Genomic DNA, 41,984 nt, shown 5'->3' on the forward strand with positions numbered 1-41,984 from the left:
TGAACGACCTGCTGCTCGCCTGGGCCAAGTTCGGCGACGGCAAGTCGAAGGACGCCATCAAGCTGATCTCCAGCATGGACGGGCCGGAATGGCTCGCCATCTTCAAGAACTATCATGCCGGCGCGCTCGCCGCCGCGGCCGGCGACAAGGCGACGGCACGCGCCCGTCTCAACGATGCAGTGCTCGACCGCAATGGCGCCAGCGCCGCGCCGGACACGTTCATCCGCGCCGTCATGGCGCTTGCCCGGCTTGAGGCCCATGAGGGCAACAAGCAGAAGGCGCTCGATGCGATTTCGGTCGGCGACAGCTTCATCACCAGCTATGCGCCGCTGAAGGCGCTGCGCCAGAGCATCGAGGCTGGCGAAAAGCAGGAACAACAGGTGCGCACGGCAGCACAGGGTGCAGCCGCCGTGCTGTTCTCGATCGGCGGGGCGCTGAACCGCGAAGGCGCGGAAGACATCGTCTCGCTCTATATGCAGGCGGCGCGCGCGCTCGATCCGGATAGCGACGACATGCTGGTGCTGCTCGGCGGGCTTGCCGAAAACCAGAAGAAGCCGGAACGCGCCATCGAATATTACCGCGCCGTGCCGGAAAAGTCGCCGATGCGGCGCATTTCCGAATTGCAGCTCGGCCTGAACCTCGCCGATACCGGCAAGGTCCCGGAAGCCAAGAAGCACTTGCAGGAGCTGATCGAGGCCGACCCGTCGGATCTCCGCAGCTATCTGGCGCTCGGCAGCGTGCTGTCCGACGCCAAGGACTACAAGGACATGGCGGCGCTCTATGACCGCGCCGTCGAGGCGATCGGCCCGGTGCCGACGCGCAACCACTGGAGCGTCTTCTTCCAGCGCGCCATCGCCTATGAGCGCCTGAAGGAATGGGAAAAGGCCGAGCCGAACTTCCGCAAGGCGCTGGAGCTCAACCCGGAACAGCCGCAGGTGCTGAACTATCTCGGCTATTCTTGGGTGGACATGAACATCAACCTCGACGAGGGGCTGGACATGATCCGCCGCGCCGTCAGCATCAAGCCTGACGACGGTTATATCGTCGACTCGCTCGGCTGGGCCTATTATCGCCTCAACCGCTTTACCGACGCCGTGGCGGAACTGGAGCGTGCGGCGGAGCTCAAGGCCGGCGATCCGACGATCAACGACCATCTGGGCGATGCCTACTGGCGCGTCGGCCGCAAGCTGGAAGCCACCTTCCAGTGGAACCGCGCGCTCGGCCTGAAGCCGGAAGAGGCAGAAATCCCGAAGATCAAGCTGAAGATCGAGAACGGCCTGCCGGAGCTCAAGAAGACCGAGCCGGCCTCGGCGGAAGCCAAGGACGAAAAGCCGGTGCAGAACCCCTCGCCGGAAGGCACGGCGGTCGACCGCAAGTCCTGACCGCATGCCTGACGCCGACCCGCTCTCGGGCTTCGCCGTCCTTGAACGGGCGCCGGCCAAGATCAACCTCGCGCTCGCCGTCGTCGGCCAGCGCGAGGATGGCTATCATCTCCTCGAAAGCCTCGTGACCTTCACCGCCTATGGCGACCGCATCGGCCTGTCGCCGGCGGCGGAGGATCGCTTCACGCTGTCCGGCCGCTTTGGCGAGGCGCTTGCGGCCGATGGCGACAATCTCGTTACCCGCGCGCGCGACCGGCTGCGGGCCGCGCTGGCGAAGCATGGGCAGGCCGCCCCGCCCGTGCACATCCACCTTGAAAAGAACCTGCCCATCGCATCGGGCATCGGCGGCGGATCGGCGGATGCGGCGGCGACCCTGCGCGGGCTTCTGGCACTCTGGCAGGCAGACCTGCCGAAGAACGAGCGCGACGCCATCGCTATCGGCCTCGGCGCAGACGTGCCGATGTGCCTCGTCGGCCAGCCGCTGATGGCCCGCGGCGTCGGGGACAGCATCACGCCGCTGACCATGCCGTCCATGCCGATCGTGCTCGCCAATCCCATGGTCGGCGTCTCGACACCGGCGGTCTTCAAGGCGCTCGCCTCAAAACACAATCCACCCTTCGTTCCCGTCACAGGCCGTGAAGGCTGGGTGAGCCTGCTTTTGCGGCTGCGCAACGACCTCGAACCCCCTGCCCGCCAGCTCTGCCCCGAGATCGCCTCACTTTCGGAGAGCCTCTCGGCCACCGGCGCGGATCTCGTGCGCATGTCCGGTTCCGGCGCCACATGCTTCGCGCTATACCCATCCGATGACGCCGCCCAAGCCGCAGCCGCGGCGCTTGGCAGGCGGCACCCGCAGTGGTTTTTCGCCGCCACGCGCACGATTGGAGCGACCCATGGCACGCATTGACGAGACAAGGCCCTTCATCCCGGTCGGCATCGCCGTGCTCACCGTCTCCGATACCCGCACGCCCGACACGGACCGCTCCGGCGATACGCTCGTCGCCCGCATCGCCGAGGCCGGCCACCGGCTCGCCGCCCGCGCCATCGTGACGGACGACGTCGCCGAAATCCGTGCGACGGTGGAGGCCTGGACGCGCGACGAGGCGATCGACGTGGTCATTACCACCGGCGGCACGGGCTTTACCGGCCGCGACGTGACGCCGGAGGCGCTGGAGCCGATCTTCGAAAAACGCATGGACGGCTTTTCCGAGGTCTTCCACCGCATCTCCTACGACAAGATCGGCACGTCGACGATCCAGTCGCGCGCGACCGGCGGCGTCACCAATGCCACCTTCATCTTCGTGCTGCCGGGCTCGCCGGGCGCCTGCAAGGACGCCTGGGACGGCATTTTGAAGGCGCAGCTCGACTATCGCCACATGCCCTGCAACTTCGTGGAGATCATGCCGCGCCTCGACGAGCACCTGAAGCGCACCGCCGGCTGACCTGTTCCATAGGGCACTGCGCGCGCCTGCATCGCCACCTATGACTTTCCCAGCAATCGAAAAGTTGAGGAGAGACCAATGGGACGCACGATCAACGGCACCAACCGCGCAGACCGCTTCGTACAGGGCAGCAGCTTCGACAATGTCGAAGTGACGATTTTTGCGCGCGGCGGCAACGACACCATCATCCTCAACCGCACCGACGATTTCGGCGGCCGCAACCAGGTGGATGCCGGCGCCGGAAACGACAGCGTCGTCAACATGAAGGAAGACGGCAGCGTCATCCTGCTCGGCGCGGGCAACGACACCTATGTCGGCACCGGCTTCGGCTCCTTCGTCAACGAGCGCGCCGACATCGTCAAGGCCGGCGCCGGCAACGACAAGATCGCCGTCAGCACCTTCAAGAGCAGCTATTTCGGCGAAGGCGGCAACGACCGTTTCTTCTCCGTCGGCGAGCAGAACACCTTTCATGGCGGCTCGGGCGTCGATTCGATCAGCTATCTCCCGCGCGACGACGACAATGTGGTCGGCGGAACCGGCGTCGGCATCGATCTCGGCAACGGCCTGGCGCAGACCGGCTCCAACCGCTTCGAACGCCTGATCAGCATCGAGAATGCCGAAGGCACCAATGCCGGCGACATTCTCTTCGGCTCCAGCGTCTCAAACCTCCTGAAGGGCCTTGGCGGCGACGACCAGATCGCCGGGCGCGGCGGCAACGACGTGCTTACCGGCGGCCGCGGCATGGACCTGTTGCAGGGCGACAGCGGCGCCGACCGCTTCGACTTCAACGGCGTATTCGAATCAGCGGTAGGCGCGCGGCGCGACGTCATCCTCGATTTCACTGGCGGCGAAGGCGACAAGATCGACCTGCGCGACATCGACGCCAATGCCGGCCGCGGCGGCAACCAGGCCTTCGCCTTCATCGGCGGCAACGACTTTTCCGGCAATGCCGGCGAGCTTCGTGTCCAGGGCGGCTTGGTGTCCGGCGACGTCAACGGCGACGGCCAGGCCGATTTCGAGATCGAGGTCCGCGGGCTGGACGGCCTCTTCCGCAGCGATTTCCTGCTTTAATCCGCGATCTCGGCCCGCATGGCCTTCACCACCCAGGCGGGCACGATCTCGGCGACCAGCTTTCGCACGCCGGAACGGCCCGCCATGTCGGCGAGCGCCATGCCGGTGCGCACGGTCGCCGATGCCTGGCGCTTGCTGACGAGATACCCCTGCTCCAGCGGCGCGGCGCGGCGCGCAAACCGCTTGAAGAACGGCCGGCGATGGTTGCGCGAGCCAAGAAAACGCGCCGGGTTCTTGTTGATCGACACATGATCGACGATGGCATCGACCCAGCCGGCCAGCGGGCGCGCGCCCGGCTCCAGCAGCAGCAGCCAGTCGCCGCGGGCGGAGCGCACGACATCCTTCATGTCCCAGCTCGTCAGGAACCGGCAGCCAGCCGCATCCGCCACCTTGGCCGAGCCGTCGCGCGAGCCGTGGTCGAGCACGATCACGTCGCGCACGATGCCCTGCACGGCGCCCGTCACCAGCGCCGACAACGTCTGCGCAAGCTCGGCCTCGTTGTCGCGGCATTCCAGGATGATTGTCAGCATTCCTTTGCAATACCGCATTGCAGCATGGATTTCCACCGCCCCCACCCCGCCATGTTCCGGCATGGTTAGAAAGCATGGTTAGCGGCGCGGGGAATTTTGTTCTTGCATTGTTCTCGTTTCGGCGATAGGAATATAGTCATTGGAACGGGGGTCTGCCCCGCCGGAGACAGCCATGAACGATCTTGCCGATCTCAGGCAGGGCGCCCTCGCGCCCGGCCACACGAAAGACGTTGCCGAGGCGCTGATGGCACAGACGGGCATGCGCGTCGATGGGGACCGCCGGCGCGGCCGCGGGGCCGGGCTCAACTTCACCGGCCGGTTCGAGCCGGTGACGCGCGAGACCGTCGACGACGGCTGGCAGACGCTGGAGGAGCTTCCGCCCTTCCGCACCGAGGTGCAGGTGGAAAAGCCGCGCACCATCATCACCAGCAACGATTCGCCCGACATTCCCTTCGACCGCTCGATCAATCCCTATCGCGGTTGCGAGCACGGCTGCATCTATTGTTTCGCCCGGCCGACCCATGCCTTCATGGGCCTCTCCGCCGGCCTCGATTTCGAGGCGAAGCTGTTTGCCAAGCCGGATGCGCCGAAACTCTTGGAGCGCGAGCTTTCCAAGCCCGGCTACAAGCCGCGGGTCATCGCGATCGGCACCAACACCGATCCGTACCAGCCGATCGAGAAGGAATGGCGCATCATGCGCCAGATCCTCGAAGTGCTGGATGCCGCCAATCATCCGGTGTCGATCGTCACCAAGTCGGCGCTGGTCATGCGCGACATCGACATCCTCGGCCGCATGGCGGCGCGCGGCCTTGCCTGGGCCGGCATCTCGGTCACCACGCTCGACCGCAAGCTGGCGCGCACCATGGAGCCGCGCGCCGCGACCCCGCCGCGCCGGCTGGAAGCCATTCGCGCGCTGTCAGAGGCCGGCATCCCGGTCGCCATCATGATGGCGCCGATCATTCCCGGCCTGAACGATCACGAGATCGAGCGTGTACTCGATTCGGGCAAGGCGGCCGGCGCCTGCGAGGCGAGCTATGTGCTGCTCCGCCTGCCGCTGGAAGTAAGCCCGCTCTTCCGCGACTGGCTGCTGCGCCATTATCCGGACCGCTACCGCCACGTCATGTCGCTGGTGCGCTCGATGCGTGGCGGCAAGGATTACGACGCGGAATTCGGCAAGCGCATGAAGGGCGCCGGTCCCTATGCCTGGCAGATCGCCCGCCGCTTCGAAATGGCGGCGAAGCGGCTGGAGTTGACCCGCACCCGCCGCAGCCTCGCCAGCGACCAGTTCGTGCCGCCTTCGGGCAGCGGTGTGCAGCTCTCGCTGCTTTAGCTGTACCCCGGGTGTTCCCGGATCGCGCGAAAACGACATTCGACCGGGCATTCGTGCCCGGCATCATCTTCCGGCCCGTCTTCCCCGGGCGTGCCGGTTGTTCCTCCGGCATCCGCCTCCTGCCGGGGGACTTGCAGGGAATCGGACGGATGTGCGAGGTTCGCCGCATGTCCCGTCCCGCATCCTCCGATTCCCGCCTTCTTTTCGACCTGCCCGAAGGGCCGGATTTCCTGATGGAGCTTGCCGCCCGCAAGCGCGGCCTCTGGCCGGTCGCCGGCACGGACGAGGCGGGCCGCGGCCCGCTCGCCGGCCCCGTCGTCGCGGCCGCCGTGGTGCTCGATCCGGACAATATTCCGGAGGGGCTGAACGATTCCAAGCAGCTGAGCGCCGCGAAGCGCGAGCAGCTCTTCACGCTCATCATGCAATCGGCCTTCGTCTCCGTCGCCTCCAGCTGTTCGCGCCGCATCGACGTCATCGACATCCGCAAGGCAAGCCTGGATGCCATGCGCCGCGCCGTCGCCGGGCTCGAAGTCGCCCCGAATCTCGTGCTGGCGGACGGCCGCGACGTACCGCCTGGCCTCGCCTGCGAAGGCCGCGCCGTCGTCAAGGGCGATGCCCGCTCGGTCTCCATCGCCGCCGCCTCGATCGTCGCCAAGGTCATGCGCGACCGCATGATGGCGCGTGCGGAAGCCACCTTCCCGGGCTACGGCTTCGCCCTCCACGCCGGCTATGCCACCGAGGTCCACCGCAAAGCCATCCAGGCCATCGGCCCCTGCCGCCTGCACCGCATGAGTTTTCGCCCGCTCAAGCAGGAATAGCCCCGCCCTGTTCCATCCGGAACAGCGCACATCTCAGCGATATGGGAAAGTCTGATCACTGGATGAGAGAGGCTCATCCCTCACAGAGATCAGGAGAGACCCCCCATGCGCAAGATCATCGTTTCCGCCACCATCGCCCTCGTCGCCGCCGTTTCCTTCGCCGCCCCCTCGCAGGCCGGTTACTACAGCTACGGCTACAAGCCGCATTGCTTCGTCAAGAAGATCCATTCCTACGACTACTACGGCAACCTGATCGTCAAGAAGATCAAGATCTGCAAGTAAGCGTCACGCCCCACTGACCTCCCCGAGGGCCCGGATGTTCCCCTGCATCCGGGTCTTTTGCCGTCCGCCGAAAAGCAAAAAGGCCGGAGCAATCCGGCCCTGTTCCACCCGGAACAGCGGGCATCTCAGCGATATGGGAAAGTCTGATCACTGGATGAGAGAGGCTCATCCCCAACCAAAGATCAGGAGAGACCCCCATGCGCAAGATCATCGTTTCCGCCACTGTCGCCCTCGTCGCCGCTGTTTGCTTCGCCGCCCCGTCGCAGGCCGGCTACTACAGCTATGGCTACAAGCCGCATTGCTTCGTCAAGAAGATCCACTCCTACGACTACTACGGCAACCTGATCGTCAAGAAGATCAAGATCTGCAAGTAAACGTCGCCCACTGACCTCCCCGAAGGCCCGATGTTCCCCTGCATCCGGGCCTTTTGCCGTCCGCCAAAAAGCAAAAAAGCCGGATTGCTCCGGCCCTGTTCCGTCCGGAACAGCGGGCGGTCGGGTGATGTGGGAAAGTCCGATCACTGGATGAGAGAGGCTCATCCCTCACAGAGATCAGGAGAGACCCCCATGCGCAAGATCATCGTTTCCGCCACCGTCGCCCTCGTAGCCGCCGTTTCCTTCGCCGCCCCGTCGCAGGCCGGTTACTACAGCTACGGCTACAAGCCGCATTGCTTCCTCAAGAAGATCCATTCCTACGACTACTACGGCAACCTGATCGTCAAGAAGATCAAGATCTGCAAGTAAGCGTCACGCCCCACTGACCTCCCCGAAGGCCCGGATGTTCCCCTGCATCCGGGCCTTTTGCCTGTGGCCCAAACAGCAAAAAGGCCGGATTGCTCCGGCCTTTTTCATATCATGCTGTGAAAAGACCTCAGTTGAGGCGGGTCTTCACTTCGCTGATGGCGTTGTCGAAGAGTGCCTTGCCGGTGGCCGCATCGGCCTTGGCGGCGATGACCTTTTCGGCGGCGGCGACTGCGAGGTCGACGGCGGCGGCGCGCACGGCGTTGATCGCGTCGGCTTCCGCCTGCTTGATCTTCTGCTCGGAGAGCACCGTGCGGCGGGCGACGTATTCCTCGGTCTTCTGCTTGGCTTCCGCGGTCAAAAGGCTCGCTTCGCGTTCAGCGGCGGCGACGATGCTGGCGGCTTCCGCCTCGGCATCCTTGCGCTTGCGCTGGTATTCGGCGAGCAGGTGCTGGGCTTCCTCGCGAAGGCGCTTGGCTTCCGCCAGCTCGTTCTGGATCTTTTCCGCGCGGGCGTCGAGGCCCTTGGCCATCATGCCCGGAACCTTGAGGTAGGCGATGAGGGCCAGGAACAGCAGGAGGCCGACAAAGGCATAGAATGTTGCGTCGAATGCCATGGGATGCTCCTTATTCGCCTGCGGCCGATTTGACGGCCGAAGCGACTTCGGCCTTGGTGGCCTTGGCGCCGATCAGCTGCTCGACAACGGCTGCCGTGGTTTCCTCGGCGATGGCGCCGACATCGGCGAGCGCCTTGGCCTTGATTTCGGCGATGCGGGTTTCGGCACCGGCGATCTTTTCCTGCAGCGAGGCTTCGATCTTGGCGCGCTCGGCGTCGGCCTTGGCCTTGGCTTCGTCGCGGGCGGTCGAGGCGATCGCATTGCCCTTGGCGCGGGCGGTGGCGAGATCCTGCTCGTAGGCAGCGATCGCGGCATCCGCTTCAGCCTTCAGGCGCGAGGCTTCGTCGAGATCCTGCGCGATGCGGTCATGGCGGGTCTCGAGGATCGAGCCGATGCGCGGAATGACGACCTTCGACATGAGAAGGTAGAACAGACCGAAGGTAATCGCCAGCCACAGGAGCTGCGATGCGAACGTGGTCTGGTCGAAAGGCGGGAAGACGCCGGTGGCGTGTTCGTCGCCATGGGCCACACCCGTTTCGGTGTGCGTTTCGCCTGCCGGCTGAGCCGCATGCGCATCCGCAGGGGTCTCATGCGTTTCCGCAGAGGTTGCCGCCTGGGCGATTTCGAAAGGGGTGGACTCGGCCGATGCCAAGGTCACAGACATGCTGACCTCCAGGGGGCATTCTCAATCATGTACGAAACGTACGATGGACCACGGCCCTGTCGGGCCATGGTCCAGTCCTCGGCCGATATCAGACGGCGAAGAGGAGGAGGAGAGCGATGAGCAGCGAGAAGATGCCCAGAGCTTCCGTAACGGCGAAGCCGAATACGAGACGGCCGAACTGGCTGTCAGCGGCAGACGGATTGCGCAGAGCGCCGGCAAGGTAGTTGCCGAAGATGTTGCCGAGGCCGAGAGCCGTGCCGGCGAGACCGAACGTGGCAAGACCTGCGCCGATGAACTTTGCTGCTTCCGCTTCCATGATGAACTCCTTGAATGGGTTGTTGCGGCTTATGAGCGACGCCCGAAGGCGCCGGCGACTGTTTCCTTAGTGACCACCCGGATGCACGGCATCGTTGAGGTACATGCATGTCAGAACTGCGAAGACGTAGGCCTGCAGGAACGACACGAGGAATTCGAGACCGGTCAGGGCGACGGTCATGAGAAGGGGCAGGATCGAGCCGACCACACCGACGGCGCCAAGGGCGCTGAGCGAAGTGACGAAGCCGGCGAAGACCTTCAGCGTGATGTGACCCGCCAGCATGTTGGCGAAAAGACGGATCGAGAGGCTGATCGGGCGCGAGAGGAACGAGATGACCTCGATCGAGACGACCAGCGGCAGGAGCGCGCCGGGCACGCCCGACGGCACGAAGAGCTTGAGGAAGCCGAAACCGTGCTTGTAGAAGCCGTAGACGACGACCGTGCCGATGACGAGCAGCGCCAGCGCAAAGGTGACGATGATCTGGCTCGTGACGGTGAAGAAGTAGGGCATCATGCCGAGCAGGTTTGCCGTCAGCACGAACATGAAGAGCGAGAAGACGAACGGGAAGAACTTCATCCCGTGGCTGCCCGCCCCTTCCCGGAGCATCGAGGCGATGAACTCGTAGGACATTTCCGAGACCGACTGCATGCGGCTCGGGACCAGGCCGCGCTGGCCGGTCGTGAAGTAGAGGAAGCCCGTGGCGACCGCGACGGTGGCGACCATGAAGAGCGAGGCATTGGTGAACGAGAAATCGATACCGCCGATTTCGATCGGAACAATCTTGTTGACCAGGAACTGATGGGTCGGATCGTTGGACACCGCTTATCTCTCTCGCTTGCCCGCCTTGCGGCGGAAGTCACCCATTAAGTGGACCGCACCCTCAGGCGCCATCCTTCGTCTCGGTTTCTTTCCGCCCGCTCCCGGCCCCGCCGGGATCGCGCCCGGCCAGCCTGTCGACCGGATGGGGCGATGCCACCATGCCAGCCGCGCGCATGACGTTCAGAACGCCGGCGCAGAAGCCGAGGAGCAGAAGAACGATCATCCCCCACGGCCCTGTACCTGCAAAATGGTCCAAAAGATAGCCCAGAAGCGCCCCGACGATGACGGCAGCGACGAACTCGCTCGAGAGCTTCATGGCCACCGCGTAGCCCTTGCGGCTCTCGGATGCCCGTGCCTCGGCGGCCTGTTCCGCCCCGTCGTCCTTGCGCCGTTCCGCGAGTTCCGCGTCCAGGCGCTTCAGCCGGTCTTCCAGACTTCCCTTTTGCTGATCGGTCATGGCGTCCTCCCGTTCGTTCCCGCGGAGCTTTCGCCCCATTGCGGACATATTGAAGGCTAGGATTCAAGCCATATCCGACCCCTTTCGAAGTCGGCCGCAACATAGTTTTAGGTGCCAGCATAGTCAAGGCATGGCGAAGCTTTGCGCCACAGCAAATATATTGAAGAAAATCAATAAATTATCAGGATTCACGCCGGAGGCGCGACCGATCGTCCCGGGAATCGTTTCCGCTTGCGCGCGGACTCACCCTTGAGCCGCGACAGCGCGCCCCTCAGCTCCAGCCGCCGCCATAGGTGCGGTAGAAGATGTGCTGGCCGATCTTGGCGACCCGCTTCATGGTGCGCCCCCACGGCGGCTTCACATAGGTCGCGTGGTAATGCGTGGCTGAGCCGACGTCGTCGAGCCAGATCTTGCCCGCGGTGACCGCCATGGCGATCTCCTTGGCGGTCTTCCAGTGCCAAGGGGCGAGAATCAGGTCGGGAATGCGGTCGCAGGCAAAAGAGAACTGGCAGCGGTTGCGCCAGTTTTCGTTCTGGTAGACGACGCCGCAGATGGTGTTCGGATAGGTGGGGTTGCGCACGCGGTTGAGGATGACCTGCGCCACGGCGGCCTGGCCCTTCACCTCCTCGCCGCGCGCCTCGAAATAGATGCCTTCGGCGAGGCATTTCTGTTCCTTGGCGGTGAAGACCGCGGCCGGCAGCGGGGTCGCGGCCCAGGCGTGGTCTTCCGGAGAGATATCGGGGATGAAGCGACCAAGCTCCTTGTTCGGCTTCAGGATCGAATCGAAGGGTGATTCCCGGGCGTAATCCGGCTCGACGCGGGCATAGGCGGTGGCGAGGACGTCGGCCTTGTCGCTGGTGACGAGGCTGGCGATCATCGGCGAGAGGCCCTCGTCCTTATGGACCGGCTTCTTCTTGTAGAAGGCCGTGGCGATCTCGATTTCCTTGCCCTTGATCTGCGGCTTGGCGAAGGCCATGCGCTCGCCGGTGTCGAAGACCGGCGAGAAGATCGCGCTGGTGCGCTCCAGGATGGAGCCGGCGGTAAAACCCTTCGGCGGCGTGACCGGCAGGACCGCGATGATGCGGCCCTTCTTGTCGCGGCGGTTGACGCGGTCCTCGTCGGGAATGCCGCCCTTGCCCTTGTGCTCGCTGCGCAGCGCCGCCTTGACGCCGCCCGGCAGTTCCACGCCGGCACCGCTCTCGATGCCGCCGGTGGTCATGGCGTCGGCAAAGGCGATCTCGACTTCGTGGATGGAGCCGGCGGGCGAGCGGGTCAGCACCATGGTCTGGTTGCCGCCCTTGCGGTTGAGGCCGGAAAGGTAGGTGGCGAGGTCCGTATGGGCCGCCTGGGTGGGAAAGCCGGCGACGATGCCGAGGCCGACAACGAGCGGGATTTTCCATTCCCGCTTCGCAAGGGTCTCACGCAATTCCGCTGTGCATCCTTGCCGGAACTGCCGCAGGAAGGCCAGGAAGCGCCCTGCCCCTGCATGACGAATGCTACGCTTACGCAACTTTTTACTCCGCACGCATGCGCAGGCACGCCGCCAGTATGCGATGGCGTGTCTTCCTGCCCGAAACTGACTGTATGGGAGCCCTGCCGCGCCGAAGCACGGGCCCGAAGCGGCTCGTTGTCAGGGTAAAATGAAGCATTAACCTTGATGGTTGGTTAATGCTGATAAACCGCATTGGGGAGGCCAGTCACCTCCCCTTCACATTTTCGTCAGATGACGACGTGCGAGCCGAGCTCCACGACGCGATTGGTCGGCAGGCGGAAGTAATCGGAGGGATCGGTCGCGATATTCGCGAGGCCAATGAACAGCCGGTCCTGCCACATCGGCATGCCCGATTCGGCATCCGGCACCAGCTTGCGGCGGCCGAGATAGAACGAGGTCGACATGATGTCGAACTTGTGCCCCGCCTTTCGCATAAGGCCGAGCGCGTGCGAGACGTTCTGCGTCTCCATGAAACCGAAGCGCATCTCGATCCGCGAGAATCGGTCGGAAATCCGCTCCACCGAGAATCGCTCGGCGGGGATGACGCGCGGCGTGTTGGACGTCTTGACGGTCAGGATGAAGTTCTGCTCGTGCAGGACGTGATTGTGCTTGATGTTGTGCAGCAGCGCCGCGGGCGCAAAATCCGGATCGCTGGTCAGGAAGATCGCCGTGCCGGTGACCTGCACCGGCGCATGCGCGCTCTGCTTCTCAACCGACTTCACGAAGGCCGGCAGCGGCACCTCGATGCGCCGTGTCTTGTCGCGCAGGATGCGGGTGCCGCGCGTCCAGGTCCACATCAGCACCACGACGGCACCGGCGATGGCCACCGGCACATAGCCGCCGTCATGCACCTTGAGCAGGTTTGCGCCGAGGAAGGTCAGTTCGAGCAGGAAGAGCGGCAGCAGCACGGCGACGGTGGCCAGCAGCGACCAGCGCCAGCGTTTGCGAAGGAATTCGAAGGCGAGCACGGTCGTCACCACCATCGCGCCGGTGACCGAGATGCCGTAGGCGGTCGCGAGCGCCTCGGACGAACCGAAAATGAAGACCAGCATCATCACGCCGAATAGCAGCACCGTGTTGACGCCCGGCAGGTAGATCTGGCCGGTCTGGGTTTCGGATGTGTGGAAGATTTCCATGCGCGGCAGGAAGCCGAGATGGATTGCCTGGCGGGTCAGCGAAAAGGCGCCGGTGATGACCGCCTGGCTGGCGATGATGGTGGCCGCCGTCGCCAGGATGACGACGGGCAGCAGCGCCCAATTCGGGAACATCAGGAAAAACGGATTCTCGATCGTCTCGGGATGCGCCAACACCAACGCGCCCTGGCCGAGATAATTCAGCGTCAGCGCCGGGAAGACCAGACAGAACCAGGCCCACTGGATCGGACGGCGGCCGAAATGGCCGAGGTCGGCGTAGAGCGCTTCCGCGCCGGTGACCGTCAGGAACACCGCGCCCAGCACGACGAGGCCGACATAACCCTCGTTATACATGAAGAGCACGGCGTAATAGGGATTGAAGGCGGCCAGGATGCCGAGGTCGTCGCTAATATGGTTGATGCCGGCGACGCCCATGACGATGAACCAGACCGCGGTGATCGGCCCGAAAAACCGCGACACGGCGGCCGTGCCCCAGGACTGCACGGCAAAGAGCAGCACGAGGATGACCACGGAAATCGGCACGACATAGTCGCCGAGCGTCGGCGTCACCAGCTTCAGGCCCTCGACGGCCGAGAGAACCGAGAGCGCCGGCGTGATCATCGCATCGCCGATGAAGAGTGCGGCGCCGGCCGCCCCCATGAAGAACAGCACGGTGGCGCGGCGGCCCGCCGTTTTCATCAGCAGCGCCAGAAGCGAGAGCGTGCCGCCCTCGCCGTGGTTGTCGGCGCGCAGCAGGAAGAGCACGTATTTCAGCGTGACGATGATCGTCAGCGTCCAGATCATCAGCGAGATCAGGCCGATCACCTCGACGCGCGACACGCCATCGTCGGCGACCGGGCGGAGCGCCTCGCGGAAGGCATAGAGTGGGCTCGTGCCGATATCGCCATAGACGACGCCGACGGAGCCGAGGGCGAGAAGGAACAGTGTGCGCGCCCTGTTGTGGGAATGCGGGGCGCTACCGGCGTGTTCGTGCATGGGGCGATCAGGCTCTAGAGCCAGCCTTTCCAGCGAAAGAAGAAGAACGGGAGGATCGCCGACAGCAGCATGGCCGCCAGCGTCAGCGGGTAGGCATAGGCAATGTGCAGTTCCGGCATGAATTCAAAGTTCATGCCGTAGGTGGAGGCGATCAGCGTCGGCGGAAGCAGCACGACGGAGGCGATCGAGAAGATCTTGATGATGGCGTTCTGCTCGAGATTGATCAGGCCAAGCGAGGCATCGAGCAGGAAGGTGATGTTGCCGGCGACGAAGCTTGCATGTTCGGACAGCGACTGCACGTCCCGCGTCACCGTGCGGCAGAGTTCGAGGCTCTCGCGGTCGGATTGCAGCGCCGGCACGCCATGCAGGAAGGTCAGCATGCGCGAGAGCGACATGAGACTGTCGCGCGCCTTGGCGACGAGGCGGTGCAGCGCGGAGACCTGCACGACGCGGTCTTCCAGGTAGTGCGCCGGCCGTCGGCTGAGATGGTGGTTGCCGAAGACCTCCAGGGAGAGCTTGTCGGCGCGACCGACCGCGATCTCCAGGATTTCGGCGGTGCGGTCGGCGATGGTTTCGAGAAGCCGCGTGATCAGCACCGTCGGCGAGGCGCAGCCGCCCGGGATGCGGTGCATGCCGGCCTTGAACAGCGAGAACGAACGCGGCTCGGCATAACGCACGGTCAAAAGCCTGTCCGGCGTCAGGATGAAGGCGACGTCGGTCAAGTGCGGCAGGTCGCTTTCCGCCTTCACCATCAGCGAGGCGGTCATGTAGGTCGCGTTGCCGTCGGTGTAGAGGCGGCTCGACGGCTCGATGTCCTTGAGTTCGTCGCGGGTGGGCACGTCGATCCTGAGCGCCCGCTCGATCAGCGCCTCGTCGTCGCGGGTCGGCTCCATGAGGTCCACCCACACGGCACGATCGAGAATCTCGGCGGCGGCGGAATCGCTTTCCGCCGGCAGGGTGCATGCCTCGCCGTTGGGACGGAAAACCGTGATCACCGGCGAATGGCTCCGGAACGGACCATCGCTCACACTCCTGATTGAACGCCGCCTGTGGCGGGTTGGCCGCGCATATTGCGCGGCGCAACATAAAAATCAAGCTTACGGCGCTGAACGCGGTTGGGAACCGAAAGGTTCGCCTATTCGAAGACGATGGCCGGGGCGCCGCGCCCACCCTTGCCCTGCACCGCCTGCAGTTCCTCCCAGACCCGAGTGGCGATGGCGCGGTAGGTCTTTGCCGCCGCACCCTCCGGGTTGGAGACGACGACCGGCGTGCCGGCATCGGAGGTCTCGCGGATATCCATGGTCAGCGGCACCTCGCCGAGGAAGGGCACGCCGATGCGCTCCGCCTCCTTGCGCGCGCCGCCATGGCCGAAGATGTCGTAGCGGTTGCCGGTATCGGGCGCGATGAAATAGCTCATGTTCTCGACGATGCCGAGCACCGGCACCTCGACCTTGTTGAACATGTTGAGACCTTTTCGCGCGTCGATCAGCGCGAGGTCCTGCGGCGTCGAGACGATGACGGCACCGGCGAGCGGCACCTGCTGGGCCATGGTGAGCTGGGCATCGCCCGTGCCGGGCGGCATGTCGACGACGAGCACGTCGAGCTCGCCCCAGGCGACCTCGCGCAGCATCTGCATCAGCGCCGACTGGATCATCGGCCCGCGCCAGATCATCGCCACTTCCTCGTCGACGAGGAAGCCCATCGACATAACCTTGATGCCGTAATTCTCCATCGGCTTGATGATGCGGCCATCGATCTGCTGCGGCCGGCCGGAAATCTGGAGAAGCCGCGGCATGGAGGGGCCGTAGATATCGGCATCGAGAATGCCAACGCGCAGGCCATTGATCTTGAGCCCCAGCGCCAGGTTGACCGCCGTGGTCGACTTGCCGACGCCGCCCTTGCCGGAGGCGACCGCGATGATGGCGCCCACACCCGGGATGCCGGATTTTGCGCGCTGCTGCGGCTGCGCCGGCGCGGCATGGGCGTGGCCTGTGTGGGAGTGACCGGCATGCGAATGGCCGGCATCACCGCGGCCCGGCGGCGGCGGAGTGGGTGCGCGTGTGGCGGCGGGGCCGGTGGCGGCGCGCTTATCGGCGGTCAGTGCCACCATGGCGGCCTTGATGCCGGGGATTTCCTTGACGACGCGCTCGGCGGCAGCGCGCATCGGATCGAGCTCACGGGCGCGGTCGGCCGGCACGGTGATGGAGAAATAGGCCTTGCCGTCGGAGATGAAGACGTCCGAGACGAGGCCGAGATCGACGATATTGCCGTCCATCTCCGGCCCGCGCACCGTGCGCAACCGTTCCAGCACCTGTTCCTTGCTTACATCCGTCATGAAACCCTCGATCGTCCTGTCGTGGCGTCAAACCACAGCCCTGCCCCCGTAGATAGTGTACGGGACGGCCATCGCCAAACGAATTTCCCTGCGACAGAAAGCTCAGGCGATCAGCCCGCGGCGGATCGCCTTGACCACGGCCTGGGTGCGGTTGACCGCTTCCAGCTTGCGGGTGACCTGGTTGAGATAGTGGTTCACCGTGTGCTCGGAAAGGCCGAGGATTTCGGCTATCTCCAGGCTCGTCTTGCCGGCCGCCGTCCAGCTCAGGCACTGGATCTCGCGTTCGGTGAGCACCACCTGGCCGGATTTCCACGCCGCACCGATCTCGGCCAGGCGGTTGAACAGGTGCACGGAGATCATCTGCAGCATCAGCCGGTCGTCGCGTGCCAGCGTTGGGCCCTCGCCGCCCCAGACGACCGCGCCGCGATTGCCGAGTGCATCGTGGACCGGGAAGAAATGGCCGACCAGCATGCCGTGATTGGTCATCATGTCGAGCAGTTCGGTAAAATCCGCCTGCTCGGAGGATTCGCCGATCCATTCGCGCATGTCATACGTAAAAGGCACCGTGGTGAGCCGCAGCTTCCGGATTCCGGCGGAGTGGCGCACCATGCGCAGGGCATCGTATTTGGCGAGAATTTCCTGCGGCCAGTTGCTGACGATGGAATAGGCCGACAGCTTTTCCGCCTCGAAGCCCGGCAGGTTGAAGACGATGAAGAATTTGAGCCCGTATTCCTCGCACTTGCGCCGCATATAGCGCACGATATCGAACTGCGTTTCGAGGGCGGCGATGTCGCTGCCCTCGTCCTGTAGCTGGTTGTCGGTACTGCTTGTCTCGTCAGCTGTCATGGTCCCCCGCAATTTTGTTCTTAGCCTTGAGCAACTGGAGCCGAGCCGCACGTGTTCCAGAAGATCGCAAGGTTTTTTTGTGCATCAGTTCAAAAGTCCGGCGCGGATCGCCTTTGCGACCGCCTGGACCCGGTTGACGGCATCAAGCTTGCGCGTCGCCCGGTTGAGATAGTGGTTGACCGTATATTCCGACAGGCCGAGAATTTCCGACATCTCGACACTGGTTTTCCCGGCAGAAGCCCAGGACAGGCACTCGATCTCGCGGCGCGAGAGAGAGACGTTCTGCCGGCGCCCGGCGCGCAGGTCGACGACCTCGGTGAAGATGAGGTTGGCGACCGCGTTGAGCTCGGCCATTTCACGCGGATTGAGGGTTTCGCGCGTGCCGCCGAAGGCAAGCGCGCCGCGCAGGCCGGCCGAATTGTGCGCCGGGAAATAGGCCCCGCGCGACAGGCCGTGCTGATCGAAGAGGCAAGCTGCAATCGCCGACTTGCCATCGATCCGCCCACGGTTCGTGCGGTCCGCATCATAGGTGAAAGGGTTGGTGCTCTGGCGCAGTCGCTCAATGACGGGGCTGCCGAAAATCAGGCCGGCATGGTCGTATGTCTTGAGCATCTCGTCCGGCCAGGACGTCAGCAGCACATTGGAGGAGAAATCGGTCGACGTTTCGGAAGGAACGTTGATCAGCAGGTAGCTGCGAAAGCCATAATGCTTGGCGAGGCCATCCAGCGTCTCGGCAACATCCTCCTCCGAGCCCAGAGTCGAGGGACTGACGTCCCAGCGATGCCGAAGCTGTGCAGATGTCGTGTGAAATCGATCCGCCATATCCATTTTCCTTCAGCACGCACGCGAACGTGCGGCAAAACATGCCGACACGATGCACTGCTTGCTTCAGGAACCCCCGTATCCCAATGCAAGTATGTAAGATGAACCGCGCCTCAAGTTCGCGGGTGAGCGACGCAAATCTGAGCCGGCCAAGAGGGAAGCTAATGGTGCCCCCATCCCGCGTCCAGCGCGATTTTCTAATTTACCGTAAAATGGGGGTCGAAGACAACCATGCCATTATTTACGTACCTCAAACCTCGACCTACCGTTGCGGGCCGAGGCGAGCCGCCAGTTCCGCCGTGATGGCGCGGGCAGCATGGCTGACGCGCGGCGCCCAGCCGTCGAGCTGCTCCTGCCCGACCCGATAGGCCGGCCCCGTCACCGAAACGCCTGCGAAAAGCGCGCGGCCGGCATCGAAGACCGGGGCTGCGACGCAGCGGATGCCGGGCTCGTGCTCCTCCCGGTCGAAGGCGATGCCGCTCGCCCGGATTTCCGAAAGTTCGGCGAGCAGAGACGCCCGGTCGGCAAGGGTCTGCGGCGTAAAGCGGCGGAATTCCAGGCCCGACAGGATGGCATCCAGCGCCGTCGCATCGAGCACCGACAACGCCGCCTTGCCGACGCCGGTGCAATAGACCGGCGAGGCATTGCCGATCTGCGAATTCATGCGCACGGCCTGCCGGCTCTCCACTTTGTCGAGATAGATGATTTCCCGCCCGCGCAGGACGCCGAGATGCACGGTCTCGCCGGTTTCCCGGTGCAGCGCTTCGAGAAAGGGGGCGGCGACGGCGCGGAATTCGTTGCGTGCCCAGCTTGCGGAGGCGAGTTTCAGCAGGCGCAGGCCGGGCGTATAGGAATGGTCCGGGCGCAACTCCAAGAGCCCCTCCTGCACCAGATGGGAAAGCTGGCGGTGCAGCGTGCCGCGCGGCTGGCCGCTGACGGCGAGCACGTCGGTGAAGCGCATGGGACGATCGGCCAGCGCCACCGTCTCCAGCACGGCGATCGCCTTGCCGAGCGTGCCGGTGCCCGCACCACCCTCGTCCTGCCGTTCCGGTTCCATTGTCGCAGCTCCCGCCGATCCCTTGACATGGGCGTATAGTAACGGAATAATTCCGAATAATCAAACTCAGTTCCAAATAATGGAATTTATATCGGGAGCGTGACGATGGCGGGCCGCTATCCGGACCTCGCAGGACAGGGCGTTTTCATCACCGGCGGTGGCTCGGGCATCGGCGCGGCACTGGTGGCGGGTTTTGCCGCCGAGGGTGCGCGCGTCGCCTTCGTCGACATTGCCGAGGCGGAGAGCCGTGCGCTCGTCTCCGAGCTTGACGGCAAGGTCGACCATATCCCGCATTTCATACGGGCGGACCTGCGCGATATCGCGGCTTTGCGCAGCGCGGTCACCGAGGCGGCGGCGGTGCTTGGCGGCATTCGCGTGCTCGTCAACAATGCCGCGCGCGACGACCGGCATGATCTCGACACCGTCGAACCGGACTATTGGGATGACAACCAGGCGGTCAACCTTCGCCCCCACTTCTTCGCCGCGCAGGCCGTCGCCCCGTTCATGCGACAGGCTGGCGGCGGTGCGATCGTCAATTTCTCCTCGATCGCCTACCTGCTGAACATGGGCGAGTTTCCGGGTTATGCGGCGGCCAAGGCCGGCATTATCGGCCTCACCAAGTCGCTCGCCGGCCGGCTCGGCCCGGAGAAAATCCGCGTCAACGCCATCCTGCCCGGCATGGTGTTGACCGAGCGCCAGAAGCGCCTGTGGATCGACGAGGCGGCGATGGCCGGCGGCATCGAGCGGCAATGCCTGAAGCGCTCCCTGACGGCCGACGACATGGTCGGCCCCTGTCTTTTCCTGGCGTCGGAAGCCTCCGCCGCCATCACCGCACAGACGCTCATCGTCGATGGAGGCATGCTCTGATGACCGAACCCGCTTATGTCGCGGTCGACTGGGGAACCTCCAGCTTCCGCCTCTGGCTCATCGGTCGCGATGGCGGCGTGATCGCCGAGCGCCGCAGCGGCGAAGGCATGACGACCGCCGCGCGCACCGGCTTTGCCGACGTGCTGGCCAGCCACCTCTCGGCAATCGCCGCACCCGCCGGCCTGCCCGTGCTGATCTGCGGCATGGCCGGCGCCAAGCAGGGCTGGGTCGAGGCCGGTTATCTCGATACGCCGGCGGCCCTCTCCGCCATTCCCGCTGCCGCCGTGCGCATTCCCGGCATGGCCGCCGATATCCGCATCCTGCCCGGCCTTGCCCAGCGCGATGGCGCGGCACCGGACGTCATGCGCGGCGAGGAGACGCAGCTTCTGGGGGCTGCCGGCGAACTCGGCAGCGGCGACCACCTCGTCTGCATGCCCGGCACGCACAGCAAATGGGTGCGCCTCTCGGGCGGCAAGGTGCAGGGCTTTTCCACCTTCATGACCGGCGAGCTTTTCGAGACCATCGCCAAGCACACGATCCTCAGCCACGCCATCGCCGATGCCGGCGCGATTTCGGGCGGCAGCGCCGCGTTTCGCGATGCCGTGACGCGCATGGTCGCCAACCCCGCCATCGCCACCAGCCAGCTCTTTTCCGTGCGCGCGGGCTCGCTGATCGCCGGCCTTTCGCCGGAAGACGCCAAGGCGCGGCTTTCCGGTACGCTGATCGGCCTTGAGATCGCCGGTGCGCTTTCGCTCGTCGCCGCCGGCACACCGGTCGCGCTCGTCGTCTCGGGCGGGCTTGGCGCGCTCTACAAGGAGGCGCTTGCCGCCGCCGGCATCTCCCCCTCCATCATCGATGCCGACAGCGCGGTGCGCAACGGCCTTGCCGCAGGCGCTAAGGCGCTCTGGTCCCTCTGAGAAAGCAAAACAAGATGTCCCGCATTCCCTTCCCCCCGATGAAGTACCCGCTGATCGCCATCCTGCGCGGCCTGAAGCCGAGCGAGACGGAGGCGGTCGTCGGCGCGCTGATCGAGACCGGCCTGACGGCGATCGAGATCCCCCTGAATTCACCCGAGCCCTTCAAGTCGATCGAGATCGCCGTGAAGATGGCGCCGGAAGGCTGCCTGATCGGCGCCGGCACGGTGCTCACCGTCGAGGATGTCGGTAAGCTTGCCTATGTCGGCGGGCGGCTGATGGTGAGCCCGAATGTCGACCCGGAGGTGATTTCCACCGCTGCCGCGCGCGGCATGGTGACGATGCCCGGCGTCTTCACCCCCACCGAGGCGCTTGCGGCCGCGCGCGCTGGTGCCACGGGCCTGAAATTCTTCCCGGCCAGCGTGCTCGGCCCTTCCGGCATCCAGGCGATCCGCGCGGTGCTGCCGGCCGAACTGGAAATCGCCGCCGTCGGCGGTGTTTCGGAGAAGAACTTTGCCGATTATGCCGCCATCGGCGTACGCAGCTTCGGCCTTGGCTCCAGCCTCTACAAGGTGGGCATGGGGGCCGGCGAGGTGCGCGCCCGGGCAAAAGCGACGATCGAGGCCTATGATGCCGTCTATGGAGGAAACCGATGACCGAGACCCATTCCTTTAACGGTCGCATCCTGTGCGACGTCGCCAGCGAACTCGGCGAAGGCCCGACCTACGATCCGGCGACCGACAAGGCGCTGTGGTTCGACATCAAGGGGAAGAAGCTGCATGAGCTGCATCTTGCGACCATGACCAAGGCCGTGCACGACCTGCCTTTCCTCGGCAGCGTGCTCGCCGTCATCGATGCGGAGCGCCAGCTGATCGTTTCCGACCAGGGCCTCTTCATCCGCGCCACCGCGGACGGAAAGCTCACTCCCTTCGCCACGCTGGAAGACAAGGCGCACAACCGCTCCAACGATGGGCGCGTACATCCTTCCGGTTCGCTCTGGGTCGGCACGATGGGGCGCGGCGAGGAGAAGCAGTCCGGCGCGATCTATCATGTGGCGCGCGACAAGGTCACACGGCTCTATTCCGACATCACCGTTCCCAACGGCATCTGCTTTTCGCCGGATGGCAGCATCGGCTATTTCACGGATACGGGCGTCAATCATCTGATGCGCGTGGCGCTCGACCCGGCGACCGGCCTACCGGTCGGCCAGCCGGAGGTGCTGAGCGACGAAACCGTGAACGCCGGCGGCATAGACGGCTCGGTCTGCGATGCGGACGGCCTCATCTGGAACGCGCGCTGGGGCGGGAATGCGGTCGAGGTCTACAAGCCCGACGGGACGAAGATCGCGCGTCATCTGGTGCCGGCGTCGCAGGCGACCTGCCCGGCCTTCATCGGCAGCAAGGCCGACCGCATGCTGGTCACCTCCGCCTGGGCGGGATTCGATGCGGCGCGGCGTCTGGCCGATCCGCATGCCGGCCAGACCTTCGAGCTCGGCATCGCGGTAAAGGGGCGATTCGAACCGAAATTCCTGCTCTAGACGCATAGCTGCAATCAAAAACGAGGCAATTTTTATCGGAACCAAACCGGGGGGTCGCCGTTCCTTGTCCATCAGCCGGTGCGGACGGGCACTTCAAAACCTCCGCCGCGCCTTGATGCCAACGAGACGAAAGGCAGGTTCCAAAATGACCAACAAGCTTCTTACTTCCGTTGCCGCTGGTGCAGTTTTCCTGGGCGCGGCTCTTGCTCCGGCAGCGTATGCGCAGGACACCACCCAGCCGGCCGCCGGTGAAACCCAGACCATGGAAAAGCCGGCCGTAATGCCGGGCGATGACGCGACGGGCACGACGCCTGGCGACACCGCCGCCAACCCGACGACGACTCCGACCGACGACACGGCCCAGACGCCGGCCACCGGTACGGCCACCCAGGATACGGCTGAAACGCCGGCAACCGCCACGGAAGACACCGCCCAGGCTCCGGCCGCCGGTGGCGACTACCTGACGGCCCAGTCGCCGGAACAGATCAGCGCCAACACCTATATCGGCCAGGCTGTCTATAACAGCGCGGACGAAAGCATCGGCAAGATCTCCGACCTGATCATGGAGAAGGATGGCGGTATTTCCGCAGCCATCGTCGGTGTCGGCGGCTTCCTCGGCATCGGTGAAAAGTGGGTCGCGGTTCCGTTCGAGAAGATCTCGATCGCGCAGGTTCCGGATACGGATGACGTCAAGCTGACGACGACCGAAACCGCCGAAAGCCTGCAGGCCGCGCCGGAATTCAAGACCACGGCGCAGCAGGTAGCCGAACGCCAGGCCACGACCCCGGTCGACACCTCGACGACCTCGTCGACGACCGATACGGGCACGGCCCCGGCCACCACCCAGCCGGTTGAATAATCCGGCAGGTATTTTCTGACCTCTCCAGCCCGGTGGCGTCCCCTGCGCCACCGGGTTTTTTCGTGTGCAGTCTAAAACAGCACCCCGTATCGCAAGGCATCGTAGATGCCGGCGTGGATGTTGCGGCTGTGCACGGCGTCGCCGATGCGGATGAGGTCGAAGGCGCCGTCCGGATTGCGGGTCTGGATCGGGTTTTCCTGGCGGATCAGCGCCTTGTAGTCGACGGCGCCGAGATTGCGCGACAGGGGCTTCAGCTCGAAATAGAGGTCGGCCATCGGCATGGTGCCGTGTTCGACCACGACCTGCGCGACGCGGCGTTCGGCTGACGCCGTCGGCGAGAAGTCGGAACAGAGCGTCGCTACCAGCGCATTGCCGTCGCGGCGCACCGATTTCAGCCGTGTGTTGATGGTGGCGCGGACGTTCTTCTCCGCGAAGGTCTTGGCATAGGGAACGTGGTTCATGCCGCCGATCTCCGGAGCGAAGAACCGTTCCGGCGAGACCACCTCCAGTTCGGCACCGGATTTCGCGATCAGTTCCGCCGCCGTCATGCCGCTATGCGCACCGTTATCGTCATAGAGCAGCACCGGGCCTTCCGGCCGGACGGCACCGGCGATGATGTCCCAGCTCGACACGACGAGATCGTCGCCCGCTTCCAGCTCCGGGTTTTGCGCGATGCCGCCTGTGGCGATAACGACGAGATCCGGGTTGAGGGCAAGCACGTCGTCGCCGCCGGCAAAGACGTTGTAGTGGATCGGCACGTGCAAGCGCTCCAGTTCGGCAAGCCGCCAGTCGACGATGCCGACCAGTTCCTTGCGCCGCGGATTGCGCGCGGCGAGCAGGATCTGCCCGCCGGCCTCGCCGGTCGCCTCCAGCACCTCGACGACGTGGCCGCGCTCGGCGAGCACGCGGGCCGCCTCCAGCCCCGCCGGACCGGCGCCGACCACCACGGCCTTGCGGATCGGGCCGGTCGACTTCGAGATGATATGAGGGATGGTCGCCTCGCGGCCGGTCGCCGCATTGTGAATACAGAGCGCGCCGCCGCCCTCGTAAATGCGGTCGAGACAGTAGGTGGCGCCGACGCAGGGGCGGATCTGCGCCTCCCTGCCCTCCTCGATCTTCCTGACGATATGCGGATCGGCGATATGGGCGCGCGTCATGCCCACCATGTCGAGCTTGCCCTCGGCGATCGCGTGCCGGGCCGTCGCGACATCGGCGATGCGGGCGGCGTGGAAGACGGGGAATTTCGTGGCGGCGCGCACCTCGCCGGCAAAGTCCAGATGCGGCGAGGCGGCCATGCCCTGGATCGGGATGACGTTGGTCAGGTGCGCATCGTGGTCGATATGGCCCTTGATGATGTTGAGGAAATCCACCTTGCCGGAATTCGCAAGCCGGCGGGCGATCTCGATGCCCTCCTCTCTCGACAGGCCGATGTCCCAGTCCTCATCCGCCACCATGCGGATGCCGACGATGAAATCCGGCCCGACGGCCTTGCGCACCGCCTCCAGCACCATGTCGGAAAAGCGCAGGCGATTGTCGAGCGAGCCGCCGTATTCGTCCTCGCGCCGGTTGGTGGCAGGCGACCAGAAGCCATCCATCAGATGGCCGTAGGCTTCGAACTCGATGCCGTCGAGGCCGGCGGCCTGCATGCGTTGCGCGGCGGCGGCATAGTCGCCGACGATGCGCTCGATGTCCCAGTCCTCGATCTCCTTGGGGAAGGCGCGGTGCGCCGGCTCGCGCACGGAGGAGGCTGAGAGCACCGGTAGCCAGTCGCCCTTGTTCCAGCCGGTGCGGCGGCCGAGATGGGTAAGCTGGATCATCACGGCGCAGTCATGCTCATGACAGTCGTCGGCGATCTTCTTCAGCCACGGCACGATCTCGTCCGAATAGGCGTAGAGATTGCCGAAGGCGGGCGGGGAATCCTCCGAGACGATGGCCGAGCCCGCCGTCATGGTCAGCGCCATGCCGCCCTTGGCCTTTTCGGCGTGGTAGAGCCGGTAGCGGTCCTTCGGCATGCCGTCTTCGGAATAGGCCGGCTCATGCGAGGTCGACATGATCCGGTTCTTCAGCGTCAGGTGCTTCAGCCGGTAGGGCTGGAGCAGCGGGTCTTTCGATGGCGTCATTTCAAGTCTCAATACCACGCATCTGCCATGGCGGCCTTCTTGCGGTCCATATAGTCGCAGAGCGCCGCGTCGATGGCGATATCCAGCGGCGGCGCTTCATATTCGGCGAGCGTCTTTTTCCACTGGCGATTGGCGCGCGTCGCCATGTCGGTCGAGCCGCCCTCCTCGCTCCATTTTTCGAAGGGCTCGTTGTCGGACAGCGTCGAATCCCAGAAGGCCGTCTGGTAGTTGCGCATCGTGTGGTCGCAGCCGAGGAAATGGCTGCCGGGGCCGACCTGCAGGAAGGCATCCATGGCAAGCGTGTTGTCGTCCACGACGACGCCGGCAAGATAGGAATGCAGCGCGCCGCAGAGATCCGCATCCATCACGAATTTTTCATAAGACATGGCGAGCAGGCCATCCAGGAAACCCGCCGAATGCAGGATGAAGTTCGCGCCGCAATGCACGGCCGACAGCATGGACATCAGCCCTTCCTGCATGGCCTGCCCGTCCGGCAGCTTGGAATTCGAAAAATTGCCGGCGCAGCGCAGCGGTAGCTCCAGGCGGCGCGCAAGCTGGCCGACGACCATGGAGCCGATCGCCGGTTCCGGCGTACCGAAGGTCGGCGAGCCGGAGCGCAACGACATGGACGACAGGAAATTGCCGAAGATGACCGGGGCGCCCTTCCTTTCCAGCTGGGTCAGGGCGCAGCCGGCGAGCGTTTCGGCGAAGGACTGCGCGATGGCGCCGGCATTCGTCACCGGCCCCATGGCGCCGCCGAGGATGAAGGGCACGATGACGGCGGCCTGGTTGGCGCGGGCATAGGCGCGCAGCGACTTCGTCATGGTGCCGTCCCAGACGAGCGGCGAATTGACGTTGACATTGCCGAGGATGACGCAGTTTTTATCGACGAAATCGGCGCCGAACAGGATACGCGCCATGTCGATGGAATCCTCCGCGCGCTCCTCCGCGGTGATCGAGCCCATGAAGGGCCGGTCGGAATATTTCATATGGCTGTAGACCATGTCGAGGTGGCGCTTGTTCACCGGGATATCGACCGGTTCGCAGATCGTGCCGCCGGAATGGTGCAGCCAGGGGCTCGACTGGGCGAGCTTGATGAAGTTTCGGAAATCCTCCAGCGTGCCGTAGCGCCGGCCCTTGTCGAGATCCATCACGAAGGGCGAGCCATAGGCGGGCGAGAAGACCACCTTGTTGCCGCCGATCTGCACGTTGTTGGCCGGATTGCGCGCATGCTGGGTGAATTCGGCGGGCGCCGAGGAGACGATCTCGCGCAGCATGCCGGGTTCGAAGCGCACGAGCAGGCCTTCGACCTTGGCGCCCGCCCGCTTCCAGTGCTCAATCGTCGCGGGGTCGTCGCGGAATTCGATGCCGACCTCGGCGAGGATGCGGTCCGCGGCACCCTCGATCTTCAGGAGGTTTTCCTCCGACAGCACGTCATAAGTCGGGATGCCGCGCACGATATAGGGCACGCCGAGCGGCTTTGCGCTGTTGTCGCGGCGCGTTCCCCTCGTCCGCCGTGCCGGTGCTTCGATCGTCGCTGCCTCACCCATAGTCGCCTCCATAATTTGAGCCGAGGCTAGGCGCGAAAAATCCTGCTGTAACGCTGGAAAAAACTTACCGAGACTATAAGGTGAGTTTATGGAAACCCTGCGCCGCCTGCTCCCCTCCGCCTCCAGCCTCATCATCTTCGAGGCCGCCGGGCGGCACCAGAATTTCACCCGTGCCGCAAGCGAGCTCGGCATGACGCAGGCCGCCGTCTCCTATGCGGTGCGCAACCTGGAGGAACAGCTCGGCGTCGCGCTCTTCCACCGCGTCCACCGCGCCGTCGAGCTGACGGACGCCGGAGAGCGCTTCCATGCCGACGTGACGCTCGGCCTGTCGCGCATCCAGAAATCGGCGGAGGATATCCGCGCCAAGGGGCGGGAGGCGAATGTGACGCTCGCCGCCTCCACCGCCTTCACTTCGATGTGGATGCTGCCGCGGCTCGGCAAGCTGCGCGCCGACCTGCCGGACGTCGACCTGCGTATCCAGACCAGCGTGCGCGATCTCGACCTCGACGAGGAGCCGATCCCGCTCGGCATTCGCGGCGGCGATCCGGCAAAATGGCCGCGCTACCACGCCGCACTGCTGGCGCCGGAGGTGATCACCGCCGTGGCAAGCCCCGCATTCATCGAGAGCCGGGGGCATCCGAAGACGCCGGAGGAACTGCTGAAACTGCCGCTCATCCATCTGGAAGAGCCGGTCAGGGCCGCCTGCGACTGGCCGGAATGGTTTGCCAGCGCCGGCATGCGCTATCCGGCGCAGGCCCGGCGGCTTTCGATCAACGACTATGTGCTGGTGATCCAGGCGGTGCTGGCGGGGGAAGGTGTGGCCCTTGGCTGGCAGCACCTCATCGAGCGGCAGGTGCGCTCGGGCGCGCTCGTCACCGTCGGCGGGCATGTGCTGCGCATGGAAGAGGCCTTCTACGTCGTCTGGCCGCGCTCGCGGGACTTGAACGGTCCGGCACGGCGAGTGCGCGACTGGCTGGTGGAAGAAGGCCGGCAGAGCCGGACCGGTGAGGCCTGAGCCTCAGCGGCGTAAAACGGGACGCACTTCTTCGTGGAAGAAACGGAAATAGGAGGTGATCTGCGCCAGCGCGTTGGTCGACAGCTTGTACTGGATGCCGAGGCGACCGTTGCGGAACCAGCGGATCGTGCCGCTGAGCCTGCCGAGTTCCTCGCTTTCGATCGTCACGAGCTGGCCCGGTATCGCCTGCACCGGCTTTTCCAGGTCGAGCGCCATGCCGTTTTCCGACAGGTCAACTACGCGGCCGCGCGTCGATTGATGCATGACGTTGACCGTCGCGAAAATCCGCACATTGGAACGGTCGGCCGCCCTGACGGGCATGTCCTTGATGGTCGTCATCCGTGGCTCCCTCACGTATTCGTTCTATTGAACCACCATAGCGCGAGGTGTTTGCTATCCCGCTAATCGGAAACGGAGAAATTTAGCGAATTGGCCTATTCGGAGACAAATCGTCAGGCGGAGGCCGCGCGGCCTTCGATGCTGACATAGCGGTCGGAGAGGTAGCGCATGGTGGCGACCGCATCGGCCGGCTTGCCGTAGAAATAGCCCTGCCCCATGCCGCAGCCGAGTGCCTTCAGCTTCAGCGCCTCGGAGAAATCCTCGATGCCCTCGGCGACCACGGCAAGGTCGAGCCCCTCGCACATGGCAACGATCGCCTTGATGATGTGCTCGGAGGCCTTGTCGTTGGAGATGCGCGAGACGAAGGCGCGGTCGATCTTCACCTTGTCGAAGGTGAAGTCACGCAGGCGCCCGAGGCTCGACTGGCCGGTGCCGAAATCATCGAGCGAAATGCGAACACCGGCAGCACGCAGCTCGCCGACGATCTTCTGCGCCGTGTCGGCATCCGTCATGACGGCCGTCTCGGTGATTTCCAGCTCCAGCCGGCGCGGATCGAGCCCGACCCGGTTTAGGATCGCCAGTGTGTTGAAGGCCGTCTTCGGGTCCATCAGCTGGGCGGAGGAGAGATTGAACGACAGGAACAGTTCGCGCGGCCAGGACAGCGCCGCTTCCGCCGCCTTGCGCAAGAGCGTGTCCGACAAGGCATCGATGAAGCCGCGTTCTTCGGCGAGCGGCACGAAGACGGCGGGCGAGACGTAGCCGAGATCGGCATCGCACCAGCGCGCGAGCGCCTCGAAACCGACCACCGTATCGTCGCGCAGGCTGACGATCGGCTGGAAATGCACGTCCACCTCATTGGCGATGATGGCATTGCGCAGCGCCTGTTCGAGCTGCGTCGCGCGCTTCATCTCCTGGGCGATTTCCTGCGAATAGACGGTGATCTGGCCGCGCCCGCGCCGCTTCGAACGATAGAGCGCGGTATCGGCGCTTTTCAAAAGCTCGGTGAAATCCTCCCCGGCGAAGGGATAGATGGAAAAGCCGAAGGAGGCGGACAGGCGCACGTTGCGGTCGCCGAGATCGAAGGGGGCCGACAGCACCTCGCGCAGCATCTGGCCGATCTTCTCGGCGCCCTTGCGCTCGAAGACCAGCGGCAGCACGAAGGCGAATTCGTCGCCGCCATGGCGGGTGACGGTCGCGCCATCCGGAATGCAGGCCTTGAGCCGGTGGGCGACCTGGCAAAGGATCTCGTCGCCGGCACGCGGGCCAAACAGGTCGTTGATGGGTTTGAAGCCGTCGAGATTGGCGATGCCGACGGCGAAGGGTGCGGGATCTTCCTCGCGCTCCTTGGCGATCTGGCGGACCTTGTCACGCAGGCGATAGAGATTGCCGAGCCCGGTCAGCGGGTCGGTATAGGCCATGGCATGGAGGTCAGTCTGGGAAACATCCAGCGCCGCATGATTAGCAGACTTCATCAATGATTTCCCGTACTTGCCTCGACCTCCGACGACCGCTTCACGATGAGGCATGATCGTTAACAAAAGCATATCAAACGATCGTCACTCCTGTCCTCACGCCTCCCCAAATCTGGGGAGTTGACCAGTCCTTTTCAACTTATGCGACAGATTTCTCCGGTTGCGGGATGGCATAGCGCCGGTAGATCGCCTCGATCATGTCGGGGCTGACGGGCTTGGTGATGTAGTCGTCCATGCCGGCGTCCATGCAGTTCTGCATGTCGACATTGAGGGCCTGGGCGGTGACGGCGACGATCGGGGTGTGGGTGCCGGTCAGCTTCTCGGCGGCGCGGATTTCCATCGCCGCGTCGATGCCGTTCATCACGGGCATGGAAATATCCATCAGCACGAGGCGCGGCTGGTGCTTGCGCCACAGCATGACCGCCTCCTCACCGTTCTCGGCGATGCGATGCGAGATGCCCATGCCTTCGAGGATCTGCGAGAAGACGAACTGGTTGATCTGGTTGTCTTCCGCCACCAGTACCTCGATATCGCCGACGGCGCCGGGCAGCATGGTGGAGATGTCGGTGGCGATGTACCAGTCGTCGGTGAGCGAAACCGGCGTGACGATGTCGCCGAGCGGCGACTGGTTTTCCGAGAGCAGCTCGTGCTGCTCGACGAGCCCACGCATGAAATCCGGACCGATGCCATCCGGCGCGATCACCCGCGTGGCGATGCCGCGGCCATTGTCGATGATGGCTTCATGGTCCGGCATGTTGGCGTCGATCACCACCGCGTCGAGCGCAAGACCCTGGCGGGCGGCAAGGGCGAGGAAGGCGTCGTGTTCGCCGACGCTGCGCACCGCACAGCAATCCGCACCGCGCGCCTTGAACTCGCCGACGAGGATTTCCTCGATGCGTGGATTGGGGGTCGCAATCAAAACGCGCTTGCCGGAAAGCGCGCGCAGTTCCTCCGGGTTCATCTGGTCGAGCAGCAGGCGGCGTTCAGCGTCATGCACGGGGTCGAAGCAGTTCTGCGCCTCGACGAAACCGCCGGGCACGCGCAGGAACGCGTCCTCGTCGTCCGAGACGGCCTTGTCGCCGGCGACGAGCGCACTCACGTCTTCCATGACCGTCACCAGCGCGTGATGGCCCGGGGCGCCGATGCGGTATTTGCGGGTAAGGACGTAGAGGTCGGAGCCGTCGGCGCGGATGACATGTTCCGGCACGCTGAAGGGTTCGCCGGTCTCCAGCACGGCGCGGTCGCTGCGCTCGATGCGCTCGGCGTTTTCCGCATCGGCGAGATCCCAGACCGTGCGGCCGAGGACCCCATCGGCATTGACGTCGTAGATGGCGCAGAAGGCCCGGTTCGCCGCGATATAGGCGAGGCTGCGGTCCTTGATGATCACCGGCGATGGCAGGGTCTCGAGGATCTCCTCAGTCAGCGCGATGCGCTCGAGGTCCGAGCGCCACTGCTCTTCCTGCTTCTTCTGTTCGGAAACGTCGACCAGCGTCGTGACATTGTAGCCATTCGGCAGGCGGCGCTTGCGGAAATGGATCCAGCGGTCGCGGCCAAGCCGCTCGACGGCGTCGTACTGCTCGCGCCAGTGGGCGGAAATGCGGTTGGAGATCCACTCCTCGCGGTTGACCGCCTTGTGGCGCTGCTCGGGCGGAATGCCGTAGCGCACGCCGCTGTCGAAGATCGCGCCGAGCACGTCGCGCAGCCGCGTTCCGGCCTTCAGCGTATCGGCGGGGATCGGGAAATAACGGAGAACCTGGCGGCTGGCGAAGACGAGGCAATCGTTCTTGTCGTAGACGATCACGGCGGCGGCGAGGATATCGCACGCGGCTTCAAACATTCCCAGCCGGATGTTCGCGTCTGACGACGCTACATCATTCATAGTGGCAGACCTCGCCTGTCTGGCATTCCCGGTATCATGCTGATCGGTGCATTGCACCTTCGGACGTGCGGGAATGACAGCGGCCAGCGACGCTGAAATTGTCCACCGGAGGACCCGGCCGGCTTGTGTTCATACAAGCGTCTGGGCACGTTCGCAGCATTTTATTAAAGCCTGATTAAACGATTTCAGAAGGCCCTTCGACGCAAGCCGGGATAAGGCAAGTTGGCCCTTCCAAGCCCGCGCCGAATCCGCGAAAATGGCGGCATGACCATCAGGCAGCTTTCCGAAACCCTCATCAACCAGATTGCCGCCGGCGAAGTGATCGAACGGCCGGCAAGCGCTGCCAAGGAATTGATCGAGAACGCGCTGGATGCCGGTGCGACGCGCATCGAGATCGCCACGGCTGGCGGCGGCAAGACGCTGCTGCGCGTCACCGACAATGGCAGCGGCATGGCGCCCGCCGAGCTGGAACTGGCGATCCGCCGGCACTGCACCTCCAAGCTTGAAACGGATCTCCTGGACATCCGCACGCTCGGCTTTCGCGGCGAGGCGCTACCCTCGATCGGCTCCGTCGCGAAACTCTCGCTGCTGAGCCGCACGGCAGAGGCCGGCGAAGGGGCGGAAATCAGCGTGACCGGCGGCAAGGTGCAGCCGGTGCGGCCGGCCGCCGCCAATCGCGGCACCGTGGTCGAGGTGCGCGACCTGTTCTTCGCCACGCCCGCGCGCCTCAAGTTCCTGAAGAGCGAGAAGGCCGAGGCGTCGGCGATTTCCGACGTGGTGCGGCGCATGGCGATCGCCTTCCCGCAGGTGCGCTTCGTGCTTTCGGGCTCCGACCGCACGACGCTGGAATTTCCCGCGACCGGCACCGACAGGCTCGCCCGCATCGCCCAGGTGCTCGGCCGCGATTTCCGCGACAATGCCATCGAGATCGATGCGGCGCGCGAGGATGTGCGGCTGACCGGCTTTGCCGGCGTGCCGACCTTCAACCGCGGCAACAGCCTCAACCAGTTCGCCTTCGTCAACGGCCGGCCGGTGCAGGACAAGCTGATCTGGTCGGCGCTGCGCGCCGCCTATGCCGAGACGATCCCGCACGGGCGCTATCCGGTCGCCGTGCTGGCGATCGACATCGACCCCGCACTGGTCGACGTCAATGTGCATCCGGCGAAATCCGACGTGCGCTTCCGCGATCCCGGCCTGGTGCGCGGCCTGATCATCGGCGCGATCCGCGAGGCGCTCGCCCGCGAAGGCGACCGCGCCGCGACGACGGGCGCCGCCGGCCTGATGCGCGCCTTCCGGCCGGAAGCCGCCCGTCCCGCCGCACCCTGGACGCCGTCGGCCTCGCCCTACCGACCCTTCGAGACGGCGGGTGCCGCGTCGAACCATTTCCGCGAGCAGCAGGCGGGTTTTGCCGATTTCGCCGCGCCCTCGGCGCGCAGCGAGCCGGTCTTCCCCTCGCCGGCAGCCCGGGAGGAGGAGCCGCCGCAGCGCCATCCGCTGGGTGCTGCCCGCGCGCAGCTTCATGCCAACTACATCGTCGCGCAGACCGAGGACGGGCTGGTCATCGTCGACCAGCATGCGGCGCATGAGCGGCTGGTCTTCGAGGAAATGCGCAATGCGCTGCATTCGCGCGCCGTCCCGGCGCAGGCGCTGCTCATTCCGGAGATCATCGATCTTTCCGAGGACGATTGCGACCGGCTGGTCGCCCATGCCGACGAATTCGCCAAACTCGGCCTCGGCATCGAGCGCTTCGGCCCGGGTGCCGTCGCGGTGCGCGAGACGCCGGCCATGCTCGGCGAGATGGACGCGGCCGGCCTCATCCGCCAGCTTGCCGACGAATTGGCGGAATGGGACACGGCCAGCGGGCTGAAGAACAAGCTGGAATATCTCGCCGCGACCATGGCCTGCCACGGCTCGGTGCGCTCCGGCAGGCGCATGCGGCCGGAGGAGATGAACGCGCTGCTGCGCCAGATGGAGGCGACGCCCGGCTCCGGCCAGTGCAACCACGGGCGCCCGACCTATATCGAGCTGAAGCTGTCGGATATCGAGCGGCTGTTCGGGCGAAGCTGAGAGGGAAACCTCTGGAAATTTAGCCTATGCCGAGATATGGCATAGGCGTCACATGAGATGGATATTGAAATCGATGATGAACCGTTTTGAAGGCCGCGGCAGCCGCGAAGCGAAGATCCGCTATCTCGACGGCGATTTCCAGATCCTGATGCCGGGTTCGCACGTCACCTGCGCGATGACCGGCGAGACGATCCCGGTCGACGAACTGCGCTACTGGAGCGTGCTGCGCCAGGAGCCCTATATCAGCTGCGAGGCTTCGCTGGAGGCCGAAAAGCGCGCCGGCGCGCTACCGACGCAGAAGCGCTAGACCTTACTTCTCCGCCAGCCGGTGCAGCTTGCGCCGCCGTGCGCTGGCAATCGCCGCGTCGATGATCGCATCCGGCCCCTTCGGGTCGTCGAAGCGGATTTCCACCTCGATCACCCGGCTTTTCGCCTTCAGTTCCTCCGAGCGGCCATGCCCGCCGGCAAGGCGCACGCTGTCCTTTGCCGTGGTGACAAGCTGGTAGCCGAGCCCTTCGGCGTGATCGAGGATATCCGCCGCCTCGTCGTCGCTGAGATAGTGATGATCGGGGAAGCCACGCGTCACGTAGAGATGCGCGCCGGTCTCGGTGACGGTGCGGAAGAACTTTTCGTTGTCGGCGATGCCCGACCAGGCCATGACGACCTGGTCGCGCAGGTCGTCCGCGCCGACGGTGGCGAGTGTTGCGGAATGGATCGCCTTGCCGGCGCGGGCCGCCTGGCGGATCAGCCGGTCGGCGGCATTGCCATCGCCGATCGCGAGCAGCGCATTGGCCTGGCGCATCTGTTCGGCGAGCGGCGCGCGCACCGGGCCGCTCGGCACGAGATAGCCGTTGCCGATGCCGCGGCGGGTATCGATGACCAAAAGCGCATAATCGAAGGTCAGTTGCGCGCTCTGGAAGCCGTCGTCCATGATGATGAGGTCGGCGCCCTCCTCCACCAGCTTCCTCGCCCCTTTGACACGCCTGCGCGCGATCACCGTCAGCGCCTCGCGGGCGAGCAGCAGCGGCTCGTCGCCGACGGCGCGGGCGCGGTGATGGTGCGGATCGACGACGGTGGTGACATCCAGCGAGCCGCCATAGCCGCGCGACAGGAAGCCGGGCTTGAGGCCGCGGGCCTTCGCCGCGCGGGCGAGCGCGATCGCCGTCGGCGTCTTGCCGGCGCCGCCGACGGTGAAATTGCCAACGCAGATGACGGGCACCGAAATCTCGGCGCGGCGGCCCTTGCGCATGCGCCGGCCGGCGATGAGCCCATAGAGGCGCGAGACGGGCCAGAGCGCATAGGCACGCCAGTCAGCCTTCGTCCACCAGAAAGGCGGCGCTTCACTTACCATTCAGTCCCCCGCGGGCGTCCCGACCCGGTCGCGTCCAAGAAACGCGAGATGCTGCGGAAAATCAACCATGCGAAACGGGCCAGGCGAGCGAGCGGCGGTTTTCTCACGCCGCCGGGCGCGCGGTGGCTGCTTCGGGGAACAGGGGCACAAGTTCGGTGATGTCGTTGAGGCAGTAGTCGGAGGCGTCGGCCAGCGACTGGCGCGAGCCGGTGCCCGTCAGGACAGCGACGGTGAGGCCGGCGCCGGCGTTGCGGCCCATGTGCATGTCGTGGTTGTTGTCGCCGACGACAGCGATCTGGTGCGGTTCGAGACCGGTTGCCGCGCAGAAGCCCATCACCATGCCGGGTTCGGGCTTGGTGCCGAAACCGCTGTCGTAGCCAGCGACGTAATGCAGATAGCTATCGAAGCCGAAGCGTTTTGCCGTCGCGCGTATCGAGGCCTCGTTGTCGCTGGAGGCGACGCCGAGCCAGTAGCCGCGGGCATGCATGGTGGCGAAGAACTGCGCGAGATCCGTGACGGCGACGGCAAGCTGCGCCGAATTGGCGAAGAGCCCGTCGAAATGGGCGGCGAGCGCCTCCACCGTGAAGGGAGAGCCGGCGGCGACCATGCCTTCGGCGATCTCGACCGTGTTGCCGGCGGCCAGCAGGCTGTCGGGCGTCACATAACCGGTGTCCGGGTTCATGCCGCCGGCCAGGAGCAGCACGCGGGCCAGATCCTCGTCGCCGGCGGCGGCGATGCGGGCGAGCTCGTAGTTCACCGGCACCCAGCTCTTGGCATAGTCGAGCAACGTCCCGTCCTTGTCGAAAAGGATGCCGGAGATGGTCTGCGCCTTGGTCATGGCTTGCCTTTTCGTCTGGTTTTCAGGTGGTCTGGCGCGGATGCAGCCGCGCCTTCACGGTGAGCGGGTTGATATAGGGTTCCAGCCCCTTGATGGTGGCGCGTAGCGCCCCGCGCATCTCCTGCACGGTCTCCTGCCCCGCCTCGATCATCTGCTTGCGCATGTCGTCGTTCATCATGAGGTAGTGCACGCCCTTGGCCAGCATTTCCACGTCGCGCACCATCTTGGCGCTGCCGTTGCGGGCGAGCTGCTGGTAGGACTCGCGGAAATTCTGCACGTTGCCGCCGGACAGGATGGCGCAGCCGAGCATGGCCGGCTCCAGCGGGTTCTGCCCGCCTTCGGCAAAGAGCGAGCGGCCGACGAAGGCGATCTCCGTCATGCGCAGGTAGAGCCCCATCTCGCCGATCGTGTCGCCGAGGAAGATATCGGTTTCCGGCGTCAGCGGGTCGTTCAGCGTGCGGCGGGCGACCTTGAGGCCGCGCGCCGTCAGCATGTCGGCAATGGCGTCGCCGCGCTCGGGATGGCGCGGCACGACGATGGTGAGCAGGCCGGTCCGCTCCTTGAGTGCCCGGTGTACGTTGCCGGCGGCCGCCTCCTCGCCCTCGAAGGTCGAGATCGCGGCCCAGGTGCGCCGGTCGCGGATCTGGTCGAGATAACCCCTGAGCACGGCGGAATCGGCCGGCGGCGCATCGGTGTCGACCTTGAGATTGCCCGAGACCATGACCGGCAGCGCACCGAGCGTGCGAAAACGGTCGGCATCGAGTTCCGACTGGGCGACGACGAGGGCGAAATTCTCGAAGATCGCATCGGCGATCGACATGCGCCGCTTCCAGCGCGGGAAGGAGCGATCCGAAATGCGGCCGTTGACCAGGACCTGCGGGATGTGGCGCTTGCCGAGTTCCAGGATGGTCATCGGCCAGATCTCAGACTCTGCCATGATGGCGAGGTCGGGGTGCCAATATTCGAGGAAGCGGCTGATCGCCGGCTTCACGTCGAGCGGCACATATTGGTGGATGACATCCGGCCCCAGGCGCTCGCGCACCACCTTGGCGGAGGTGATGGTGCCGGTGGTGAGCAGGACGGCGATGCCGCGGCGGCGCACTTCCTTGATGAGCGGAATGACCGCCATCGTCTCACCGACGCTTGCCGCATGGAACCAGACGAGCGGGCCGGTGGGGCGCGCAACGCTGGCAAAACCGTAGCGCTCGCGGCGGCGGGAGCGGTCTTCCTTGCCCTTGGCGGCGCGGAAGCCGAGATAGGGTCCGACGATCGGATAGAGCGCGACGCCGCCCCAGCGATACAGCGACAGCGCGAAACGGGCGAGCCGCCTGCTCATGCGCAGGGCACCGTCGTTGTGAGCTTGGGGCTTTTCGGCATCATGGAAGGTCCGGTCTTTCTGTTCGGCGCGGCCTCAGGCCGCGCGGAACGGTGTCGGGGGAACGTGGCTCAGCCGTTCTGCGGGTCCAGAAGGCGATGCATGTGGACGATGAAATAACGCATATGCGCATTGTCGACGGTCAGCTGCGCCTTGCCCTTCCACGCGGTGAGCGCGGATGCATAATCGGGGAAGATTCCGACGATATCGAGATTGTTGAGGTCGCGGAACTGGGTGTCCGTGAGGGTCTTCAGCTTGCCGCCAAAGACGAGGTGGAGGAGTTGTTTCGGTTCGGTGGTTTCGGTCATGTCTTCTCTCTTTTTCTTACCGATTTCGGCAGGTGGTTTGCGGTATTCCGCACCAAAGGTCAATGGCCGGCAAGGTGCCGGGAGGCGTCCACAAGCCCGGAAAGCCGGGACAAACCGGCGGCCGCCAGCGTCTCGTGGCTGACGGTCGGGCGGTTGTAGAGGAGCGCCTCGCCATCGAGCGTCACGAGCGCGCCGCCGGCGCGCGCGAGGATGAGGTCGGCGGCCGCCAGATCCCAGTCGTGGGCGTTGCGCTTGACCAGCGTCGCATCGATGCGCCCGTCCGCCACCATGGCAAGCCTGTAGGCGAGCGACGGCACATGCGAGATGCGGTGCACGCCGCCGGAAAGGCCCCGGTGGAGGTCCTGCGTCATGTCCTCGGGGATCGCCATGCGCGTCGACCGGCTGGCATCCGGCTCGGTGACATGGATGGGCTTGCCGTTCTTCAGCGCCACGCCATCGGCGGCGGCGGTGAACAGTTCATCAAGCGACGGGGCGAAGAGCACGCCCGCAACGGGGCGGCCCCGGTGCACGACGGCGGCGCTGACGCACCAGATGTCCTTGCCGGCGATGAACGCGCGCGTGCCGTCGATCGGGTCGATGACAAAAACCGTCTCGCAGTCGAGCCGGCCGGCATCGTCGTCGGTCTCCTCCGACAGCCAGCCATAGTTCGGCCGGGCGGAGAGCAGCTCCTTCTTGAGGATATCGTTGGCCGCGAAATCGGCGGCACTCACCGGCGAGTGGCCACCATTCTTCCACCAGACTTCCGGCCCCTTGCGGAAGAAATCGAGCGCCCGCGCCCCCGCCAGCCGCGCCGCGCCGACGAGCAGATCGAGGTCGGCGGTCCAGGGATTGGCGGGGTTCGGCATGGTCTCACGTCCCGGCAAGCGTCATGCCTTCGATGGCCAGCGTCGGCGCGGCGACGCCGAACGAGCGGTCGATGTCATTTGCCGGCGTGATGCGCATGAACATGTCGACGAGGTTGGAGGCGATGGTGACTTCCGAGACCGCGAAGGTCAGCTCGCCATTCTCGATCCAGTAGCCGGAGGCGCCGCGGCTGTATTCGCCCGTCACCATGTTGACGCCCTGGCCGATCAGCTCGGTGACGTAGAAACCGGTGCCGACGGAGCGGATCAGGTCTTCCGCCGAGATATCGCCGGGCTCCAGCGCGAGGTTGGTGGAGGCCGGGTTGACCGAGGTGCCGCCGCGCACGCCGCGACCGTTGGTCTTCAGGCCGAGTTCGTTGGCGGTGGAGGTGGAGAGGAACCAGTGCTGCAACACGCCGTCCTCGATCATGGCGAGGCGCTTGCCGGTGACGCCCTCGCCGTCGAAGGGACGCGACGACGAGCCGCGCACGATGAGCGGGTCGTCGGTGACCGAAAGCCCGGCCTTCAGCACCTGCTTGCCCATGCGGTCGCGCAGGAAGCTCGTCTTGCGGGCGACGGAGGCGCCGTTGATCGCGCCGGCAATATGGCCGGTCATGCCGCGCGCCACGCGCGGATCGAAGACGACGGTGACGTTCTTGGCCGTCGGCACCTGGCGCGGATTGAGCCGGCGCACGGCGCGCGCCGCCGCCTCGCGGCCGATCTCTTCGGCATCGCGCAGGTCGGCGAAGTAGAGGCTCGAATCGTAGTCGTAGTCGCGCTCCATCTTCGTGCCTTCACCGGCAATGACGCTGACGGAGCGGCCGAAGCGGCTGGCGCTGTAAGCGCCGGAAAAGCCGTGCGAGGTGGCGAGCACGAGGCCGCCCATGCCGGCGGACGCGCCGCCGCCGCCGGAATTGGTGATGCCGGAGACCGCCAGCGCCGCGGCTTCGGCGGCCAGTGCTGCCTCGGTCAGCTGTTCGGCGGAGACTTCGGTCGGGTCGTAGAGTTCGAGATCCGGCCAGTCGCGCGCAAGGTCGGCCTCGGCGGCAAGCGACGCATAGGGGTCTTCCGGCGAGGCCTTGGCCATGGCGACGGCGCGCTCGGCGAGCACCGTCAGGTCGAAGCCGGGATTGGCGGAAACGCTGGCGACGCGCTTGCCGACGAAGACGCGCAGCGAGAAGTCGTCGCTCTCCGAGGCTTCGGTGCCCTCGACCTTGCCGAGCCGGACGCTGACGGACGAGGAGCGGCCGCGCACCACGACGGCATCGGCCGCATCCGCCCCCGCCTGTATGGCGCGGTCGATGAGTTCGCCGGCGCGCGCGAGAAGGCTTGCGGAATCGATCGTCTCTGACATGACTTGGCCTTTCTTTGCTGACCCATTTATTGTGCAGTAGCACGAGCATCAAGGGCAGCCGCGCCTTTTTTGCCCTCGTGCCCGCGCCCCTCGAAGAAAGCCTTCCGCATGTCCTATACCCACAGCCCGTATAACGAGGTCCTGCTGATGCTCGGCGGCGCGCTTCTCGCCGCGCCGATCTTCAAGCGGCTGGGGCTCGGCACCATTCTCGGCTACCTTGCGGCCGGCGTGGTGATCGGCCCGATCCTGCACCAGATCCGCGACGGCGAGGAACTGCTGGGCGTTGCCGAACTCGGCGTCGTGTTCCTGCTCTTCCTGATCGGGCTGGAGCTGAAGCCTTCGCGCCTGTGGGCGATGCGCCACGATATCTTCGGGCTCGGCCTGGCACAGGTGGTGCTGACCGGCCTGGTGCTGGCGGGACTGACCCTGCTGTTCGGGCTGGAGGCGTGGGACGGGGCGCTGATCATCGGCTTCGGTCTGGCGCTCTCCTCCACCGCCTTCGCCATGCAGATCCTCGACGAGAAGGGCGACACCAACACGCGCTTCGGCCAGCGCGCCTTCTCCATGCTCTTGTTCCAGGACCTCGCCATCGTGCCGCTGCTGGCGCTGATCCCGCTGCTTGCCGAACAGGCGCCGCAGGACACGACGACGGCCTTCCAGGACTTCCTCGTCGCCATCGCCGCCATTGCCGCGCTCTTCGTCGCCGGCCGCTACCTGCTCAATCCGCTGTTCCAGATCATTGCGCGCACCGGCGCGCGCGAGGCGATGATCGCGGCCGCCCTCTTCGTCGTGCTGGCCGCCGCCATGCTGCTGCAGATGGCGGGCCTCTCCATGGCGATGGGCGCCTTCCTTGCCGGCGTGCTGCTGGCCGATTCCTCCTACCGCCATGAATTGCAGGCGGATGTCGAACCGTTCCGCGGAATCCTGCTCGGCCTGTTCTTCATGGCCGTCGGCCTGTCGCTGCATCTCGACGTGATCTTTTCGAGCTGGCTGACGATCCTGATCGCCACGCCCGCCGTCATGCTGGTGAAGGGCTTCGTGATCTACGGCCTCTGCCGCTTCACCGGCTCCTCGCACAATGATGCCGTGCGCATCGCGCTGCTGCTGCCGCAGGGCGGCGAATTCGGCTTCGTGCTGTTCACGGCGGCGGCCGCCGCTGGCATCTTTTCCGGCGGGCTCGCCTCGCTGCTCATCGCCATCGTGACGACCTCCATGGCGCTGACGCCGATTGCGGCGGCCCTTTCCCGCTTCCTGCTGGTGGCCGACGTGGAAGAGGAGATGGAGGAGGATTTCGAGGGTGCCGGTGCGGACGTGCTGATGATCGGCTTTTCGCGCTTCGGCCAGATCGCCGCGCAGATCCTGCTTGCCGGCGGGCGTGAGGTGACGGTCATCGACCATTCGACCGACCGCGTGCGCCAGGCCGCAAACTTCGGCTTCCGCATCTATTTCGGTGATGGCACGCGCAAGGACGTGCTGCGCGCCGCCGGCATCGAGCGCGCCAAGATCGTCGCCGTCTGCACGCAGGGCAAGGCCTCGACGGACCGCATCGTCGATCTCGTACAGTCGGAATATCCCAACGCGACGATCTTCGCCCGCTCCTACGACCGGGTGCACACCCTGTCGCTGCGCGCCCGCGGCGTGCAGCACGACGTGCGCGAAACCTTCGAATCCGCCCTCGTCTTCGGCCGGGAGACGCTGGAAGCGCTCGGCGTGGAGCCGGACGACGCCCTGGCCATCGGAGACGACATCCGCCGCCGCGACGTGGCGCGGCTGGAATTGCAGGCGGCCGAAGGGATTTCCGCGGGGCGGCACATGCTCCATTCCAAGCCGGTCAAGCCGGAGCCGCTGCTGAAGCCGAAAAACGTGACGCAGGCGGACGAAGAAGAGAGCGTCTGACCATTGTGCGCCGTTACCCCCCTCTGCCCTGCCGGGCATCTCCCCCTCAAGGGGGGAGATCGGCAAGCGGCAAGGACATTGCTTCAAAGGCATCGTTTATTTTGGGCGAAACGACTGCCCCATCCAATCTCCCCCCTTGAGGGGAGTGTTTACACGGAACGCTTTTGAGGTTCTGCTATGGGGGTGATTTGCGTGGAGGCAAGTGATGGATTGCCCGGGCTGTGGTGGTGTCGAT

The 41,984-nt window shown here is 65.2% G+C and carries 42 protein-coding genes (1 of these 42 cut by a window edge); 18 read left to right on the forward strand and 24 right to left on the reverse strand.

Features of this window, described 5'->3' with window-relative positions; all coding sequences use genetic code 11:
• The 4 genes from J2Y63_RS19510 to J2Y63_RS19525 all read left to right on the forward strand — a co-directional run.
• Positions 1-1,382, forward strand: partial view of a tetratricopeptide repeat protein gene (locus J2Y63_RS19510; protein WP_256118540.1) — the 3' portion only. Its footprint begins 472 nt before the window's first position; 1,382 of the gene's 1,854 nt are visible here — the last part of the coding sequence; its start codon lies off the left edge, out of view; it ends in the stop codon at positions 1,380-1,382.
• Between the two features lie 4 nt (positions 1,383-1,386).
• Entirely contained in the window at positions 1,387-2,286 is a 900-nt protein-coding gene (locus J2Y63_RS19515) for a 4-(cytidine 5'-diphospho)-2-C-methyl-D-erythritol kinase (RefSeq protein ID WP_435267458.1), read from the forward strand.
• The gene (moaB, locus tag J2Y63_RS19520) at positions 2,273-2,821 is read left to right on the forward strand and encodes a molybdenum cofactor biosynthesis protein B (protein WP_435267459.1); all 549 of its coding nucleotides are present in this window, start codon (positions 2,273-2,275) and stop codon (positions 2,819-2,821) included. Before J2Y63_RS19515 ends, moaB begins: the two co-directional genes overlap by 14 nt.
• A 78-nt stretch (positions 2,822-2,899) precedes the next feature.
• Positions 2,900-3,892, forward strand: coding sequence for a calcium-binding protein (locus J2Y63_RS19525; RefSeq protein ID WP_435267460.1), 993 nt, complete (start codon positions 2,900-2,902; stop codon positions 3,890-3,892).
• On the opposite strand, the gene J2Y63_RS19530 is transcribed toward J2Y63_RS19525, so the two are convergent.
• Entirely contained in the window at positions 3,889-4,422 is a 534-nt protein-coding gene (locus tag J2Y63_RS19530) for a glycosyl transferase (protein ID WP_435267461.1), read from the reverse strand. The two genes, J2Y63_RS19525 and J2Y63_RS19530, sit on opposite strands and share 4 nt — an antisense overlap.
• Before the next feature lie 172 nt (positions 4,423-4,594).
• Here J2Y63_RS19530 and J2Y63_RS19535 point away from each other — a divergent pair, with 172 nt between their 5' ends.
• The 5 genes from J2Y63_RS19535 to J2Y63_RS19555 all read left to right on the forward strand — a co-directional run bounded on the left by J2Y63_RS19535 (position 4,595) and on the right by J2Y63_RS19555 (position 7,595).
• Entirely contained in the window at positions 4,595-5,752 is a 1,158-nt protein-coding gene (locus J2Y63_RS19535) for a PA0069 family radical SAM protein (RefSeq protein ID WP_256118534.1), read from the forward strand.
• 149 nt (positions 5,753-5,901) lie between these two features.
• Positions 5,902-6,570 (forward strand): ribonuclease HII, encoded by a 669-nt coding sequence (locus J2Y63_RS19540; RefSeq protein WP_435267462.1) that lies wholly within the window; start codon positions 5,902-5,904, stop codon positions 6,568-6,570.
• Positions 6,571-6,675: 105 nt separating this feature from the next.
• Positions 6,676-6,852, forward strand: a complete 177-nt coding sequence (locus J2Y63_RS19545; protein WP_256118222.1) for a hypothetical protein — start codon at positions 6,676-6,678, stop codon at positions 6,850-6,852.
• A gap of 197 nt (positions 6,853-7,049) precedes the next feature.
• Positions 7,050-7,226 carry a hypothetical protein gene (locus tag J2Y63_RS19550; protein WP_435267463.1) on the forward strand — a complete coding sequence of 59 codons (177 nt, stop codon included), beginning with the start codon at positions 7,050-7,052 and terminating at the stop codon, positions 7,224-7,226.
• Between the two features lie 192 nt (positions 7,227-7,418).
• The gene (locus J2Y63_RS19555) at positions 7,419-7,595 is read left to right on the forward strand and encodes a hypothetical protein (RefSeq protein WP_435267464.1); all 177 of its coding nucleotides are present in this window, start codon (positions 7,419-7,421) and stop codon (positions 7,593-7,595) included.
• A gap of 127 nt (positions 7,596-7,722) precedes the next feature.
• Here J2Y63_RS19555 and J2Y63_RS19560 read toward each other — a convergent pair whose 3' ends face one another.
• From J2Y63_RS19560 to J2Y63_RS19615, 12 genes are all read right to left on the reverse strand, one after another.
• Complete coding sequence (locus J2Y63_RS19560; protein ID WP_256118531.1) at positions 7,723-8,208, reverse strand: F0F1 ATP synthase subunit B; 486 nt, start codon at positions 8,206-8,208, stop codon at positions 7,723-7,725.
• Positions 8,209-8,218: 10 nt separating this feature from the next.
• Complete coding sequence (locus tag J2Y63_RS19565; RefSeq protein WP_256118530.1) at positions 8,219-8,872, reverse strand: F0F1 ATP synthase subunit B; 654 nt, start codon at positions 8,870-8,872, stop codon at positions 8,219-8,221.
• Between the two features lie 88 nt (positions 8,873-8,960).
• The gene (locus J2Y63_RS19570) at positions 8,961-9,188 is read right to left on the reverse strand and encodes a F0F1 ATP synthase subunit C (protein ID WP_024270186.1); all 228 of its coding nucleotides are present in this window, start codon (positions 9,186-9,188) and stop codon (positions 8,961-8,963) included.
• Positions 9,189-9,254: 66 nt separating this feature from the next.
• Positions 9,255-10,007 carry a F0F1 ATP synthase subunit A gene (locus J2Y63_RS19575; protein ID WP_256118529.1) on the reverse strand — a complete coding sequence of 251 codons (753 nt, stop codon included), beginning with the start codon at positions 10,005-10,007 and terminating at the stop codon, positions 9,255-9,257.
• A gap of 61 nt (positions 10,008-10,068) precedes the next feature.
• On the reverse strand, positions 10,069-10,464 hold the full coding sequence (locus J2Y63_RS19580) for an AtpZ/AtpI family protein (RefSeq protein WP_435267465.1): 396 nt from the start codon (positions 10,462-10,464) through the stop codon (positions 10,069-10,071).
• Between the two features lie 271 nt (positions 10,465-10,735).
• The gene (locus J2Y63_RS19585) at positions 10,736-11,890 is read right to left on the reverse strand and encodes a cell wall hydrolase (RefSeq protein ID WP_435267466.1); all 1,155 of its coding nucleotides are present in this window, start codon (positions 11,888-11,890) and stop codon (positions 10,736-10,738) included.
• A 293-nt stretch (positions 11,891-12,183) separates the two neighbouring features.
• Positions 12,184-14,085, reverse strand: a complete 1,902-nt coding sequence (locus J2Y63_RS19590; RefSeq protein WP_435267467.1) for a potassium transporter Kup — start codon at positions 14,083-14,085, stop codon at positions 12,184-12,186.
• A 14-nt stretch (positions 14,086-14,099) separates the two neighbouring features.
• Positions 14,100-15,080: a magnesium transporter CorA family protein gene (locus J2Y63_RS19595; protein WP_435267468.1), complete on the reverse strand. Its 981-nt coding sequence runs from the start codon at positions 15,078-15,080 to the stop codon at positions 14,100-14,102.
• A 140-nt stretch (positions 15,081-15,220) separates the two neighbouring features.
• Entirely contained in the window at positions 15,221-16,420 is a 1,200-nt protein-coding gene (locus J2Y63_RS19600; RefSeq protein WP_435267469.1) for an Mrp/NBP35 family ATP-binding protein, read from the reverse strand.
• 102 nt (positions 16,421-16,522) lie between these two features.
• A complete protein-coding gene (locus J2Y63_RS19605; protein WP_256118524.1) occupies positions 16,523-17,266 on the reverse strand; it encodes a helix-turn-helix transcriptional regulator in 744 nt (247 codons plus the stop codon).
• Positions 17,267-17,350: 84 nt separating this feature from the next.
• Positions 17,351-18,088: a helix-turn-helix transcriptional regulator gene (locus J2Y63_RS19610; RefSeq protein WP_256118523.1), complete on the reverse strand. Its 738-nt coding sequence runs from the start codon at positions 18,086-18,088 to the stop codon at positions 17,351-17,353.
• Between the two features lie 262 nt (positions 18,089-18,350).
• Positions 18,351-19,145, reverse strand: coding sequence for an IclR family transcriptional regulator (locus tag J2Y63_RS19615; protein ID WP_435267470.1), 795 nt, complete (start codon positions 19,143-19,145; stop codon positions 18,351-18,353).
• A gap of 105 nt (positions 19,146-19,250) precedes the next feature.
• Between J2Y63_RS19615 and J2Y63_RS19620 the strand changes: the two genes are divergently transcribed.
• The 5 genes from J2Y63_RS19620 to J2Y63_RS19640 all read left to right on the forward strand — a co-directional run bounded on the left by J2Y63_RS19620 (position 19,251) and on the right by J2Y63_RS19640 (position 23,322).
• A complete protein-coding gene (locus J2Y63_RS19620; RefSeq protein WP_435267471.1) occupies positions 19,251-20,012 on the forward strand; it encodes an SDR family NAD(P)-dependent oxidoreductase in 762 nt (253 codons plus the stop codon).
• Positions 20,012-20,929 carry a 2-dehydro-3-deoxygalactonokinase gene (locus tag J2Y63_RS19625; protein WP_435267472.1) on the forward strand — a complete coding sequence of 306 codons (918 nt, stop codon included), beginning with the start codon at positions 20,012-20,014 and terminating at the stop codon, positions 20,927-20,929. The genes J2Y63_RS19620 and J2Y63_RS19625 overlap by 1 nt, the downstream gene beginning before the upstream one ends.
• Before the next feature lie 14 nt (positions 20,930-20,943).
• A complete protein-coding gene (locus J2Y63_RS19630) occupies positions 20,944-21,582 on the forward strand; it encodes a 2-dehydro-3-deoxy-6-phosphogalactonate aldolase (protein WP_435267473.1) in 639 nt (212 codons plus the stop codon).
• Positions 21,579-22,463, forward strand: a complete 885-nt coding sequence (locus J2Y63_RS19635; RefSeq protein ID WP_435267474.1) for an SMP-30/gluconolactonase/LRE family protein — start codon at positions 21,579-21,581, stop codon at positions 22,461-22,463. The genes J2Y63_RS19630 and J2Y63_RS19635 overlap by 4 nt, the downstream gene beginning before the upstream one ends.
• A 145-nt stretch (positions 22,464-22,608) precedes the next feature.
• The gene (locus tag J2Y63_RS19640; protein ID WP_256118517.1) at positions 22,609-23,322 is read left to right on the forward strand and encodes a PRC-barrel domain-containing protein; all 714 of its coding nucleotides are present in this window, start codon (positions 22,609-22,611) and stop codon (positions 23,320-23,322) included.
• Between the two features lie 71 nt (positions 23,323-23,393).
• On the opposite strand, the gene J2Y63_RS19645 is transcribed toward J2Y63_RS19640, so the two are convergent.
• Both J2Y63_RS19645 and J2Y63_RS19650 read right to left on the reverse strand, forming a co-directional pair.
• Positions 23,394-25,442, reverse strand: coding sequence for an NAD(P)-binding protein (locus J2Y63_RS19645; protein ID WP_435267475.1), 2,049 nt, complete (start codon positions 25,440-25,442; stop codon positions 23,394-23,396).
• Positions 25,443-25,450: 8 nt separating this feature from the next.
• The gene (locus J2Y63_RS19650; RefSeq protein WP_435267476.1) at positions 25,451-26,992 is read right to left on the reverse strand and encodes a trimethylamine methyltransferase family protein; all 1,542 of its coding nucleotides are present in this window, start codon (positions 26,990-26,992) and stop codon (positions 25,451-25,453) included.
• An 88-nt stretch (positions 26,993-27,080) separates the two neighbouring features.
• Between J2Y63_RS19650 and J2Y63_RS19655 the strand changes: the two genes are divergently transcribed.
• A complete protein-coding gene (locus J2Y63_RS19655; protein WP_435267477.1) occupies positions 27,081-28,007 on the forward strand; it encodes a LysR substrate-binding domain-containing protein in 927 nt (308 codons plus the stop codon).
• Positions 28,008-28,010: 3 nt separating this feature from the next.
• On the opposite strand, the gene J2Y63_RS19660 is transcribed toward J2Y63_RS19655, so the two are convergent.
• From J2Y63_RS19660 to J2Y63_RS19670, 3 genes are all read right to left on the reverse strand, one after another.
• On the reverse strand, positions 28,011-28,346 hold the full coding sequence (locus J2Y63_RS19660; RefSeq protein ID WP_435267478.1) for a PilZ domain-containing protein: 336 nt from the start codon (positions 28,344-28,346) through the stop codon (positions 28,011-28,013).
• A 113-nt stretch (positions 28,347-28,459) separates the two neighbouring features.
• Complete coding sequence (locus tag J2Y63_RS19665; protein ID WP_256118512.1) at positions 28,460-29,818, reverse strand: putative bifunctional diguanylate cyclase/phosphodiesterase; 1,359 nt, start codon at positions 29,816-29,818, stop codon at positions 28,460-28,462.
• 139 nt (positions 29,819-29,957) lie between these two features.
• The gene (locus J2Y63_RS19670; protein WP_435267479.1) at positions 29,958-31,655 is read right to left on the reverse strand and encodes a response regulator; all 1,698 of its coding nucleotides are present in this window, start codon (positions 31,653-31,655) and stop codon (positions 29,958-29,960) included.
• Positions 31,656-31,961: 306 nt separating this feature from the next.
• Here J2Y63_RS19670 and mutL point away from each other — a divergent pair, with 306 nt between their 5' ends.
• Positions 31,962-33,764 carry a DNA mismatch repair endonuclease MutL gene (gene mutL / locus J2Y63_RS19675; protein ID WP_435267480.1) on the forward strand — a complete coding sequence of 601 codons (1,803 nt, stop codon included), beginning with the start codon at positions 31,962-31,964 and terminating at the stop codon, positions 33,762-33,764.
• Between the two features lie 76 nt (positions 33,765-33,840).
• Entirely contained in the window at positions 33,841-34,071 is a 231-nt protein-coding gene (locus J2Y63_RS19680; RefSeq protein ID WP_256118739.1) for a DUF2093 domain-containing protein, read from the forward strand.
• A gap of 3 nt (positions 34,072-34,074) precedes the next feature.
• On the opposite strand, the gene lpxK is transcribed toward J2Y63_RS19680, so the two are convergent.
• The 6 genes from lpxK to J2Y63_RS19710 all read right to left on the reverse strand — a co-directional run bounded on the left by lpxK (position 34,075) and on the right by J2Y63_RS19710 (position 39,853).
• Entirely contained in the window at positions 34,075-35,115 is a 1,041-nt protein-coding gene (gene lpxK, locus J2Y63_RS19685) for a tetraacyldisaccharide 4'-kinase (RefSeq protein ID WP_435267481.1), read from the reverse strand.
• A gap of 103 nt (positions 35,116-35,218) precedes the next feature.
• A complete protein-coding gene (locus J2Y63_RS19690; protein ID WP_435267482.1) occupies positions 35,219-35,953 on the reverse strand; it encodes an HAD family hydrolase in 735 nt (244 codons plus the stop codon).
• A gap of 22 nt (positions 35,954-35,975) precedes the next feature.
• Complete coding sequence (gene waaA / locus J2Y63_RS19695) at positions 35,976-37,289, reverse strand: lipid IV(A) 3-deoxy-D-manno-octulosonic acid transferase (RefSeq protein WP_435267483.1); 1,314 nt, start codon at positions 37,287-37,289, stop codon at positions 35,976-35,978.
• Positions 37,290-37,399: 110 nt separating this feature from the next.
• A complete protein-coding gene (locus J2Y63_RS19700; protein WP_435267484.1) occupies positions 37,400-37,636 on the reverse strand; it encodes a DUF4170 domain-containing protein in 237 nt (78 codons plus the stop codon).
• 59 nt (positions 37,637-37,695) lie between these two features.
• Positions 37,696-38,502: a 3'(2'),5'-bisphosphate nucleotidase CysQ gene (locus J2Y63_RS19705; protein ID WP_435267485.1), complete on the reverse strand. Its 807-nt coding sequence runs from the start codon at positions 38,500-38,502 to the stop codon at positions 37,696-37,698.
• Positions 38,503-38,506: 4 nt separating this feature from the next.
• Complete coding sequence (locus tag J2Y63_RS19710) at positions 38,507-39,853, reverse strand: TldD/PmbA family protein (RefSeq protein WP_435267486.1); 1,347 nt, start codon at positions 39,851-39,853, stop codon at positions 38,507-38,509.
• Between the two features lie 108 nt (positions 39,854-39,961).
• On the opposite strand from J2Y63_RS19710, the gene J2Y63_RS19715 reads away from it, so the two are divergent.
• Positions 39,962-41,749, forward strand: a complete 1,788-nt coding sequence (locus J2Y63_RS19715) for a monovalent cation:proton antiporter-2 (CPA2) family protein (protein WP_435267487.1) — start codon at positions 39,962-39,964, stop codon at positions 41,747-41,749.
• Positions 41,750-41,984 lie beyond the last annotated feature (235 nt).

Origin of the sequence: Shinella sp. BE166, from assembly GCF_051201095.1 — a bacterium.
Classification (GTDB): domain Bacteria; phylum Pseudomonadota; class Alphaproteobacteria; order Rhizobiales; family Rhizobiaceae; genus Shinella; species Shinella lacus.

Coding starts and splice junctions, on each gene's coding strand:
- J2Y63_RS19515 (WP_435267458.1), top strand. CDS start 1,387: ATGCCTGACGCCGACCCGCTCTCGGGCTTCGCCGTCCTTGAACGGGCG.
- moaB (WP_435267459.1), top strand. CDS start 2,273: ATGGCACGCATTGACGAGACAAGGCCCTTCATCCCGGTCGGCATCGCC.
- J2Y63_RS19525 (WP_435267460.1), top strand. CDS start 2,900: ATGGGACGCACGATCAACGGCACCAACCGCGCAGACCGCTTCGTACAG.
- J2Y63_RS19530 (WP_435267461.1), bottom strand. CDS start 4,422: ATGCTGACAATCATCCTGGAATGCCGCGACAACGAGGCCGAGCTTGCG.
- J2Y63_RS19535 (WP_256118534.1), top strand. CDS start 4,595: ATGAACGATCTTGCCGATCTCAGGCAGGGCGCCCTCGCGCCCGGCCAC.
- J2Y63_RS19540 (WP_435267462.1), top strand. CDS start 5,902: ATGTGCGAGGTTCGCCGCATGTCCCGTCCCGCATCCTCCGATTCCCGC.
- J2Y63_RS19545 (WP_256118222.1), top strand. CDS start 6,676: ATGCGCAAGATCATCGTTTCCGCCACCATCGCCCTCGTCGCCGCCGTT.
- J2Y63_RS19550 (WP_435267463.1), top strand. CDS start 7,050: ATGCGCAAGATCATCGTTTCCGCCACTGTCGCCCTCGTCGCCGCTGTT.
- J2Y63_RS19555 (WP_435267464.1), top strand. CDS start 7,419: ATGCGCAAGATCATCGTTTCCGCCACCGTCGCCCTCGTAGCCGCCGTT.
- J2Y63_RS19560 (WP_256118531.1), bottom strand. CDS start 8,208: ATGGCATTCGACGCAACATTCTATGCCTTTGTCGGCCTCCTGCTGTTC.
- J2Y63_RS19565 (WP_256118530.1), bottom strand. CDS start 8,872: ATGTCTGTGACCTTGGCATCGGCCGAGTCCACCCCTTTCGAAATCGCC.
- J2Y63_RS19570 (WP_024270186.1), bottom strand. CDS start 9,188: ATGGAAGCGGAAGCAGCAAAGTTCATCGGCGCAGGTCTTGCCACGTTC.
- J2Y63_RS19580 (WP_435267465.1), bottom strand. CDS start 10,464: ATGACCGATCAGCAAAAGGGAAGTCTGGAAGACCGGCTGAAGCGCCTG.
- J2Y63_RS19590 (WP_435267467.1), bottom strand. CDS start 14,085: ATGCACGAACACGCCGGTAGCGCCCCGCATTCCCACAACAGGGCGCGC.
- J2Y63_RS19600 (WP_435267469.1), bottom strand. CDS start 16,420: ATGACGGATGTAAGCAAGGAACAGGTGCTGGAACGGTTGCGCACGGTG.
- J2Y63_RS19605 (WP_256118524.1), bottom strand. CDS start 17,266: ATGACAGCTGACGAGACAAGCAGTACCGACAACCAGCTACAGGACGAG.
- J2Y63_RS19610 (WP_256118523.1), bottom strand. CDS start 18,088: ATGGCGGATCGATTTCACACGACATCTGCACAGCTTCGGCATCGCTGG.
- J2Y63_RS19615 (WP_435267470.1), bottom strand. CDS start 19,145: ATGGAACCGGAACGGCAGGACGAGGGTGGTGCGGGCACCGGCACGCTC.
- J2Y63_RS19620 (WP_435267471.1), top strand. CDS start 19,251: ATGGCGGGCCGCTATCCGGACCTCGCAGGACAGGGCGTTTTCATCACC.
- J2Y63_RS19625 (WP_435267472.1), top strand. CDS start 20,012: ATGACCGAACCCGCTTATGTCGCGGTCGACTGGGGAACCTCCAGCTTC.
- J2Y63_RS19630 (WP_435267473.1), top strand. CDS start 20,944: ATGTCCCGCATTCCCTTCCCCCCGATGAAGTACCCGCTGATCGCCATC.
- J2Y63_RS19635 (WP_435267474.1), top strand. CDS start 21,579: ATGACCGAGACCCATTCCTTTAACGGTCGCATCCTGTGCGACGTCGCC.
- J2Y63_RS19640 (WP_256118517.1), top strand. CDS start 22,609: ATGACCAACAAGCTTCTTACTTCCGTTGCCGCTGGTGCAGTTTTCCTG.
- J2Y63_RS19645 (WP_435267475.1), bottom strand. CDS start 25,442: ATGACGCCATCGAAAGACCCGCTGCTCCAGCCCTACCGGCTGAAGCAC.
- J2Y63_RS19650 (WP_435267476.1), bottom strand. CDS start 26,992: ATGGGTGAGGCAGCGACGATCGAAGCACCGGCACGGCGGACGAGGGGA.
- J2Y63_RS19655 (WP_435267477.1), top strand. CDS start 27,081: ATGGAAACCCTGCGCCGCCTGCTCCCCTCCGCCTCCAGCCTCATCATC.
- J2Y63_RS19660 (WP_435267478.1), bottom strand. CDS start 28,346: ATGACGACCATCAAGGACATGCCCGTCAGGGCGGCCGACCGTTCCAAT.
- J2Y63_RS19665 (WP_256118512.1), bottom strand. CDS start 29,818: ATGAAGTCTGCTAATCATGCGGCGCTGGATGTTTCCCAGACTGACCTC.
- J2Y63_RS19670 (WP_435267479.1), bottom strand. CDS start 31,655: ATGTTTGAAGCCGCGTGCGATATCCTCGCCGCCGCCGTGATCGTCTAC.
- mutL (WP_435267480.1), top strand. CDS start 31,962: ATGACCATCAGGCAGCTTTCCGAAACCCTCATCAACCAGATTGCCGCC.
- J2Y63_RS19680 (WP_256118739.1), top strand. CDS start 33,841: ATGAACCGTTTTGAAGGCCGCGGCAGCCGCGAAGCGAAGATCCGCTAT.
- lpxK (WP_435267481.1), bottom strand. CDS start 35,115: ATGGTAAGTGAAGCGCCGCCTTTCTGGTGGACGAAGGCTGACTGGCGT.
- J2Y63_RS19690 (WP_435267482.1), bottom strand. CDS start 35,953: ATGACCAAGGCGCAGACCATCTCCGGCATCCTTTTCGACAAGGACGGG.
- waaA (WP_435267483.1), bottom strand. CDS start 37,289: ATGAGCAGGCGGCTCGCCCGTTTCGCGCTGTCGCTGTATCGCTGGGGC.
- J2Y63_RS19700 (WP_435267484.1), bottom strand. CDS start 37,636: ATGACCGAAACCACCGAACCGAAACAACTCCTCCACCTCGTCTTTGGC.
- J2Y63_RS19705 (WP_435267485.1), bottom strand. CDS start 38,502: ATGCCGAACCCCGCCAATCCCTGGACCGCCGACCTCGATCTGCTCGTC.
- J2Y63_RS19710 (WP_435267486.1), bottom strand. CDS start 39,853: ATGTCAGAGACGATCGATTCCGCAAGCCTTCTCGCGCGCGCCGGCGAA.
- J2Y63_RS19715 (WP_435267487.1), top strand. CDS start 39,962: ATGTCCTATACCCACAGCCCGTATAACGAGGTCCTGCTGATGCTCGGC.